We start from the raw sequence: 55604 nt of genomic DNA on the forward strand, positions 1-55604 counted from the left end.
CGCCACTTGGCCTCTCGAGGGCGACCCGGCCGGGCCGGTGATCGTGTGACGACCGACTTGAGCGGAGTCGAGCTCGGGCGCCAGGCGCTGATCCGGGCTGATGCCGGCCGGAAGATGAAGGCGGCGCACCGGCACATTGATGCGGCGGGACGATCACGAGCTGCTCAGGCTCGGCGTCGTGATCAGCATGATGACCGGGTGCGATCTGACCACCCCGGCCGTCGGCCGCAGCGTCCTCGCCCGCTGGGAGACCTGTCGGCGACGAGCCCCGGCACTGCCAGGTGGTGTCTGGCGGCCTGGCCTGTTTCGCTGGAAGGAACACTCCTCGGTGATGAGACGAGGCTGATCATGAACCAGAGAGGCGAATCGCGGCGCCACATCGGGCAGATGCGCGAAGCAGCCGTCGCGGCGAAAGCGGAGGCTGGGCGGACCAGCGACCCCGAGGAGCGCGGGCGGCTGGAGCGCAAGGCCCGGCAGCTGGTGTTCGACAGCGAGCAGGAGAGCATGATGGCGGCCGGGGATATCTATCCCGCGGAGTGACCGGGGCGAGCGGCACCATGCGGCCAGGACTGCGGTTCAGACCGGAACAGCGAACAGCTCAGGGGTGGGGCCCACATCGTCACCCACTGCCGCGCCGGGATTGGACGTGCGTCCCTTCTCGCCGCCGGAATCCTGAGATCCAACAGGCCCGAGGCCTCGCAGTCCCGGACACTGATGAACAGCGATCAGGTTCCGTCGACCCGATATCGGTGCTGTACGCCTTGCTGTACGTTCGGAGTATGTCGAAGCCAGTGACGATCCGAGTCCCCGAAGAGCTCCACGCGCAGCTGCAGGCGCGCGCCGAAGCCGAAGGCACCACGGTCACCTCGCTCATCACCGAGGCCGCGCGCAACGCCGTCCGCGACCCCCGCCTGGAGGGCGCCGCAGAAGTCTTCCGCGCCTTCGTCACGGACAACGCCGCGGTGTTCGACGCGGCCTTCCCCGACGACGCCCCCGCCCGGCTGGACTCCTCGATGCGGGCCGCCTGACCGTGGACCTCCACATCGACATCCGGTGGCTCCTGGAGCGCCAGGCGGAGGTCCTGCCTAAGCACCCCTCGGTCCACGACTTCTCCAACCTGGTCGCCGCCGTCGCCCGCCACCGGGTCAACACTCCCCAGGTCGGCGTCACCGTCGACAACGCCTGGCGCGCGGCCGCACTCATGCACGCCATCATCCGGCTGCGGCCCCTGCCGGCCCGCAACGCCTTGTTCGGCTCAGCCCTCGCCGTGGCCTACATGAACGCCGCCGGCGAAGGCATCAATCCCCCGTACGGCACCCTGATCGACCTCGCACGCGACATCGACGCCGGCCGAACCGACGCGTACGACGTGGCCGACCGCATCCGCTCCTGGCGGGTGTGACGGTTACAGGCCCAGCTCATCGAGCTGCTGTCCGGGCAGGGACCCCAACTCCTAAACCGCGTGGTGGGCGCGCCGGGCGGCGACCAGGGTCTGCCACCGGTCACGGGTGCCTGCGCCCAATCGCGTCAGGCCGTCCTAGGGCCTGTGTGATGTCGTGATCAGTCGAGGGGCTGGGCGGCGAGCTCAGGCAGCGGATCCGTCCACGGCGCGGCCGCAGTCTGCTCGGTGCGGGCCCACTGCCAGGGGCTGCGTCGCCCTCTGGTGCCGCTGCCCGGGAGCACGGATCATCATGGGCATCCGTCCTCGTGGGGGTGACGGCGCCGAGCAGATGCCGAGGTGCCCGGCACGACTGGGCCTGACGGAGGGCAATTCATGGTCAGTGACCAGAGGGACGACAACATCAACTGGGCGAGCGTGCTGCGGGCGGACTTCACGAGGAAGGTCGAAGGTCTGCAGCAGTACGCCTACGCCGCCGGCGCCCGCCGAGACGTGGTCCTGCAGCGTGAGTACCTGCATCAGGTCGCCCAGTTGGAGGCGTTGCCCAAGCCGTGGGAAGGCGGTGCCCGCCTCACCGTGGAGGAGTACGCCGCCGCAGTGCGGGTGCGGGCGTGGGTGCTGCATGAGCAGGAGATCGCCGCCGATCGGCAATGGGCGACGAAGCGAGGGATGAGCGAGCGGGAGTGTGAGCGGCGGGAGGCCGAGTTCCGTGCCAAAGAGCGATATCACCGCACACCGGATGGTCAGATGCTGTGTGCGGCGCTGTGTGACGACGGCAGGATCGCCCTCAACAGCGAGATACTGGAACCTGAGGTGGCCGACGGACTTCGGCAACAGATGCCGCAGTTCGCGGACCTCATCACCTTCTATTTCGACAACCAGGAGGCGGGCCGAGGGTTGCAAGGCGCACCCATCGACCGCACGCCCTTGCCGGGTCCTTCGAGCCCGTCCCTCGAGCCGCCCGTGCCGGACGGTACACCGGTTACGGCACAGTCCGGTGTTCGCGACGGCATGCCGCAGCGCCCGGCAGCCCCTGCCAAGCGCCGGCCATGGTGGCGTAGGTGCCGCCCCTAGGGCCTGCGTGACGTCGTGATCAATCAGGTGCTTTGAGCAGGTCGTTGATCCAGATCATGGAGGCGCGGAGGTGGAGGCCGGCGAGGTAACTCTCGGGCGTCTTGTCGTATCGAGTCGCGATGCCCCGCCAGGCCTTCAGCTTGTTGATCAGGCGCTCGACGGTGTTCCGCTCCTTGTAGAGACCTGCATCGTGACGTGTGGGCCGGCCGCCCCGGCTGCCTTTCCTCTTCCGGTTGGCAGTCTGGTCCTTCTTCTCCGGAATGACGGCCTTGATGTTGCGTTTGCGCAGGTAAGAGCGGTTGGCGCGGGATGAGTAGGCCTTGTCCGCGGCGACAGCCCCAGGCCGGGTCCGGGGGCGGCCGACCGGCAGACGGACCCGCACCTTCTGCAGCACGGGGACGAACTGCGGGCTGTCGGCGGCCTGTCCTGCGGTCAGGGCGAGCGACAGCGGACGGCACTTGCAGTCCGCGGCGAGATGAATCTTGCTCGTCAGCCCGCCACGGGACCTGCCGAGCAGGGCTTCCTTCAGACGGAGCTTGCGCCGTCGCCTGATGTGCCGCCGCTCTTCCCGGCCAGGGTCGTCGCTTCCGTCCTGTCCGTTCTGTTCCGGCGGGCCGCCCCCTTTTGCCGGGCCCGTTCTTGGTCAGCGGCGGCTTCCTCAAGCGCGTCCATGACCTCCTTGCCGATGCACATCCCAGCGGCGTCGTGGTGGGCCCGGGCGGTGGTGGAGTCCACGCTGACCAGTGACAGGTCCGTCTTCCCCTGACGGGCGGCCTCAGCGATCACGCCTTCCAGCAGTGCGGTGAAGACGCCGGCGTCCCTCCAGACCCGGAAGCGGCCGTAGACCGTCGGCCACGGGCCGAACTCGCCCGGCATCTCCCGCCACTGACTGCTGGTGCGAAACCGCCAGATCACTCCCTCGAACTGCTCACGCAGCCGCTCAGGGTATGGACCGTACTCGCCTATCGGCAGGAACGGCTCGATCAACTGCCACTGCTCGTCGGTGAGTTGCCTGCGCGTCACGACTGTCTTCCTACCGGATTCGCAGTCCAGACGGATCCGGATCGGCAAGATTGATCACGACGTCACACAGGCCCTAGTCGACAGCCTCTCCCCGATATCGCGTGACGCTTCGTGGGCGTACTTCAGCTGGAGCCGGAGTTCGTGCTCGGTCATCGGCTGAGGGTGTTCGGGGCTGGCAGGGTGGCGGGTTCGCTCAGGGTGGGCATCTCGGATCCGTACATGACAGGTGTGGCGTGGGCGGCTGGTGGTAGAGGCCAGCTTGTGTCGCGAGGTTCGCCGCGATCGGGCAACAGTCGACGGGCCGCGTCGAAGGACCTGACGAGTGCCGGGCCGAACGAGCCTCCCTTGTCGTGGTGAAACGGCATGAACGGAGATGACGGGAGAGCCCGTAGATCGAGGGTCTGTTCTGCACCGCCCCAGCCCTCGACCTCTTTGCACAAGCTACAGCTCTCACGATGGGCGTCACGAGAGATCATGTTCTCGGCAGCGGTCCTCTGTTCATCCTTCCTGATGCGCTGCGGCAAGGGATGGGGGGCCGGGGTGGAGAGGGCGATGCCGGGCGCGGGCGGCGTCTGCCGCGACGGAGCAGCCGTTGACGGCTTGCAGTTGTCGCATAGGCGGGGACTCCACCCGTGGGTTTTGTCGTAGCCGAACGAGGTCGTGCCGCATCCTCCGGGGCAGGAGAGTTCGCCGCGGCGTACTGCGTCGTCGACCATCAGTTCCCGGGCCGCCTGCTCGGATGCTCCGGCAGCGTCGTCCTTGCCGGTCGGGATGTGCACCATGAGTTTCAGCCCGGTCCGCTTCTTTGCGGTGGATTCCATAAGGCTCATGAGCTGTTGCAGGTCCCGAGGGTTGAAGTGGCCGCGTGGGGTCGGTACTACGCGGGAACGACACCGGTCGTTGTGAGCCCGGCTCCAGGCTTTCTCCCACTCCCCCCGGTCGTTGCTGTGGACACCGCAGACCTCAGCGAACGCCAGGAGGAGGGTGCGGTTGGGGACGGTTCGCATCTGCAGGACCCGGTTGACGGTGCTGCGGGGAAGGTAGCCGCGCCCGCGTTCTTCAAGGGTGCGCAAGGTCGGGCTGCCCTGCTTGCGGTAGATGTCGAGCATGGCGGAGTGCAGGTCTGTGAAGCTTTTGACGAGCGAGATGTTCACGGCGCTGCTGTAGCCGGCCAGGGCATCCCGTGCCCGACCTTCATCGCGCCGTGCGTGCTTCCACAGTTTCTCGACTTCTCTGAGGTCGGTGACCCCACAGGCCCTGGCGAACTCCTGCACGACGTCGAGGCGCTTCGGCACGCCCCGTCCCGATGCAGCGCGGGTAAGGGTGGCTGCGCTGTACTTGGAGCGCGCCGCGAGTTGCTCATAGGAGAGGCCTGCGCCCTCGCGCCTGGCACGGAGCCAGGACACGAGAGCGTTCAGGGTCTTCGAGCACTCGCCGATCGGATTCTCTCGGCGCCCCATGGTCAGGCCCGAGCGTGTCCGGTGTCGGACTGGCTCTGCTCGGCACGGAGGCGCCGGACCAGACGCAGGCCAAGAGCCACTGCCTCGCCGATCAGGACGATCACGCTGAGCGTGGGCATCCCAGTGGCCGCCAGTGTGACGGCCAGGACCAGGACGATCACCACGAGAACGGTCTCCGACACGGTCAACGAGCCGGCGTGCACGCACGTCGCCGTGCGGTTTGAACTTTCCATTGAATGGGCTCTCCAGACATCGCTACAGGAATGTTGCGGGCTTCAACGCAGGTCTGTACAGAGGCGGTTGCTGCCACCTCGTACGTTTGTAGTGATGTTGCAGCATCTGCACGCGGACTACGAATCCATCACGCAGCAATTCGCCTCTGTGTCCCGGTCGGTGCGGCGTCGCCGTGCCTGACCGAAGGCCGTTTTCCCCTGGTCACGGACCATGAAGCCACATTCCATTCCGCAACCACGTCCCATTGTTGACCCTGGCTGGCCGATGCCTGATCTTAGGCAGTGCACAACTCGTGGCTGGTCTAGACCGGCACGGGCCCTCCGGATACTGCGGGCTTATTCAGTTCCCCGGAAGAACAGAACCAGGTCGCTGTTGCTGCGGGGACCTGGCTCAAGCCCTGGCGCTGCACAACAGCAGCGCCAGGGTTCACCCGCTGATCACGCTCCGCCAGCCACGTACCAGGTCGTTGTCGTCCTGCGACCGCGTCAGCGGACCGCCCGCCGCCGTCGGGTACGTCGGCGACGACTTGGACCTGCCCCTGCCCGACCCCGGATTCACCGACCGGATCCGCGCCCTGACCGCCGCCCGGCGCCGGACGAACTCCGCCGCCAGAGCCGTCAGACGCCACGGAAAGAAGATGCTGCCCGAACGCCCTGCGGCCTCACCCGGACACTCCCCGTGGCGCCGGCAGACGAAAACCTGCACCTGACACGTCGTTCCGATCCGCGCCGGGGGAGGGCCGGTCCTGCTCCCACCCCAGGGCGGACCGGTGATGCTCGCGTCGCTCGCGTCCACACGTCATTCTGGCCGGTCGGGTCTGCCGGGCGCGGTGGCCGGGCGGTGGGCCGGGTGTTCAGCAGACAATGCGGAGATCTGCCCGGCCCCTGCCGTTCGTCCTTGCGAGTCGGCCGTAGCAACTGATGCCCTGCCGGGTCGGATTGACGCCATCGCGTCATGATCTGCGGTGCTGACGCGTCACCGTGTTCTGCGGATTTCACCCGTGAGGGGGGACTGTGGTTATGTCCGCCCTTGGGCTCGGACCTAATCATCACCACGACGGCCGGGTCGACACGGGTCCTTTCATCTAGATCTCAGTCCGGAGAGGGAGCGGACGGCGATTGCTGGCCCGGCCCGCAAGCAGGGGACGCCCTCGCAGACACGGCGGCCGGCGAGGAGCAGCAGCGTAAGGGGCCGAAGCGGGGCCGCTAACGAGGGGAGCAGGACATGGCGACACCAACGCCAGAGGAGCAGCCAGGAGAGGCGTTCACGGCAGCCGCCGCCGAGGCGGTGCAGACTTCCAAGATGGCGTTCCGTCTGGTCGTGGCCATTGCTGATGCGGTGCGGCGTCAGCAGCAAAAGAAGGCGGGGAAGGAAGAGGAACTGCCGCCCCTTGACGAGTCGCTTGTCGAGGGCTACGAAGCGGTACGTCCGCAGCTGCCCATGGACATCGGCACGGCGTTGCTGGACAGTGCCGACTGGCCGCAACTGGCGCAGCAACTCGTAGCCCTGCGCCGTGCGGGGGTGGACCTGGAGGCTATGCTCCCGCGCGTCGGAGAGATCGCGGTGACGATGCGGGATGCGGTCACCGCGAACGCCGCACGTGTGGCCCGCGAGGGCACGGACACGTGGGCGAAGATGCTGCGGGAGACGATGCCGGCGGGGCCGGTGCGCGAGGCGATTCTGTCCTCTCCGGCGTGGCCCGAGATGGCGGCGACGATGGCGAAGCTGGACGAGCGCGGCGTAGACGTGCGGTTGATCCTCGCGTCCGCGCACGAGGAAGGCGTCGGCGTAGACCAGGCAGTGGCGAAGGTGCTCGCGGTCGCCGAGGTGCCGACCACGAGCCGCGACGCGATGCTGTCGTACGGGCCACTGACCATCGGTCTGGACGTCCCCACAAACTTGAAGTTGGACGACCGGGAACACGCCCTCCACATGCAGCTGGGCATTGACCCGTCGGAGCATCAGCGCTACGTGCGGTTGGTGCGCGAGGCGATGCCTGGAATGGAGCGGGAGGCGGACCTGCTCGTCGCCTCGAAGGAGTGGCCCCTGATCGCCGCGCGGATGGCCGACATGGAACGCGACGGCAAGCCGGTTACGGCGCACCTGGCACGTCTGTCGAAGGACACGTCATGGCAGGAGGGACCGAAGACGCAGGTGGGGGGACGGCTGGTCCAGGCCGCTAACGACGCACTGTGCAGGGCAGTCGGCGGACCGGCGACGGAGTCCCGCGTGAAGGTGAACACCATCGCGGCCCGGTCGCAGTCGCCGAGCGTGAGACCTACTAAGGCGACCGCGGCGAAGGGCGCGGCGCCCACCTCACCGGCGGTGGCTCCGCACCGGGAGGCCGGGCCCGTCGCGAAGGACGGCAAGACCAAGTAGTCCACGCCCCAACGCACGGGTGCCGCAGGCCCTTTCGGGTCTGCGGCACACGTCGTTTCGGCGTCAGGGTCGGGTCGCGCCGAGGTAGTCATCCTGGGGCATTGCCGAGGTGAGGGGGGCGAGTTCCACGTGGCGCCCGGTGCGCGGCGCGTGGAGGACTTTGCCGTCGCCCGCGTAGATCGCGACGTGGTAGACGAAGCCGTCACTGTGTGCCCAGAACAGCAGGTCGCCCGGCTGGAAGTCGGCTCGGGCAACGGCCCGGTCGGAGGTGGCTCCGTACTGTGCGGCGGCGGTGCGCGGCAGTCTGACGGAGGACCAGTAGGCGTACTGGACCAGGCTGGAACAGTCGAATCCGGTGGTCGAGGACGCGGCGCACCGGCCGCCGCTGTAGCCGTTGTTGCCGTCGCAGAATCCGGTCGACGGACCCGACGGGCCGCCGCCGCCGTATGCGTACGGGGTGCCCATCCGGGTGCCTGCCTTGCGCAGGGCGTCCGGGCCAGTGCCGGATCCGGATACCTGGAGCCGGCCGAGGCCCTGGAACCTCTTCATGGTGGAGAGGATGAGCTGGACGTAGTTGTACGTCTCACCGTTGGCGAACGACTGCGGGGGCACTCCGCCGAACTCGACGACGCGTCCCCATCCTGCGTTGTAGCCGCCCAGCGCGAGCGCTCGTACGTCGCCGGGGTAGCCGGAGTTCTTCGCCTGCTTGAGCAGGGAGCACATCATGCGGCCCTGCGCCATGACGGCGTCACCGATGTCCCAGGGGGAGACCTCGCCGTTGCCGTCGGAGTCACGGCCCCAGGTCGTCCAGGTGCCGGGCATGAACTGCGCGGGCCCCTGCGCGCCCGCGCTGGAGGTGGCCTCCTCCTCACTGGTCTTGAACTTCGACTCCTGCCAGAGCTGTGCGGCGAGCAGCGCCGGCGTCATGGCGGGCTGGTCGCATTCGGCGTCGGCCTTGAGGATCCAGGATCTGAACTCGGCTGGTACGCCCTGGAGTCCGCCGCCACCGTCGGACAGGTCGATGGCCTCGGCGTCCTCGCCGACGATCACCATCACGATCAGGCTGATCGCCACCACGAACAGGCCGATGAACGCGGCGGCGGCGCTGATGAGCACCTTCAAAGTTGTCCCCCCGTGTACTCGACTTTCTACCGGTACTAGATCATGTGACCTTCCGGGCACGCTCCGTGGTTCGGCTGCGACCCCCGAGTTCAAGCGGTGACCTGAGCATCACGTAGGGTCAGGTGCCGTCTCATGGGGGCGGTTCCGTTTGCGCTGCTCGAACCTTCCGTACGACGGGCTTGGCTATCCGACGGGGGCATGACCGATGAACGCAGTATTCGGTATTGTGAACACTATTTCGCTGGCATTTCCGATGACGGCCGGTGATCATTGATTCATGCCTAAATGCTCTGCGCAATAAGGGTGTTGACGGGTGGAGCGGCGTGCCGGGTCCTATCGTCTGAGCCCCTGGCGATCACGAGAGAACGCGACCCGTGTTTGCAGTGATGCACGCTAACCTCAGCATTTCTTGCGGTCAGGCCAGCGACTGACGCGCAGTCAAAAAGGGGGAGTTGTGACGTAATTGGCCCATTCGATCGCCTCAATGCCGCCGAGACAGGCGGAGATGGGGCCCCGGTACGCGCTGCTTCCCGTCGGGTACGGCATCGCAGTGGCGACGGTCGCCGAGATTCTTGACGGCGGCGCCGGCGGGAAGCGGGCCCGGGTCATGGATCCGGGCGAGCCGATCCCGTACGGGGCAGAGCCGGTGATCCTGGCGGAGACGACCCTCTACGGCGTGACGTCCGTGGAGCAGACGCTGCTCCACTGGGGCGATTTGCCCCGGCCGTGGCTGGTGCTGGTCGCCGACGCGCCAGTCCGCCCGGTCGCGGAGGCGCGCTACCTCGTCCGTGCTCTGGAGGGGCGGCTGGCCGGTCTGGTGACCTTGCCGTACCTGCCGGTCCTGCGCGCCGTCACAGGCCCTGAAGAGGCCCTGCTCCACAAAGATGTCCAGGCCGCGGCCGAGAAGCTGCGGCGCACGATGGAGGGGAACTGAACATGACGCTGTCCACCCAGCTCTACACGCTCGCCGGACACCTGGCGGCGAAGGATGACCCCGAGGGGGGTCTCATCCCGGGGGCCAAACCGACGAAGATTCCGGGGCTGTCAGGCCCCGTCTCGGAGATCTTCGGCTACGGATTGTGGCTGCTGATCCTGGCCGGGGTCGGGGGCGCGGGCTACGGCGTCTACAAGCTTGCAGTCTCGGACAAGTCCCGCAACGGGGGCGGGTCCGAACCGTTCAAGTGGATGGGCGGCGGGATCGCCGCGATTCTGCTGTCGAGTTCCCTGATCGCCATCCTCAACGGCATCGCGGGCTGAGGGCCATGGGACGCACCAGGGGGACGTGGAACACCAAGGGAGCCTGGCTCGCGGGCACCGCGCTCGCGGCCGTTCTGGCCCTGACGGGCTACGTGGCGTTCAGCGGGGACGACGACGGCAAGGACACTCCGGGCAGTGCCGGTTCGAGCGCGGGTGCGAGCACGCCCCCGGCCGCCGACCCCGGCCCGACGTACGCGGCGCCGGAAGACTGGACCGAGCCCGAGCGGTGGGTTGCGCTTCCGCGGGGGAAGCGCACCGACGAGAGCGGGAGCGAGGTCGGCTTCCCCCGGACCACCGAAGGGGCCGTCGCGATGGCTGCCGCCTCCAACTCGACCGCCATTGAGGGCGGCAGTACCGCCGTCGACGAGCAACTGCGGATCTACTACTCATACCTCAGCGCGGCGGACCAGTCGTCGGAGGCCGCCGAGAAGGTCGAGCTGCGCGCGTTGCAGACGGACAAGACGCTCGCCCGGCAGATGGGCGTAAGCCCGGGTGGGCCGCTGCCGTCCGGCGCGTACGTACGCAGTGCCGTGGTGGGCTACCAGATCATCGAGGAGTCGGGCAGCGAGGTCACTGTGTGGCTGCTGTCGCGTGTGACGCAGAAGAACGGGGAGAGCGCGAAGGAGTCCGGCTCCTACACCCGCACGCTGGCCGGCGCGCAGTGGACCGGCGGCGACTGGAAGGTGACGGGCGCCGCCACCCAGCAGGCTCTGCGGGACACCGAGGGGAAGGCCCGGCCGGAGATGGGGGCCCCGGGTGACGCCGCGTTCAACGCGGCCGGGTGGACGGCCATCCGGGAAGCGTCGTGAAGCGCCGACTGGCAGCGCTGCTCCTCGCCTTGGTCGCGGTGCTCGGGCTGTCGGTGTCCCTACCGCAGCCCGCGTTCGCCGACGGGCCGATCGACGGCGGCGTGGAGGTCGCCTGCGACGTCACTACGGGAATCGCCTGGGCCGTGCTGCCGGACACGGGGGACATGTGCGACAAGGTCGGCGACGCGGTCGCGAAGAAGATCAAGGCGGAGTGGAAAGCTGTCTGGGACAGTGCCCTCGGCGACGTCATCAAGTCCGCTGCCGACGTGACGAAATGGATCATCAAGAAGGTTCTGACCGTCGCGCTCATGGGCCCGTCGCTCGACTTGGCGGCCACGGGCTTGTGGGACGGGGACGCCACACTCGCCGGGATGCTGACCTGGCTCGGTCTGGTCATCGCCGTGGCCGGGATGATGTGGCAGCTCGGCAAGATGGCACTCACCGGGGAGACCAAGCACGCGGGCAGAGCGATGCTCGGCTGGGTGGAGAACATCCTGCTGTCCGCCCTCGGCGTGAGCATGTTCGCGCTTCTGCTGGTGGCGGGGGACGCCCTGACCACCGGCCTGGTGAACGCGACCTTCGAGGACGACGGGCAGGCGTACGAGCGGATCGTCGCGGTCATGGTCCCCGTCTACATCGCAAACCCGATCACGCTGCTGTGCATCGTCACGGTGCTGCTGCTGGTCGGCTTCATGCAACTGGTCACCGTGTTCCTGCGGGAGAGCGCGATTCCGATCATCTGTCTGCTGCTGCCGGTGGCCGGCGGCGGTCGGTCGGGCGGGGACGCCACCCGTCAGTGGGCACCCAAGCTGATCACCGCCGGGCTGGTGGTCGTGACCTACAAACCGATTCTGGCGATCATCATCTGTACGGGATTCGCCGAGTTCGGCCACTCGAAGACGCTGGTGGAGTGGCTGCGCGGCTGCGCGACCCTGGTCCTCGGCGTCCTCGCGCCCGGCCCGCTCACCAAGATCTTCGCGCCGTTCGGCGCGGCGGTCGGCGGCGGCATGGCCGCCGGTGGGGCGAGCGGGGCGTTCGGCGCGGCTGCGGGCTACATCAGCGGCAGCGGCAAGGGTGGCGGAGGCAGTGACGACGGCGGCGATTCGCCGACCAGCGCCGTGCAGCACGCTCAGTACGTCCAGCAGAGCATGGACAGCCAGGGCGGGGGCGAGGGCGGCGGTGCGGGGGCCGATGCCCAGGCGCAGGCCGCCCGGAACGAGGCGGCCATTCCCGGCCAGGCAGCGGCCGGCAGCGGCGAGGCGGCGGCGGGTGCCGGTGCGGCGGGCGGCGAAGCCGCGGGCGCGTCGGGCGCGACCGGTGCCGCGGCTGCCGCAGGCCCGGTCGGTATCGCGGCCGCGGCCACCATTCAGGTCCTGGACGGCGTCAACGACGCGATCCAGGGCGCGGGCGGAGAGATGGGCGGCGGGAAGCAATGACCTCTCACGAGGTACCCACGACGCTGATGGTCGACGGCTTCCGGGCGCGTCAGAGTTTCGGGTTCGGCGGGCTGTCCAGAGGGGCGACGATATTCGCGGTCGCGGTGCTGGTGGCGGACGGGCTGCTGGCCACCCAGGCGCCGGTCACGCTTCTGGTCACGCTGCCGTTGACGGCCGTGATGCTCGTGCTGGCGGCCGCACGCCGGCAAGGCATGCCCGCGCTGGCCTACTACTGGGCGCGGATCTCCTGGTGGCGGGCCTCCAGGGTGGAGGCGACCTCCTACCGCCGCGTGCTGCTGCCGCACCCGTACGCCCTGGATCTGCCGGGGGTGGGAGCGCGGGCCACGCTGATCAAGGCCCACGATCCGACCACCGGCAAAACGGTCGGGGTGGTGCACGACCGGGTGACGGGGCGGATGACCGTCAGCACGCTGCTGGCCCCCGGCGGCAGCCTGATGGCCCCCACCGGGGCGGTGCAGAGCGGTCTGCGCACCTGGTCGTCCGTGCTGGACGCGATGAGTACGGACGACCAGATCAAGGGCGCGACGGTGACGATCCAGATCACCCCGGGCGCGGGGGAGGCCCTCGGCGACGACGTGCGGGCCCGCAAGGACCCGGGTGCGCCGCAGCTGGCCCGGGACATCATCGACGAGCTGGTGCGCACCACCCCGCACGCCACCGCCAGTGTGGCGCCGTGGATGTCGGTCACCGTCGACCCCAACGCGACCGCGACCCCGCCGGTGGATCTCGCCGAGCAGGTCGCGGAGACGCTGAAGGTGGTCGACTCGATCGACCTGTCCGGCACCGGAACCGACGTGGAGCGCCGGGCGACCGACGTTGACCTGCGCCGGATCGTGCGCGCCGCGTACGACCCGGAGGTCTTCAACGCCCGCGACTCGGCGATCGCGGAACTCAGCTGGAGCGAGTGCGGGCCGCAGGCCGCCGACGACGGCTGGGAGGAGTACAGCCACGACGGGGCGGTGTCTGTCAGCTGGGTGCTGCGCGAGATGCCACGCCGCCCCATCCCCTACTCCGTGCTGCTGCCGCTGCTGGCCCCGGGCCGCTTCCAGCGCCGCATCACCCTCGCCTACCGCGTGCTGGACCCGTACGAGGGCGAGGCCGTGCTGGAGCGGGAGATCAGCCACGCCCACCAGCGGGCGCAGGCGACCGCCGAGGTCAAGGGCCGGGCGAAGTACAGCCAGCGCGCCGACGCGCATCGGGCGGAGAAGGCCGCCGCCCAGGTCGCCGGTGGGTCCCAGGTGGTCGACTGGACGCTCATGGTGACGGTGACCGCCCGCAGTACGGCCGACCTGCCCGCCGCGCGCCAGGAGCTCCAGCGCGCGGTGAAGGCGACGCGCAGCATCCGCATGAGGCCCGCGTACGGAGCCCAGTCGGCGGTGTTCGCCGCCGGACTGCCCCTCGGCTACAACCCGCTGGTGAAGGACTGACGATGGCACGGCAACCGAAGCCGCCCGTGGTGACCACACCCAAGCGTGTGACGCGGGTGGTCGAGCAAACTCCCAGCCGCGAGGAGCGGCAGGCCGAGAAGAAGCTCAAGGGGCGGTTCGCGCCCCGGCTGGGATGGGGCGGCCGGTTCGGCGGCCAGGTACCGGTCGAGGACGCGGGCACCGTCTACACCGGCCCCACCAGCCAGGCCGGCGGCATCTACCCCTTCCTCCTCGGCTCCGGCCTGCCTCCGCGCGGCGTGCCGGTCGGACGGGACGTCCTCACCGGCGAGCTGGTCGCCATCGACCCGTCCGGCTGGACCGGCAAGCTCACGACGAACCCCGGCGTGTGGGTCATGTCCCAGCCCGGCGCGGGCAAAAGCGCGCTGGTCAAACGGGTGTGCCTCGTCTACAGCGCGTACGGGCATATGGTGTGCATCCCCGGTGACGTCAAGGGCGAGTACAGCACGCTGATCAGCGAACTCGGCGGCTCCGTCGTACGGATCGGCGACGGCATCGGCCGCCTCAACCCGCTCGACAGCGGCCCGCTGAAGGGGAGCGTGCAGTGGCTGCCGGTCAAGCGCCGGGAGGCCCTGCTCGACGTCCTGAACGGGCGCCGTTTGGAGACGCTGGTCGCGCTGCTGTCCACGAAGCACGGGCTCGGCAGAGCCCCCAACGAGGTCGAGCGCAGCGCGCTGGACACCGCCGTCCAACTCGCCTCCGCCGCCCAGGCGGAGGGCAGCGACCCCATCGTTCCCGACGTGGTCCGGGTGCTGCGGGAGGCACCGGAGGAGCTGCGGGCGAAGCTCGCCGCCGACGGCGAGCGCTACCGGGACCTGACGAGAAGCGTCATCGCCGGTCTCGACAACCTGATCGGCGGCCCTTTGAAGGGTCTCTTCGACGGGCCGACCACCACCCCGCTGGACATCAACTCGCCCGCGGTCTCCGTAGACATCTCCGCCCTGCGGGCTCGCGGAAACGACGTCGTCTCCGCCGGGATGATCGCCACGTGGGCGTACACCTACAGCGCGATCGACAGCGCCCGCAGCATCGGGCTGATGGACCGCAAACTCGTGCTGCCGATGGACGAGATGTGGCGGGCCCTGCGGTCCGGGCCCGGCCTGGTAGACGCGATGGACGCCATCAGCCGCCTCAACCGCACCACCGACGACGTCACGCTCTACGTCACGCACTCCCTGCTCGACGTCGAGGCGCTGCCCACCGAGACCGACCGCGCCAAAGCGCGGGGCCTGATGGACCGGTGCGACACCTGGGTGATCGGCGCGTCATCCGAGGAGGAGCTGCGCCGGGTGACCGGCAAAAGGTCCCTCACCGAGCAGGAGCGCATGATGATCGGCTCGTGGTCGTCCGCGACGAGCACCGGACTCGACATCGAACCCACCCAGGACGACGGGGCCCGCCTGGTGGACGAAGAGGGCACCCGCCACCCGGGACGCGGCAAGTACCTGATCAAGATCGGCACCAGGCCGGGGATCGCGGCGTCGCTGGAGCTGACCGCGACCGAACAGCGCCTGTACCGCACGGACACCAACCGCCGCAGGGCGACGACCACGGGGGACGGCAGCCGATGATGACGGAGAACGACCGTGCATGGGCCTTCGGCGGCATCGTGCTCGGGGGAGCGGTCACGCTGTCCGTCTCGACATGGGCCGGGGCGGCGGCCGGCGCCGCACTGACCGGCGAGGACGTCGCGCCCTTCCCCCTGTCCCTGGTCGGCGCCTACCAGATGGCCACCGACTGGTCGACGGCGTGGCCGCACTCCCAGACCGCGTCCACCATCGGCGCGGGGCTGCTCGATCTCGCTGTCGTCGCCCTCGTCGTGTGGGGGCTGCGGTGGGCGTTCCGCTGGTTCCGCAACCCGAGCAGTCTGGCCACCCTGCACCAGGTGCGGGAGCTGACACCGAAACACGCGACCCGTACCGCGACCCGGCTGCGCGCCTCGCTGAAGGACATCAGGCCGAAGGAGATCCCGGCCCGGGACCGTGGGGTGCTCCTCGGCGACCACCGGCCGTCCGGTGTGGAACTGCGCGGGTCGGACGAGGACACCTACATCGCCATCATGGCGCCCCGCGCGGGCAAGTCGACGTCGCTGGCCATCCCCGTGGCCGAAGAAGCCCCGGCGGCCCTGCTGTTGACCAGCAACAAGGCCGACGTCTATGCCGCCACCCTCGGGAGCCGGTCGAAGGTCGGCCAGGCCTGGATTCTCGACACCCAGGGCGTCGCGCAGGCCGAGCGGGACATGTGGTGGGACATGGTCGCCCAGGCGGACACTCTGGAGAACGCGGAACGCCTCGCCTCGCACTTCGTCACCCAGATCACCAACGAGCAGGCAGACCCGTTCTGGTCCCAGGCCGCTGGTAATTTGCTCGTCGGCCTCTTCCGGGCCGCCTGGTGGGAACGAGGCACCGTACGGGACGTCATGAAGTGGCTGGCCGACCCGAAGGAGAAGGCCCCTCTCCGCATCCTCTACCAGCGCGAACCCGTGCTCGCCGAACAGGTCGAATCCTCCATCAACATCGCCGAAGAGACCCAGTCGGGCATCTACCAGAACGCCCGGACCGCCATGTCCGCCCTGCGGGACGAGAAGGTGCTCGCGTGGGTGACGCCGGACAAGCACCGGCCCTGCTTCGACCCCGAGCACTTTGCCACCAGCAAGGACACCCTCTACCTCCTGTCGAAAAAGGGCGGGCCCGCGTCCGCCGTGGTGGCCGCACTCGCCGACGCGGTGTTCACCGCCGGCGCCGAGGCGGGCGAACGCGCGGGCGGCCGCCTGCCCGAGCCGATGCGCGCCGTCCTGGACGAGGCCGCCAACATCTGCAAAATCGCGGACCTCCCCGACCTGTACTCCCACCTCGGCAGCCGGGGCATCACCCCGTTCGTGATCCTCCAGTCGTACCGCCAAGGGGTGAAGGCGTGGGGCGAGGTCGGCATGGACGCGATGTGGAGCGCGGCCACCAAGAAGTTGATCGGCGTCGGGATCGACGACGCGAAGTTCGCTCAGGACATCAGCACGCTGACCGGCGCGCACCACGTCGAGCGCGGCTCGTTCTCCAAGAGCAAGGACGGCGAAAGCCGCAGCTGGTCCGAGCAGCGCGAGCAGGTACTCGACCCTGCAGAGATCCGCTCCATGAGGAAGGGAACGGCCCTGCTGCTGGCCACCGGTATGCCCGTCGCGCAGATCGGACTGCGCCCCTGGTACGCGGAGGAGGTGCTGGCGCACATCGGCCCGCAGATGGCCGCCGAGGAGGCCGCCCTCACCAAGCGCGCCGTCGCGGCGTACGCGGACCGGCAGGCGGCCCGCCGTGCCCGATGAACCAGGCGAGACACCGCGGTTGGACGTGCCGGCCGGCATGTTCGAGGACATCGAAGACCTCAAGGCCCAGCTCGCGGCCCTGACCGCCGAGGTTCAGGCCCTCACCGAGGGCGGTGAGCCGGGCGAGGCACCCGACGACGCGGCGGCGGCCGGCGGGGAGAGCGACGATGGAACGGACGAAGACGAGTGGCAGTACCCGCCGTTCATCCTGCTGCTCGATCCCCCGCAGTACGACGACGAGATGCGCGCTCTGATCGAGTGGGTGGAGTGCGTACTCGTTCCCGGCTACCTGGCTGAGCCGAGCGCCGATGCCCGCTGGTGCCCCGAGTGGTTCGAGCATCCTGTCGCCATCGCCCGCCTCCATGCTCTGTGGCTGGCATGGCAGGAGCTGACCGACCCGGCGTCCTGCGGGTACACCGGCCCCTCGGTCTGGCACCGGGACCACTTGGACCCGGCCCTGCGCGAACTGCGCAGCTCCCACGGGCCGTTCGCGGGCTGCACCAAGAACGAGCACCAGATCGACCACCGCCTGCCCGGCATCGTGCCCAGCGCCTGGCGCGGTGCCGGGCCGTGACCATCTACCTCCGACAACCCGTCAGCGAGCGCGGCCGGGGCTGCTCTCCTGACCCGGGCCGTGAGGCGGGGCCGTGCTCGTGCTGCGCGGCGCGACCGACAAGAACTCGCTCGACCTGCTGCGCGAGACCGCCGTCACCGCGGCGGACAGGTTCGTCGCGGCGGCCTCCCAGCACATGGCGACCTCGACGAACCGCCTCTGATCTCGGCGCGTCCTCCCCGATGATGAACCCCTACAAGAAGGAGCCATATGTCCACCCCAGGCAACGGAACTTCCATCACCCACGAGCTGGAGACGCATGGCTGGTCGAACGAGGAGACTGCCGCGTACGAGGCCGCAATCGAGGCGGTGAACGGGCTGGTCGGCGCCTACACCGCGGTGATCGCCGCCGAGGAGGCCAAGGCCCAGCCGAACCGCGAGGCGGTCGACGCCGCTCTGGCCGCGCAGCACCGGCTCGCCCGCGAAAGGGAGGCGCTGCGCTCCACTGACCACCAGCAGATCGCCGAAGCCCGCGCCCGCTACTCCGCTCTGGCCCGCGAGGTCCGGCCCGAGACCGATCCGGCCCACCCCGCAGACGGCAACCGGCCGAAGGCCTTCGACGACGTGCCGACCGCCACGGTGTACGACGTCTTCGCGGAAACCGCCTCCCGGCTCATCGGCCTGCTCATGGCCCGCGCTCAGGCCGGGGCTGAGGCAGAACAGTCGCAGCAGTGGCAAGAGCGGGCGCATGCCGTACGCGCAGCCACCCGGCGGGTCCCGGCGCGCGACCGCGACGAGCTGCTGGAGCAGATCGCGCAGTGGCAGAGCGACATCGCCCGCCTGGAGAGCCGGTGAGCACTGCACAGCCCAGTGACTACTTCCTCGATGACGGCCAGCTTCGGACGCTCTTCGAGGAAGTGGTCCGACCCTTCGTCTTCGACGGATACAGCCCGCAGTCCCAGCCCGTGCTGGCGCTGTTCGGCGCCCAGCAGGGCGCGGGCAAGAGCCAGGCCATCGCCGCCCGGCGGCAGGAGCCGGACGGAGGCGATCTGGTCGCGTTAAGCCCGGACGACCTGCGCCCCTTGCACCCTCGGTACGCGGAGGTGCTGGCCGCCCACCCCCTGCTGATGAAGGACGCCACGGCGCAGGCCACCACGGCTTGGGTCGCCATGAGCCACGAGCATGCGCGCCAGCACGGCTACGGACTGCTCCTGGAGGGGACCTTCAAGGACCCGCAGGCGCTGCTGACCATCGCCGACACGTATGCGGCTTACGGCTATCAGGTCGAGATGACTGCCCTCGCTGTCCGGCTGGAACGCAGCAGCCTGGACACCCTCAACCGTCACCTGCCGGCGCACGATGCCGCACCGGGCCGCTGGGTCTATCCCGACCGGTCCCAGAACGCCTACCGCATGGTCCCCCTTGCCGTGACGGCAGCCGAGGCCGCTCCCCAGATCCACCGGATCAAGGTCACCAACCGGACCGGTCAAGACCTCTACACCAACGTGCGCACCCCAGACGGATCCTGGCTGCGGGAGCCTGTCGGGGCAGCTGCCATCGAGGCCGAACGGGCCCGCCCGCTGCCGGCCGCGGAAGCGGCCGGGTGGCTGCGCCTGTGCCACCGCGTGGCGATCAACTTCACCGCCGCCGAGCACCTCAACGACACCACCCTCGACGCGCTCTACCGCATGCTGGGCGACGCACACCGCATCGGGCCGATGGCAGCCTGGACGGACGCCGACCGCTCCCGGCACTCAGCGGTGGAAGCACTCCTCACCGCCATGGCGACCACGACCCCGTGGGACCTCGCAACCAGCCGCAGTCTGCTCGGTGCCGTCCGAGAGCTGGAGAAGGGCCCCGACAGCACAACCGTCGAACCGCTCCACCGCATCAAGGAGCGTGCGGCCGCCCGCCTGCACCCAATGGTGCAGTCCCTGCCGGTGGCAGCGGCCCGCCAGCCCTCGCCAAGCACGATCGACCCCGCCGAAGTCGAGCGGTACCGTCTCCCGGAGGCGGAGAATCGGAGGATCTTCCGTGAGAGGATCATCCCCCAGCTGCTGGCCGGGCGGGACCCGCAGACGATCCCCACGGTGGTCTTCATCATCGGCCAGCCCGGTGCGGGCAAGAGCCGCGTCACCGAGGACGTCGCAGCGGCTCTCAACCGGCACGGCGGCTTCGTGGACGTCGACAGCGACCTCTACAAGCCCTACCACCCGGCCTACGGCGACCTGATGGCACGGGACGACACTCTCATGGCCGCCTACACCCGTGCCGATGGCCGGGCCTGGATGGCGCAGGCAGAGGAGTACGTCCGCTCGCACGGGCTCAACGCGATCATCCAGGAGACCTCCCAGAACGCGCTGGCCGTGGAGGACAAGATGCGGGCCTACCGCCAGTCGGCCGTCCGTCTGGAAGCCCTGTTCATGGGCGTCTCTCGCGCGGAGAGCAACCAGGGCATCGCCGCACGCTACTTCGAGCAGCTCGCCGACCGCGGTCAGGGACGGCTCACCGTCCAGGCCAACGCCGACCAGTCGTTCAGCGGCATCCTGGAGCTGGCCGACCGGGTCGACCACGGATATCTGGTGGACCTGGCCAGCGTCTACCGCCGAGGGGAGACCAAGCCCCGGTACAGCAACAGCCTGAACGACGACACCCAGTGGATCAGGCCACCTGCCCTCCGCGCGAGTATCGAAGCCGAGCGGGCCCGACCCCTGTCGCCGGCGGCGAGCCAGAACTTCGTCGACACCCAGCTCCGGCTGCGCGAAACAAGCCGCGGACTCGGACCGGAGTGGCACGAGAGGCTGTCCAGAATCGAGCGGGAGGCCGCTGCGATCCTGCCGCCCGCAGCCGTCCAGCGGCTCGCGCCGGCCCGGCCGTCATCCGCGGCAGCCCGGCTGCGCAGCACGACGACCACCAGACGGCCGGACGGCCCACCGGCGGCCGGGACAGACCCGCGGGGCTCCGGGCAGTCCGGTCGGCCCTACCGCCCAGACGGCCCCGATGCTGACCGCGGCCGGAGCCGGTAGCCGTCCTAGCGCGCCGCCGTAGAGGGCCGCGAAGCGGCTGACCAAGGCCAGGGCCCGCAGCTCATCACCGCCCTGGTCGGCCACGACTAGTCCGGCCCGCCTCCGTCGTCGTCCTCGTCCAGCTCCGGCGCCTCCGGGTCGCGCAGCGGGCGCAGGGCGCCAGCGGCCGGGGTGGAGGCGGTGAAGCTGTAGCGGCCGAGCAGGTTCAGGTTGCGGTGCTTGAGCGGGCGGACACCCCGCAGCTGAGCGACGGCTTCGACACGACGCTCGCCCCGTACGGGGCGCGGATCACCTACCGGCGCGAGACCGGCGCGAGCGAGCACACCTGGCACGCCAGCGTCTCCGGCTACCGCGTCCTTGCCAACGGCATCGTCGACATGGACGCCACCAGCATCGAGCTGTCGAGCACCACCGACACCACCGTCACCCCCGACTGGCTGATGCGCCTGATCGAGGGCCACGCACCCAGCCGGTAGCCCGCCCGAACCACGGCGACCCCCCGGCCGCGCGCCGGGGGGTCGCCGTATGACCCTCAACCACTGCCGACGCCGGGTACGAGGATCCACGAGTTTCGTGGCCGAAGCCGCGCAGGGCAATGCCACGGACTGCGGAGATCTGACTGATCGGCCCCGGAGCTACGGGTACGGACCCTGGCTCCGGCCCGGGCTGGTGCGGGGGAGTCGACCAGGCGAGGTGCCCCATGGCTGAGTAGGGGCCGGAGCCACTGGCATTGGCTCCGGCCTCCTGTGTCGTTCATTGGTGCCGTCAGTCGGTGGTCGCGTGCGGTTCGAGGAGGGCGAAGTACGTCTCACGCTGTTCGTCGGTCAGTTTCCCGCCGAGCGAGAGGTCCCTGCGCAGTACGTACAGGGTGTCGGTTGCCGGTACGCCCCACTTGGCGTTGGCCTGACGCTGGATCTCCCCGATGGTGGCGTACGCCTCGCCGGGGAAGTGGCGGATGAACCAGACGAGCATTTTGCCCACCGGCGGCGTGAGGTTGAGCAGGTACCAGGACTCCTCCTTCTTGGACTCCTCGGCGTAGTCGGCGAGGTCGGCCATCACCGCGCGCTGCACGACGGCGCCAAGGTCCTCGGTGGGGATGATGCGGTCGAGGCTGGAGGCGACGGACCAGGAGAGCTCTCCCGCGATCTCGGCGACGGACTCCTGGTTGCGCTGGCGCAGCACCCATCGCTTGCGCACGTCGGGCCGGTCGAACAGGGTGTGCTGGAAGTCGGCGGCGAACCGGTCGCGTACCTCGGCCGCGCCGGGCGAGAGGCTGTCGCGGTCGCCGGCGGACATCGCGGCCCCGACCCCCTCGTAGGAGCGCTGGCGGGCCTCCGCCCAGTCGTCGGCCACCGCGCGGGCCCACTGGTCTCGGCCGCCGACGACGGCCTGCGGCCTCGGGACCTCGCTGTTGCCGCGCGAGATGTAGGCCCGCAGCGTCGAGGCGCTGATCCCGCCCAGCTCGGCCATCTCCGGGGCGCCGATCAGCTGCGCCCCTGTCAGCTCGGGGCTGGAGACGTCGACCACGCACCGCTCCGGCTCGAGCGTGTTCTCCTGCTCCTGGCGGCGCTCGGCCCACAGCGCCAGGTGGTCGAGCCAGTTGTCCGGCGCGGTCTCGTCGGGGTTGAAGGTGAGCACCTTGCCGATGTATGCCCGGGCCGGGTCGGCGCGGCCGTCGAGCATGTCGGAGGCGGTGACGGTGACGGCCATGCGTGCCTTGCGCCGGTCGTAGTCCTGCGCGACGGGATCCCAGACCTGGCCGGGCCGGTACCAGGTCTCGCCGTTCCACCAGTAGCCGCCGGCCCGGAACAGCAGCTGGTCCTCGGCCCACTGGCTGTGCAGGAGGGATGTGTCGCCGTCGCGCATGAGCAGCACGGTCCGGCCGTGGCCGGGGCGGTAGCGCACCGACCAGCCGAGGGAGTGCTGCTTGGGGTCGGTGGTGAAGGCGCGCCAGCCGCCGTCGGCGCGGTTCTTGTCGAAGCGGCCCCACATGCCGGTGGCCTCGTGACGGCCGACGGCCTCGATGGCCTCCGGGCCCTCGTCGAGCGGAAGGTGGGAGTCGTCGACGAACGGCAGACCCGGCACCGGGTGGTCGGTGCGCAGGCCGTTCGCGAGCGGGAGAACGTGACTCAAGGCTGATTCCTCGTCTCACTTCGAGTGCTGCATCCTTATGCATCACTGAACCTGTATCTCTTATACATGAGTGGCAACCTCCTTCGTGCAGCTACTTTCAGCCAACCTTGCCGAGGGGCGTCCGTGAATCGCGGACAACGCCTATGCGGGGCGCGCCGGATGACCTCGCGGCGGAGCGCAGGCGGACCGGAGGGGCCCCGGGCCGATGCTTGTTTGAGCGGGGCGAAGCCAACGAGTGTCCGGCAACCTGGGTCTACCGCCAGCCCAACCGCAAGACGCCGGCTGTCTCGGGCTCATCACGCTCGATCAGATCACCGCCCCTGCTGGACAAGACGGAACAGCGGCGCCACGGTCGAGTCGCCGACTGTCCCCGTCGCCGGGATCGATGGCCCGGAGCCCCCGCGGCCGTCGAAGCCCTGGTGTGGATCTGAGATCCACCCACCAACAGGCCCGGCCGGGGGAGGCCTGGCCCGCCTATGTCCAACGGGCCAGGCGGCAGGGGGGCTTCACCGCGTCTCAACGGCGGGCACGGCAGACGCCCGCCGCCACAGCGGGCCGGGAAGAGCCGCAAGACCGCGACGAGAGCAGCGGCCGAAAGCGCGCAGGGCTTAGAGAACACCCAGTGCGGTGTCGGGCCGGCAGAAAGGGCATGGCTCCACACCGGCCGCGAGCAGCCGCACCGCCTCGTCCCGGCCGGCAGGCCGGCTGATGCCTGCCGGGTGGCAGTCGCCACGGTGGACACCCACGGCCTCCCCGGAGGCGCGGGACTGCTCGATGACCCACTCCGCAGCTGGCGGGCGGACACGATCCCGGGTCCCGGTGGCCCGCTGCCCGGTGGCGGCCTCCCCCTCGGCTTCGGCGAGCGCGCGCCGGACGTGCCCGAGCCAGATGGTGAGCTGCTTCTCGATGACTCGGAGGCGTGACACATCGGGAGGCAAGTCGAACATGAGTACGAGTCTAGAGCGTCTCGCATACGGGTCCTCTTTACGGCCGCCTCCAGGACGTACCGGCTGGCCGCGCAATGGGCCTCCGGGCACGATCAGCGGACACGAGCCCCGGAGCGGGTGTGCTCGAGGCTGGCGGACAGAGGCCGCCGGGAGTCGCTGCGGTACGACGTTTTCCCTCGTGGGGGTGACCGGTCGGCGGATCACGACCGACTCCCGTACGGGCGCCGGTACCAAGGGGGCATGATCACAAAGTTGCGCACAGCTCTGTGCGCCATGCTCGCGGCCGTCGCGCTGCTCGGCGGCGCGCCGGCCCACGCGGCCGAGGTGACGCTTCCCGACGCGATCCGGGCTCTGTCCGTGGCTGCGGAGACCAACGACGGGTACGAACGCACGGCGTTCCGTCACTGGATCGACGAGGACCGGGACGGGTGCTCGACGCGCGCCGAGGTCCTCATCGAGGAGTCCCGTACCGAGCCGGTCGTCGAGGCCAACTGCCGCATCATCTCGGGCACCTGGCATTCGTATTACGACGGCCGGGTCGTGACCGATCCGTCAGAGCTGGACATCGACCACATGGGCCCGCTCAAGGAGGCCTGGGGCTCGGGCGCCAAGTTCTGGACCAAGGAGCGCCGCCAGGCGTACGCGAACGATCTGACGGCCGAGCGCAGTCTGGTCGCGGTCACGGCCGCGACCAACAGGTCCAAGGCGGACAAGGACCCGGCGCAGTGGCTGCCACCGCTCGCCGATGCCCGCTGCACGTACATCGCGGACTGGGTGTCGACGAAGCTGCGCTGGTCCCTGTCCGTCGACCAGGCCGAACATGACGCCCTGCTGCGCGTTGCTGACGGCTGTGGGTATCAGCGGGTGACGTACGAGTCTGCCGCGTAGACGACCGCCGCGGACGCCCGCCACCGGAACTTCCGCTCCGGGGGCGGGCGTCCGCGCGTTCGCGCATCGTTCGGTTCACCCCCCGTGAGCGCACACCGAGGCGTAGGGCTCTCGTCGTCGCGGTCTCGGGGCCGGCAGGGGCGGAGCGGAAGGTGCGCGGTCCGCCGTGCGGTGTGTGACGTGAGCCACACTTTTTCGAGAACGACCGTTTGCTTTCTTCGCGCAAAATTCGCAATGAGGACTGGACCAATTCGCCGCGTGCGCTGGTCACCGGGGGGCTGAACGGGTGACCTGGGAGGGGCGTTGGTGCTGCGTAGCGGGCGCGAACAAGTGTCTGTGACCAGGGGATTGCACCGTGTAGTTCTTTTCGCGTTGCCTGTGCACACATCGTGATGCCTGGCAGTCATCTGGGTGGAGGGCGCACAACGGCGCACTCCCGGGCCTTCATTCTGGGGAGGGAATGCGCACCGGGCCCGCCTTACCCAGGAGGGGAATCCACCAGCCGATGGCCATCGGACTCGCCGGGGACGTGACCATGCTGGCTGTCGCGGTCCGGGTCTTCGGGCGTGACGCCGTCGTCCTGCTGCGCAGGATGGCCGCCGCGGGCGTACGCGCCGGCGTCACGGAGATGAACCGCCATCACCGCGACGGCGGCGGTGAGCGGTGACCGAGGAACCCGTCCCGCAGGGCCTCCGGCGCCCAGCCGATGTCCCGTCACCCCCAGCGCCTGCCGGTGGAGTTCGCCGCCTTCCACCAGATGCACCGGCCCAAGTACGTCCGCTACGCCAAGTCGTACCTCCACAACCTGGCCGACGCCGAAGAAGCCGCCGACGCGGCCTTCGAGCGGATCTACCGCAGCTGGCCCCGGGTCCTGGTCAGCGAGAACCACGAGGCGTACGCGTGGCAGATCCTCCGCAACCAGGTCCACGACCACGAGAAGGCACGCCGGCGGAGGCCCCTGCTCGACGCGGCCGCGTTCGACACCGCCGCCCTGCGCGAGACGACCGACCCCATCGGCCAGCTGACGGAGCCCCTGACCCTGCTGCGGGCCTTCAGGGAACTGACCGACCGCCAGCAGGACGTCATGGTCCTGCTCCACCTCCACGACCTCACCCCCGCCGAGATCGCCGACGAACTCGGCATCGCCGCCGCCACCGTCCGGTCGACCGCCCGCTACGCCAGGCTGCGCCTGGCGGCGATCCTCGACCCGGACCGCACCACGGAGGGACACACCGATGACCTCGCACGTTGAGGACCTGCTCTCTCGTGCCCGCCTTGTCCACGAGCCCTACACCCAGGCCGACATCGACGCCGCCGAACAGCGGCTCGCCGCCCGGATCGCCGCCCCGCCCCCGCCCCCCGCACCGGCCAGACCGGCGGCATGGGACGAACGCGCCGCCACACGCGATCTGCAGACGCTGTGCGAGACGGTGGTCACCTCCACCGCCCTGGACGTCCTCGAGGACGCGTTCGTCCTGGCGCAGCCGCTGCCCGACCCGCAGGGCGCCCGTGTCCTGGGCTGCATTCTCCAGCTCACCCGTTCCGACGAAGCCGCCCGCGACTGGTGGCAGTACGCCGCCGGCGACGGAGACGCCGCCGCCTACTGCCTCCACCTCCATCACCTCGCCCGCGGCGAGCGCGCCGAAGCACGCTGGTGGCACCAGCAGGCCGAACGCACCCTGGAGCCCCCGCCCACCGCCAGGGAACCGGCCACACCCGGGCCGGCCGGCACGTGTGCCGATCCCGCCGTGCCTTCCGGTATCACCACCGTGCTCGACCAGGCAGCCCTCACGGACTTCAGCGTCCTGCCCACGACCCTGCGGCTCATCAACGCGCTGAGGAAAGCCAGCCGCGAGGTCAGCACGGAGTGGCCCACCGACCTCCGGGCCCTCCTGGACTACGTGCCCGCCGCCGTCGGGTACGTCGACGAAGACCTGGACCTGCCCCTGCCCGACCCCGGATTCACCGACTGGATCCGCGCCCTGACCGCCGCCCGACGCCGGATGAACTCCGCCGTCAGAGCCGCCAGACGTCACGGTCAGAAGATGTTGCCTGAACGTCCTGCGGCCTCAGCGGGACACTCCCCGTGGCGCCGGCAGGCGAAATCCTGCACCTGACACGCCGTACTGCCCCGTTCCCCGGAGGCAGACCGACCCGGCTCGCACCCAGAACCCAGGGCGGGGTCGGCGACCCACCGGACTTAGCACTTACACGGCGAGCCGGCAGTGCGAGGTGACAGCTCGGGACTCAGGCGTTGTCAGTGGTCGCGGGTAGCGTTGGGCTATTCGAGTCGACCGGGGTGAAGTGCCTGCCGGGACTCATGGCGGGCGGGGAGACGCGCGTGAGCGAGGAACAGAGCAAGGGCAGCGGGCAGGACCAGTACGGCCCTGTTGAGGACCTCTACTTGTCCATCCTCTTGGACTTCCTGAACTCCGAAGGGGGCAAGGGGTCAGCGATGACTGTCAGCCTGATGATGGGCGGGACCTTGGTCTGCGGCGAGTTGGTCGGTCACGACCGGTGGTTGGACGAACTGAACGCCCTCCTGCGTGGTGCCGGCGGCAGTGCGGAGCTGCTGGGGAAGCTTTTCAGAGCGGTTGACGAGAAGAGTGAACCTCTCGGCGAGGGGGAGCCGTTCAACTTCATTCACTTGCGCGATGTTCTCGTGCTCACCAACTACCGCGGGACGTTGAACGGGGATGCGGCGCAAGGGTTGAGGCATCCGCTGTGGCGTGGTCGTCTGTCCGATGTCCAGGGTTGGACTGTGGGGCGCCCGGCATGACTCCTGACGAGCTGCATCAGAAGCTTGCCGCGTACGACCAGGCCGTGCGCGCGGCGGGCAACAGCGACCGGAGTCTGCCCGCGGGCGAGCGGTGGGCGCTGGGTGTCGCGGCCCCGCAGCTTGCCGAGCACGCTCCGAGCGACCGGATCAACCCGACGTGCACGGGGTGTCCTGGTGAGCCGTGGCCTTGCAGTAAGGCGAATGGTGCCATGGTCATGGCCGACCCCCGGTACAACTGAGAGCCGTCCCTTCTCAAGAGTCAGGACTGAGGGAGGATCACATGGGCCCAACCGGCCGGGTGTCGGCCGCCTTCGCGGCGGCCGCCACTGAAGCCCGTACGGGGATCGAGCAGGCGATTGCCCGTATGTGGCAGGAGTTCTTGCAGATCACAGACCCGGCCGACTTGGCGGCCGACCCGGTGACCGCCCGGATCACGGAGGCGTTCAGCGCTTTCGAGATTGCCCAGCAGGAGGCCGGAGAGTACGAGCGGTACGCCTTGTCCCGTCTGCGCCAGAGCGTGGAAGCCGAGGTGGAGGCCCAGCGGGCGTACGACACGGAGAAGGGCCGCCGCCAGCACCGCTGGTACCCCGACGGCCCCATCGCCATCGCCGCTGCTGAGGAAGCCGCCACCGCCGTGATTGTCCGATGACCGTGTGTGTCGGCGCCAGAGCGCCTTCCCCGCTAATCCCGCGCGCCGAACTCGCGGCCGAGTTCGCCCAGCAGGTACTCGTAGCGGTCACGCTGCTTCTCGATGAACACCAACTGCACCCGGTTCCGCGTCAGGCCCATCCGCGCGACAGAGCCGTGGTCCAGCAGCCGGTGCAGAGTGAACACCGGCGAGCCTTCCTCGTTGTCCTCGTAGCGGCCTGGACCCGCGAACGCGTCCAAGGTCACGCTCCTTGGACCAGGTGCGTCCGGTTCGTTTGTTCGACTGGAGCAGGATCGGCCACCACGCGTCGAAGTACCGCTTGTACAACCGGTGCTTCGCCTCCGTCGCCGGCTCCAGCGGCCACAGCACACTCATGCCTCTCCCCCTCCGCCTTGCCCACCCCGCACAACTCTTCGTCACCGCGATTGTCGTCTGTGTAACACCCAGGGCGCCAGGGGTCCTACACACAGCAACCCGTCTCCCGATCGTGTGCCGGACCCCGATGACGCCAGCCAGGTCGGCCAGTTGCGCCGGGCTGCCGCCGCTGGCCAGTGTGGCGGCCAGCAGGTGCACGGACGACGCCTCGAGCGGTCTGTCCTTCAGATGGGGCCATGCCGGGGTGGCCTCGACGATCGGCGCGGGCCGCGGCCGGCGGCACCGGTACGCGACTCGCCGTCAGGCCGTCGGCGGCCGACCTGTGGGCGTGGCCTGGTCGGCGGGCTGGTCCAGTTGCTGCTGGCGGCGCCGCTGCTCGTTGCGGTCTCCGGGGCGGCCCCCAGACGGATCGGCGGTGGTTGCGCGCTGAGCGGTCGGCGGGATTCGCCGCCGACCGCTCAGCGCCTGCCGGCAATTGACCGGACCGACGATCGCGGGGGCCCTCGCGGCAACGCGGCCGCCCGCGGCAATGTCCCGAAGTCGTGGGGGAGCCCCACAGTGTCCGACGGGCCTATCCGACCCCCCGATCGTGATCGGAGGTCGCACCCAGCATCGACGGCCTAGGCCACGCGCTCAACAGCAATCGGGAGGGGAATGGTGAAACGGTCCGAGGAATCTCGCTGCTGACCTGCAAAGCCCTGCGATGCGGAGCACTGGATGTGCAATGCGTAGTGCGGACCGAGGACGGGTCTATACCCCGCTTATCCCCGTGCGCATCCAGGGAGCGGTCAGACCAGGACCCGGCATGCGCCAACATTCAGAACAGCCACTCGTACGGGCGACGGCAACCGCCCGTACGTGAAGGCCATTTGGGGAGCCCGAAAACAGACCGACAGGAGAACAATCATGTCTCACACCGCTCTCGCCGGGTGCGTCCTGCCCGGCGACCAGCCGCTGACCGATCACGAGGTGACCGTCGTCGTGGTCGTCCTGGTCCTCGCCGTGCTGCTTGCCCTGGCGGGGATGCCGGCCTTGTCGGTGCTGGTGCTGCTCGCCGAGGCGACGGACACGGCCTTCCGCCTGGTCCGCCGTGCGCGCGCTGCGACGGCGAAGGGCTGAGCCATGGGCCGACGGGAGAACCCGATCGCGCCATGCGACCGGGAGCTGGAGAAGCTGGTCCGCTCATTGCGGGATCAGCGTGCCCGAGCGGGCCTGACCTACTCGCAGCTCGCCGCGCGATCCGAGTTCAGTGCCTCGACGCTGATCCGGGCCGCGTCCGGTGAGCAGGTGCCGAAGCTGCAGGTAGTTCTGGCCTACGCCGAGGGCTGCGGCGCCGACCCGGACGATGCCGAGCGGCTGTGGAAGCGAGCCCGCTACCGCGCCGCCCGCGGCGACGACGACGGGCATGTGCCGCACCCCTGCTACGTGCGGGACATCAGGGCATTACACGCGGCGCTGGTCGATCTCTACAGGAAGGACGGCGCCCGGACGTACGAGGAGCTGGAGAATGCCAGTGACGGCGTGCTGGCCCACGCCACCATCTGGCGGTTCCTCCACCAGAAATGCAGACGCCCATCCCGCGAGTTCGTCCTCGCGTTCGCCCAGGCGTGCGGAGAGAAGGGGAGGTCGCTTCGGGAATGGGGGCAGGCATGGGACCGGTCCGAGGAACAACGGCTGAACCCCGGTGGGGTCGGCGCACGGCGGCGTTCGAACCTCCTGGTTGAAACCGGCCGTTACTTCGAGCCCCGGGTGCAGGTGTTCTCGGACCCGGCACGCACCCCCGACGGGCAGGAGAGCCGACGACTCATTTTCGAGGTCGACGCTCATCCGGCACTGACCAAGGGAGTCATCACAACCACGGCGAGGATGCTCAGTCAGGTTCTTGAAGGCGCACGGCGCAGGAGCCTCACGCCACCTGCGCCGCTCGCACCAACGATCAGCGCTGGGGCGAACAGCCGGTCCGCGTTCGCTGTGGCCGCCGCGCTGAACGCGGCGAACCGCCAACGCCGCGCGCCGTCGTAGGCCCCCGGCACTCGTGAAGGTGCCGAACAACGGGGCCCTGGCGCCCACAGGCGCCAGGGCCTTCGTGTCGTACGGCTCGCGGCTCACACCGCAGCGGCCGCCTTCGAGGGGCGGCCCCAGCTCTGGCCCCGGTCGATCGCCGTGAGCAGCACCGGCTCCCGGCCAGCCGCCGCGAGCGAGGCGTCGTCGGGCAGGCCCGCCTCGGCGAGGACAGACAGCTGCACCGTGTGCTCGATGCCCTCCGCCCACGCGGCCCGCACGGCCTGACGGGCCGCGACGCGGGCCTGCAGCTCGGCGGTGGAGTCCTCCTCGCCCGCCCGGCGAAGTTCGGCGAGGGCGCGGCCGCGGGCGGCGACGTCGTCCAGGAGCACGGCGGCCTTCTCGGCGTCCGGCACTACCGGCGCCCCGACGGCGGTCGGCTTCACGCCCCGGCGCAGCTGCTCCACGGCTCTCCCCTTCGATCTTCAGCGGACGGGCAAACATACCATCGAAGCGCGATCCATGAGTGTTTCAAGTGCGATCCAAGCGCGATTCAAGTAGGATGGGTGCGGAGGTGACCCCTGTGGCAAACGATGAGCAGGCACTGTTCAGCGCGGTCGACGCACTGCTGGAAGAAGTCGCTCAGGACCCCCTGCCGCCACCCACGGAGCGCAAGCGTCTACGGGAAGCGGCCGGACTGAGCCAGGAACAGATCGCGAAGGCCTTGCGGGCCCGCAGGGAGGCGGTGGGGAACTGGGAGACCGGCAAGACCGAACCGCGGCCGCCGAAGCGCGCCGCCTACGCCCGGCTCCTCGAGGGCCTCGCCGCACGGTTCCCCGCCCCGGACACCGAAGCAGCCGGCCCGGCCGAAGTACTGGCAGTCTCGGAGGTGTTCACCGGCCCGACCAAGCCGGCCGTGCAGACGCCTGCTCCGGAACCGGCACGGACGCCTGCCGCGACCGCGGCGGCGCCGGTACGTCCGGCGGCGAGCAGCACCAGGCCGACGTCGTCGTCGCGGCGTCCGGGCGCGAAGAAGGCGGCGAAGACGTCCACCACGGCGGCGTCCGGCCAGGCGACCGCCGACCCGCGGTTCGAGAACGGCCCGTTGGCCGTGGTGGACGTCGATCAGGACGGGGTGGTGTCGGCGTACTGCGTCTGCGGCCTGGTCCTCGATGTTCCCGCTAAGTCGATTCCGGCGCTGGTGGAGTGGACGTTGAAGGAGGCGCGGCTGGGGCAGGCGAGGCTGCACCGCAACGGCCGCGACGCCGATCCGATCCTCGTGTTGATGCCGTCGTCGCTGGAGCGCTACGGCCTGCCCGCCGCCCTGTCGGAGGAAGAGCGGCGGGCCGGCCGTCTCCCGGCCGGGCACAAGGTTCTCAAGCAGCTGGAGCGCGCCGAATGGCAGCTCACCCAGCGCGGGTTCGGCCCGTGGGCGCGGATCTACCGCCCGGCCGACGGCGCGAAGCGCAACTGCGTGCAGCTGTGCATCCCGGCCTGGAACGCGCTGGACGTCCGTGAGTGGGACAACAAGGACCACCCGATCCTGCCGACGATGGGCGCGGCGGACCTGGCCCGATTCCTGGGCACGTACGCGTCGCGGGTGATGACGCCGCGCGGCACGACGGCCGTCACGGGTCTCGAGCTGATGACGGCGCTGCACCCGCCGACGATGGCGGTGAAGGACGAGGCGACGGGGGAGTGGCGTAGCGGGCCGGCGCCGGGCGCGCTGACCGCCGTGTATGAGCCGGTGGAGTGTGAGGTGCCGGACGGGCACCCGGTGTTGAAGGGCAGGTTCGCGCGTTATCACCAGCGGACTCCTGCCGAGATGCTGATGGAGGAGTCGTACGACTGGTGCCGGCCGCTGACGGACGCGGAGTGCACCAGGCAGTTCGTCGTCGGGATCGACGTCAACATGGCGTTCGCCGCGGCCGCGAACCGGCTCACCGTCGGCCTGGGCGGACCCACGCACGTCCAGCGCCCGGCGTTCGACGCGAAGCTGCCCGGCTCGTGGCTGGTCGACCTGTCCCACATCGAGCTCGATGAGCGGCTGCCCAGCCCGTTCACGGCGCGGGGGGAGCGTCCGGAGGGCCCGGCCTGGTACGCCACACCGACCGTCGCGTACGCGGTGGAGCTCGGCTTCGACGTCGCGCCCCTGGAGGCGTACGTACGGTACGAGCACGGCGGCTACCTGGACGCCTGGTACCAGCGGCTGCGCGACGCCTACATGGCCACGATGGCCGACCTCGGCGTCGTGTCCGGCATGGACGAGCAGGCGTTCCTCGAGGCGATGGCGCAGCACAAGCAGGTCGACCCGGAGATGGCGCTCGTACTGAAGGCGATCAAGGCGACCGCGAAGGGCGGCATCGGCAAGCTCCGTGAACGGCCGCGCAGCACGGCGCTGTTCGAGCCGTGGCCGGCACTGGAGCGCAAGGAGTGGCGCCCCGACATCCGGGCCGCCGTCCTGTCGGCCAGCCGGATCAACATGCACCGCAAGATGCGGAAGGTCGCCGCGGCCGCCGACCTGTACCCGGTCGCGGTCGGCACCGACTGCGTCGTCTACCCCTCCGACGGACCCTCGCCGCTGGACTTCCTGCCGCACACTGAGGACGGCAAGCCGCTGCCCGGCGGGTTCCGGCTCGGCGTGTCGCCCGGGATGGTCAAGCACGAAGGCACCCAGACCGTGCTCTGGGCTGAGGAGCAGTACGAGAAGCACGGCCTGGTGAACATCGCCCGCATCATCAAGACCGGCGGCACCGCCGCCGACGACGGGGAGTGACGATGGCCGACAACCTCGGGGAGAGCCTGGACCGCGCGGTCGAAGGGGCGTTCACCCGCCCGATCCCGAAGTCCGCGCAGGCGCAGATGAAGTACCTGGTGAAACAGCTCAAGGGCACCAGGGCCGCCGCGCAGGCGCTGGGGGTGTCCCAGCGCACCGTGGAGCGGTACGTCGCAGGGAAGCTCAAGCGGCCCCGCCGCGACCTCGCCGCGCGCATAGAGCGCGAGGTGAAGAAGCGGTGGCAGCCGCAGATCCGGGCGAAGGCGAAGAAGAAGGCCGCCTCCACCGACGGCATCGTCGTCAGCACGAGGGCACGGTTCGGGTTCACCGCAGCGCCGGGTACCACCGACGACGCCCGGGTCCGCCACATCACCCAGGCCCTGTCCCCCCGCTGGGCGGAGCGGCTGTTCGAGGCCCGCGACGCCGGCGCCACCGAGAACCAGCTCCTGAACATCGCCGCGCAGGGACTGGGCGAGCACTACTTCCGCGACAACGGCCGCCGCGCCCACGACCTGGACGTGGAGTTCACCGACGTCGAAGAGATCGAGATCGGCCTGTAGTCCGCACGTAAACGCCTCGTCCCAGGCATTGAAGCTGCCTGGGACGAGGCGTTTCGCATGGATGAAGGCTGGGCCGTGAAGCCTCAGAGGCTGTTTCTGATCCCCGGGGCTTTGGCCACCTCCGGACCGGCTCATATGATCACGACATGGCGATGACGGGCTTAGAGGACCATGTGACAACGGCAGAGAACTACCGGCGCTTCGCCGCGCACGAGGCGGCGGGACGATCCCCCGCCTACGAGACGCTGGCCCTCGCGGTGGCGTCCGACCCAGATGTACTGGGTTTCCTGGGCACCCTGCCCGCCAACAAGCGCCAGCCGAACCTGCTGTTCGCCGCGGCCCGCCACATGCTGCGCGCGGCGCCCGACCCGGACGCTCTACGGGAAGTGGCCACCACACAGGCCGGGGAACTGCGGGCACTGATGCTGTCCCGGCGCACCCAGACCAACGAACCGGGCCGCTGCGCAACACTCCTGCCCGCGCTGGCTGCGCTCGATGGGCCGCTCGCCCTGATCGAGGTCGGCGCGAGCGCCGGACTGTGCCTGAACATCGACCGGTACTCCTACGACTACGGCCACACACACCTGACCGGCCGTGACCCACAGGCGCCGACACTCCGGTGCCGGGCGGAAGGACCTCACCCGGAACTGCGGATGCCCGAGGTGGCATGGGCGACCGGCATCGACCTCAACCCGCTCGATCCGTCTGATCCCGAGGACCGGTCCTGGCTCGAGTGCCTGGTGTGGCCAGGGCAGACAGCCCGCCACGAACGCCTCGTCTCCGCACTCGCAACCGCACAGCGCCATCCGGTGCCCGTACACGAAGGCGACCTGCTCGAAGCGCTGCCGGCCCTCGTCGCACAAGCGCCCCCGGACACGCGCGTCGTGGTGTTCCACTCAGCGGTGCTGGTATACGTCAGCCCGCAACTCCGCGCCGACTTCGCCGCGCTGGCCCGCGAACTCGATGTCGTATGGATAGCGAACGAGGGGCCGGGCGTGGTCGCCGACGTCACGCCGCCCCAGTTCGAGACCTCGCCGTTCGTCCTCACCGTCGACGGCGCGCCTGTCGCCTTCACCCACCCGCACGGCGACTGGATCCGCTGGACGTAAGAGGGTGCTTTGACCCGTTGTTTCACCCTTTCTGCTTACGTCGGCGCCTTGCGGAGATCATGGCCCGTCGCCGGGCGGTGGGCGTCGAGCCGCCATCGGAACCGACGTTGTTCCTGAACGTGGGACTGGTCAGGCTTCGTCGGGCCTGGGCTTCCTCGTCCAGGCGGTAGGGGCGCCTTTGCGGGTCAGCCGCTTGGTCATCAGTGTGATCGCGGCCCACGTGATCAGCGCCTCGGAGTGCTGGATGAGCCGTTCGTAGTCTCGCGCGTGCCGGCGGGCGTTCATCATCCAGGCCAGCGACCGTTCGACCACCCAGCGGCGGGGCAGGACGATGAATCCAGAGGTGCCCTTCGGGCGGCTGACGGTCTTGATCGTCAGGTTGAGATGGCGTTTTGCCCAGATCACGAGCTTTCCCGCGTAGGCGCGGTCGGCCCAGACGAGGGTGATCTCCGGGTGCATCAGTCGCAGGCGGAAGAGGACTTCCTTCGCTGCGGCGGAGTCATGGAGATCGGCCGGGGTGACCATCACCATCAGCGGCAGGCCACGGGTGTCGACCACGAGATGCCGCTTGCGGCCATTGATCTTCTTTCCCGCGTCGTAACCACGGCTCTCCTTGCCGACGGTCGAGGCCGCCTTCACCGACTGCGAGTCGATGATGGTGGCAACAGCCCTCGGCCCTTTGCCCATCTCCCGGCGGATCCGGCCTGCGAGGATGTCGCGGATCTGCCCGATAACACCGCGTGCCGCCCAGCGGGCCATGAAGCCCCAGACGGTCCTTCATGGAGGGAAATCCGCAGGTAAGGCCCGCCATTTGCAACCGGTGTCCACGACATAGCGGATCGCATCCACGATCTCGCGGCGGGGATGCTTCTCCGGTGCCCCGCCGCGAGGCGTGTCGCAGGCCGGGGTTGGCAACAGCGGCTCGATCAGGGCCCACTCGGCGTTCGAGGTGTCCGAGGGGTAACGGGGGTGACGCATCTTCTTCTCCATGAACTGCGGCGGGGTCCGGCCGGCTTCGCCGGTCGGCCCCCGCGGAATCGGTCAGGCGCTGCTGATGAGGTCGAGGGTGGATTCGATGGAGTTGAGCTGGGCGACGATGTGCCGTACCCATTTGTCGTTCGGGTGGGCGGCGGCGTGCGGGGCGACGGTGCCGGTGATGAACCGGCGGAACTGGGTGAGTTTCTCGCCTACCACCTGCCGTTCGTAGGCTTCCAGCGCGGCCCGTTCCGCGCCGAGCTGGTAGCCGTCGGCGCGCGTCCAGATCAGCGGCGGCCAGCCCTTGGACGCGGCCTCGTCCTTGAGCGCGGCCAGACCGGAGCGGACCTGGCTCTGAGAGAGCGCGCTGGCGCGGACCAGCTGGTGCAGGACCAGCCCGGCCGGACGTGCTTCGAACAGCACGAAGCGGACGGTGTCGGCATGCCGTCTGGCGGCGTCGCCCTTGCGCCGTGAGGCGCGGGCCACGGCTACTCGCCCCGCAGGATGGCCGCGAGCTCGTCGTCCATGTCGACCTTGCCGGTGTCGACCGCCGTCTCGATCCAGTCCAGCGTCGCCCGGACTTTCGCGATGTTCTGGTGCACGATCGCGGACTCGTCCTCGCCCAGGGTCCGGTCGCGCAGCCCCGGGACCGTGCGGCCGGCCGCGGCCACGAACACGTGGCAGGCGGTGACCAGGTCCAGGAACTCCACCGTCCGGTCGATATTGCGGACCGCCGGGGCGACCGGGCTGGTGTCCTCGAAGTGCTGACGGGCTTGCCGACTCCGTTCGTTCTGGGCATGGTTGACCTGGAAACGGGCGTGGTCGTCGCTCATCGCCTTGAACGCGACGTCCGGCCGCCGGAGCAGGTTCGTCGCCGCCGTGGTGGCGACATGCTCGTCGCGGGTGAACTCCTCCACCACCCGGGTCTTGTCCACCGGGGTGACCGAGGCCGTCACCTCCGGCCGTTTCAGGAAATCGCTGGTCACCGCTGCGGCGACCTGGTCGTCCTGGGCCAGCGAGTGGATAGCGGTGATCTTCTCCTGAGGCGTGATGGGCGTCTCGACCTGGTTGCCCACGTAGCGGCGGGCGTCGTCCGGCACCCACCGGGTTTTGCCCTCGGGCGGAGTGAGGATGACGGCGAACCGCTCCTGTTCGTCCTCAATGAAAGCCAGCGTCCGGTGAACGGTGAAGGAGACACCGGGCTGACGACGATCGGCCGGCCAGCGCGAGGACGTCCACCTCGCCGACTTCACCGTGCTGAACTTCAGGCCGATATCCTCGGCCAGCCGCGTCAGCGTCGCGGTCACCGACCACTCCGGGTCGGTCGGCACCCCGCCGCCCGTCTCCCGCATCGGCTCGATCTCCAGGGCGCGGTCCCCGATCGTGAACTGCCCGCGCGTCTGCTCTTCCACCACGTCCCGCAGCTCGGCCACGATCTGCTCGTAGCGGGACAGGGTCACTTCTCCGACGTTGTCGATCTCCTCCGGCATGGTGCTGTCACCATCCATGCGGGCCGGGGCACGAAGCTGAAGTTCGTGACGTGGACACGACCCGCTCATCACCGAGAGTCAGACCGGAAATCCACTGATCACAATGAATGACCGCAAATGACCGACTGCTGAACGAAGTTGGGCTCAGGACGCGTTCGCGATGCGGTCACTGTGACCGTTCGCCGAACGTTTTCTTCCGTCGCCGCCAGGCCCTCACCTTGCACCGGCCCGAGCAGAAGAGCGCCGTCGACCTCCGGTCGACGCCGGCCACCCACCGGACCCCGCACTCGGGACACTCGACCTCGCCAACCCCGCCCCGCACGGCCGCCAAGCGCTTGCGCAACCGGCGTTCCCTACGCCACTGCCTGGCACGACACGCTGAGGAACAGAACAAAGCGTCAGGCCGGGCACCCGGCCCCAGCCGTTCGCCACAAGCCCGACAGTCCCTCTCCCCGGCCCGCCCGGTGCCCTCGGACACCACGCCAGCGTAGGACCCAAGGCTACTTAGAACCGGGGATCAGAAACAGCTACTTAACGACGATCCCGACCTTGCCCACCTCGTCGATCTCATCGACATCCTTCCGCGACCGGATGTCTCGGCCTTCTGGGGCGACGGTGAAAACACCGTCGGGTCCAAGATCGGCTACAGGCTCCGGGAAATCCTGGGCGGCACTGGCCATCGGGGCGACGTGGACTACCTCGCGGTCTACGTCCTGAAGTACCTCGGACGAGGCAACAAGCACATTTTCGAGGAGAAGATCACGCGCCATCTGACCGGGGTGAGCGGGTTGCCCGCCGCAGGCCATGCCTGGGTAGAGGACGCCACACGTACCGCATGGATCCTGGTCAACCGGTACAGCCTTCCGTTCTGGCGCAGCGGGCGTTCCCCAGGGCACCACTGGATCAATAACTGAATCGAGCCGCCGTTCGTAGGGGCCGACAGACCACCCGGTGCGCCGGGGTGATGACCGCAGAAATCCGTGAATCGCCGAGCCCTGCGCTGAGTGTCATCCGGATCACCTCGCTCCAGAGGGGCTCGATCGCCGAATCTCCGCCCGTACGAATACGGCCCGGGACCGAGATCCGCGACGTCGCCCGTTCGGGTGCCGGCCCCGCCGACCTGCCGGCCCGGGGCCAGGGGCGGCGTAGCGTGGCGGGGACGGCATTCCCACTGCGGAGAGGTGTTCGGCATGGGTGAGGGCGACGTGCGGTGGACGATGCACGACGGGGAGCGGGTCGAGGTGCCAGCCACGATCGGCGGGATCCGCGCCGCGCTGCCCGAGGAGCGGCGAGCGCAGTTCGACGCGGAGATCGACGCGGCGAACATTGAAGAGCTCTACAACGTGGTGCGCCGGTGGATCGTAGAGCTGGCCTCGTTCCCGGAAGACGAGGACATCTTCGCGCAGCTGCGGGAGCAGGGAGCCGCGTGAGCCGGTATCAGATCGCCTACGCCCCCGTCGCCGAGGAGATTCTGAAGAAGATCGGCAACGCGGGGGCGTTCCGGTCCCGGATGAAACAGACCCTGGGCCGAGACCCGTATGGACACGGCTCGGAGGCCATGAAGGGCGAGCGGGACCGTCGCACTGCGACAATCCAGGGCGTGTTCGTCGTCTACTACGTAGCCCAGGCCGCGCTCACCGTCACCGCGGTCCGCCTCGTCCCGCCGCCGTGATCTGACGACCAGGACGAGCGTGCCGCTCTCCCGGCTGTTCTCAAGAGGGGATTCGTCAGGGAAAGCCTGACGGAAGCGCGTGTCAGGATTATCCTGACTCCATGCGTCTCAACCGTCCCACAGCGGACGATGACGCCGGCCTACTCGCCGAGATCCATACGCAGTGCGTCCAGTTGAGCCGCCAGTGGTAGGAGCCTGAGCAGAGTCCTCCAGCGCGGCCACGAAGCCCCAGCGGCTGCGGGCGGCGGACCTGACCGACGAGGCTGGACGCCGCCTGCGGCGCACCGTGGAGGCGGTGGACACCGCGCTCGCGTACGCGGCCGGGCAGCAGGTTGGCCGCGCTGTGCCGGGAGTTCGCCGAGGAGCGCCGTCGGGCGGCTACAGCAGGCCGAGGGCGGTGTCGGGCCGACACATCTTGCACGGCTCCCGGGCGCCCTGTGTCAGGGCCTCGATCGCCTGTTCCCGGCTGACTGGCCGGTAGGTGGGGCGGCGGTCGAAGCAGAGACCCTCATGCACGGTGACAGGCTGCTCGCCTCGGAAGTCGAGGATCCACTCGGGGGCGGCGGCTTCGGCCGGGCGACGGGCGCTTCGGCGAGGCGCTCTTCCTCGATCCGCAGCCAGCGATCCGTCTGGGCGATCTGCTGCTCCTGGACACGGCGCAGGAAGCGGAGCAGCTCCAGACGGGGTACCGGCAACTTATCGTTCACGCGTTCGATTGTAGGTTTCGCGAGCCTGGTAACCCGAAGGCCCGCCCCCGGAAGGCGAAGAGGGCGGGCCAGGGCCGGAGTGCGCTGAACGGGTCTGGAGGGTGGCGCATCCGTGGATGCGCCACGCCTCGTGGGCGCCGCGCTGGAACGCGGTGATGCCCGGTCCCTGTTTCATGGTGCAGCCACGACGCCAGGGGGAGCCTCGGCAGCAAGTGCCGTAGGCGGGCGTTGGAAACAGATTGCACCGGGTGAACGGCTTCGGCAACGGCCGCTGGACGAAATTGAATCAACTTCTTGGTTTCGCACCTCTGGCCTGCACTTTTCTGATTCGCACGGTTATCCAAAGTCACCCATCTGCCCTGTTCTGGCGGTGGCCTGCTGGACACCTGCGTATCAATGCACCACCCACGGCGGCCACGCATTGTGATGACGATGTCACCGGTGAGAAGATCCCACCAGTCGGGGGAGTCGATCTGGAAGTCGGCCCCCCGGTGGTTCACGGTGCAGCCAACTACGCGCCCCCGCAAGGGGCGTGACACGACGACAGGCAGGTATCACGCATGCGTTTGTTCCCCCCTCCGCCAGCTCCCGGCAGCGATCCCTCGCAGGGTGCGCTCACTACCACGGAACTGATCGTCGTGGTCGTCGTCATCGTCGTCGCCACGGTGCTCGCCGCCCTCGGGATGCCGCTGTTCGGCGCCATCGAGTTCATCGGCGGCGCTCTGTACGTCGCCGTCCGCTCCGTCCGGGCGATGCGTACGGCACCCCCGCTCACCGGGACGGCCTGACAAGTCCCATGGGACGGCGTGAAAGCGCCGTCGTCGCGGGCACCAGACAGTCCAAGGAGCTCGCGCTGTGGCTCCGGTCGCAGCGCGAGCGCCGGGCTGTCACCTACGCGACGATGGCCGAACTGACGGGTCACCGGTTCAGCCCGGCGACGCTCTCCCGCGGGGCCAGCGGCCGCAAGGTATCGCGCGAGGTGGTGCTCGCCTACGCCGAGGCGTGCGGTGCGGACCCTGACGAAGCGCTTCAGCTGTGGAAGGCCGCGCAAAGAGCCGAAGCACGGCGGCGGTTCCGCGCGAGGGCCTCTACGGAGTTCGGGGACCTCGCCACGTCGGTGCGCACCGTGATGACCCATCCCAAGCTCATGGACCACTTCGGCAAACTGCGTGACGCCATGGTCGAGTTACGGGCCCGGGAAGGCCAGCCGTCCCTGCGGGAGATGCAGGGCGCGGCGGGAAAGACCCACGACGGCCGGCACCGGCTGCCCAGGAGCAGTCTCAGTGTCATCCTCCGGGGCGAGGAGCCACCTTCACGAGCTCACCTCACCGCGTTCCTCGAGGTCTTGAGCGTCCCGGCAGCCAGGATTCGGCTCTGGGAGAAGGCATGGGACCGCATCACCGAAAGCGAAGCCCGGAAACCGCCGGAAGCCGCCAAAGTCCCACGCGTGGCATCTCCGCCGGTCGCACCACCGGACGGACCTCCCGTCCCGGAGACCACCGGCACCGGGGAACGCGACCCCTCACAGGCGCGAGTCCTGTTCGACACCGCAGGTTTTGTCCGAATGCCCGGCCCCTGGCACAGCCCGCGGCCCAATCCTCCCGTCGCCCTCACATCCTCCGGTCTGCCCATAAGAAGGCCGCGCCGCGCTCCGGTCCTCCCTCGCGACTACACGTCCGTCTCTCACCGGTATCAGCTGCGGATCATCACCCGGGAAGGGGCGGCCCCTCCTCTGCCCCTTCAGGACTCACCGGCCCCTGAAACCACGTCGGCCCCTCCAGCCCTGCTGCCGCCACCCCAACGCCCGCCGACCGCCCGGCTTATGAGCCGGATGGTCAAACGGCTCGTCCCGAGAAAACCGCGCCGCGCTCGTACCCGCTGGCCGAACTACTGAGCCAGGGACTCGGAGTGCTGGGCACGTGCCGAACGCGCCCAGCACACCTCTGCGGCATACCGCGTGAACACGTCCACGTGTCAGGAAGGTTGGTCCTCACCACTCTCGGAGGAAGGCCCGCGCCCCGAGCCGTCTCCGTGATCGTCCAGGTCGGCCGGGCGTACGGCTGGAGTTGTCTGTTATGACTGGGAGAGCAGCCGGTCGTCGATCGTCACCACGACGGGATCCCCTTCTTCGTAGTGGGCCCTGCTGAGGACCCGGGCGGTCGCTTCGTAGACCTGGGAAGCCATGGCCCAGTCGGCGTAAGCGACGAGTCCCTCGGTCTCGTCGCCGTCCGGCATGTGCCTGGAGGCGTCCGCCACGCGGTAGAGGGCCAGGAGCATGGCGACCAGCGACCGGCCGGAGAGAACTGCGGCCACAAGACCGTTCTCGCGTTCCTCCAGGGCAGGAGTCCGGAAGTGCGAGTGGCTGCCGACCTGCGCTGCCACGAATTCCCAGGTGTCCCGGTGGCAGACCAGGGTGGCTGATGCGACCCTCCCGGCTCTCATGATCGCCCAGATCCTGCCCTTCCAGGTGAGCGGCGAGGGCTCTTTCACTGGTTCGCCTGGGCCCTGCTCGCTGGCCTCCAGCGCCGCGCGGGAAACGTCGTATTGCCCTTCTTCGTGTTCGCGGACATCAGCTGCCGGCTCTGCCTGCTCGGCTGCAGGTGCCGGCTTCTGGGCTTCGTCCTCGTCGGCAGTGCGGACATCAGGGTCCGCAAAGGGCCCCGGATAATCCGCTGCGGGCGAGCTGTCCGCCGAGGCGGGGGCAACGGGCTCCGCTTGGGGCGCCGACTCCTGATCCGGTGCCTGCCTCTGCCCAGGTAGCGCTACGGGTTCCGGCCCATATCCGGTGTCGGCGGAGGCCTTGCCCCGGTACGGGTCCTCTGCCGTTTCGGCGGCCGCCGGTACCCGTACCAGTGCCGCGGTCTGCAAAGCCTCCAGGACTCTGCCGACGTCCTCGCGCAGGCTGTTGAGCCCGTGGTGCAGCTGGTCGACGTCACGGCGCAGGTCGGTCACCGCAGCGACGGCTTCGCTCGCCCGCTTGCCCGCGTTGTAGGAGCTGGTCCTCGTCTCGTGCTGAGACGACTTCAGATCGGTGAGGGCGGTCTCGCGCAGCCCCGTGATCTCGGCGGTGAACGCGGCCCGCAGGTCACGCTCCACTTCGTTGACCCGGTTGCCCAGTCCGTCGATCGATCTCTTCATCTCATTCTTCGTGTCGATCACGATCGTCACGAAGTCATCCCTGCGCGGCAAGGAAGCCCTCCACCTGAGTGTGTAGTCGGATAACTGCACTGCGTAGTCTGACCGGGCGGGAGGCGCGCGTGTGCCGCTTCCCGAACTTGGCTTGATACGCCTCGACATAGACCGAACAGAAGCGATCGAACCGCCGCCACTGCGCAGAGGTGTGCGGCCAGGCCGACCACATCCCCCCCCCGTCGCTCTCTGGCGCGAACGGTCTGCAGCCGGGCCAGCCGCCTGTACGCCTGTGAGAGCTGCGTCCGGGCGAACGGTTTCACGCCGCCCGGGCGCGGTCGTATCTGAGGGACCACTCTGCGGCAGCCGGGCGGGGCTGGCGGCTCCGGGGGCGCGCTACCGTAGGAGGTCGACACCCGGTCTTCCCTTCTTTCCGGCAGGAGCTCACGTGCCCGAGGATCCCGTCGCCCACAGTGAACTCGCTGCCCTGACCCGGCGTTTCGAAGAGGTCGCGGAGAAGCACGACCGCGAGTTCGGGATCATCAAGTCCGACCTCACCGCGGTACGCCTCCAGATAGGCAACCTGGACCAGAAGGTCGAGGCCCTCGGCGAGAAGATGGACCAGAATCAGGCCCGGATCATCGAGCTGCTGACCCAGCTTGCCGGTCGGCGCCCCGACGCCGGCTGATTCCCCCTTGGGCCTGGCGGCCTCTGGGCGGCGGCGGAGACCGCCACCGCCCCGCACGATCAGCCCCGCGTCCTTCTCGGGATGCCGGCTGTCCGCCGCGCCGGGCCGCCCGGAGACCACACCTGAACGTTCAGGTGTGGTCTGGCCGCCCCTTGGGCCGCTGGCTCAGCTCAATCCGGTGCTGAGGTGGTTGCGCCGGTTGGTGACCAGGGTGCGCCAGCGGGTGCGGGTTTCCTCCTCGCCGTCGAGCCATTGGGCGGGGGAGGGTGCGGGGAGGGGGAGTGCGGCCATGTAGTGGGTGATGTCGGCGTAGTAGGCGTAGTCGCCGGTGTGGGCGCGTTCGCGGAGGCGGGCGATGGTGGCGGCGAGGGCGGGTCGGTTGTCCCGGACGGCGTGGTGGAAGCACAGGGCGAGGTCGAGGGCTGTGTCCGCGGAGGTGAGTCCGGCGACGTCGATGTCGGTACGCAGGAGCCGCGCGCGGTCTTCGACGTCCAGATCGGTTCCGGCGTCGCGTACGAGGGCGGCGATGCCGGTGGTGAGGGTGGTGGCGCGCAGGTCGAGGCCGGTCAGCAGCTGCTGCGCGAGGTCGAGTTCGTCGTCGGCCCGGCCGGGGTCGGTGAAGGCGAGGACGAACGCGCGCTGGGCCTGGGCGGTGGCGCGCTCGCCCGCGATTCCGTGCTGTTCGGCTTCCGTGCGGGCGGCTTCGTACGCGTCGGCCGCGCGGGCCATGTCGCCCTGGACCCACCACACATCACCCAGGACACGGTTCCGGCGGCCCGGCCAGCCGAGCGTTTCGGCGGCGGCCAGGGCGGTGGGGAAGTCTCCGGCGAGGCGGGCCAGGTGGGCGAGTCCGCGCCGCGCGGCGGGAGCGAGCCGGCCGCCGCCGTCGGCCACGAGCCGCATGCCCCGGCGGGAGGGTTCCGTACGGCCCAGATCCCGCTGCGCCTTGGCGAGGTAGTAGACGGCCATCTCGTGCAGTTCGGGGGGCAGCAGCCCGGTGCCGGCGACCGCGGTGAGGCGGTCGGCGGTGCGCTCGCGGTGCTCGTGCTGGCGGCGGGCGAGCGCGCTGAGCATCTCCACCAGGGCGTCGGCCGCGGTCTCCATCCCGTTGCCTGGGTTGTTGCGGGCGGGCGGGGTGATGGGTTCCCACACCGAGTCGCTGACGTACGCCCAGGCGGCGTCGGTCAGCCAGCCCAGGTCGAGCCGGAAATCGCGGGCGAGGGCGAGGCCCTGGCGCAGGCAGCCGGCCAGCAGCATCCGGTCCCGGCCGGCGCGCGCGGCGAACTGCTCACCGAGGGCGGCCAGCGCGCGCCGGGCGGCCTGCTCCCAGTCGTGCGTCGACCAGCGGTCATCGGCCTGGTCGTCGGCGTCGCGGACGGTGGAGCGGATCAGGCCGTGCAGGTGGTAGGGCCACAGTCCGAAGGCGTTCTCGCGTACGAAGGGCCGCTCGATCAGCCGCAGGGCCGGCGCCTCGTGCGGCAGTCCCGCTGCGGCCGTGGCCAGGCTCAGGTCGAAGGCGTCCAGCAGGGCCACGGAGCGCAGGACGTGCCGCTCGTCGGCGGTGAGGTCGGACAGGGTGCGGGCGATCAGCGCCGGGAAGTCGTGGTCGAAGTCGGCCGGCTGCGGCGTGCGGGTGCGGCGGATCTCCAGGAACCGCATCACCGACAGATCGAGGTAGAGCGGCAGGCCGTGGGAGCGACCGGTGACGACCCGTCGGATGTCCTCGCCGATGAGCGGTGCGCCGTCGCGGGTGAGTCGGCGGGCGAGGTGGTCGTCGCAGTCCTCGGGGGAGAAGTCGCCGACGAGGGCCTGCCGGCCAGGGATGCGGGGCGTCCCGGCGGTGCGGGGTTCCGGGACGGCTGCCGGTGGGGTCAGGCCCGGCCAGGCGGCCGGGCCGGTGTAGTCGAGCTGCCCCTGGAGGGCGCCGTCGGCCCACTGGAGGCGGGAGCGGCCGGTGACGACGAAGAAGCAGTTCGGCATCAGCCACACCAGCCGCTGGAGGAGGCGCTCCAGGTCGCGGTGCGTACGGTCGCCGGTGTCCTCGAAGGTGTCCAGCAGGATCACCGGACAGACGCGCTTGTCCGCCGGGAGCCGGGCGAGTTCCCAGGCCAGCAGGTGCGGGTAGAACGACAGCGCCTCCAGGTCCGGTTCGGCCTCCAGCAGGTCCGCCAGGTGCGCGCACCCGGCGAGCGCCCGTACGGTCTGCCGCCGCTCCCGCAACGCCCTGGTGAGGGAACCGGCCACCGTGCCGACCGCCGTCCCGACGCTGCCGGGCAGGAGCAGGGCCTGGGCGACGTCCGCGAGCGCGGACTGCATCTGCTGCGGCATGGCCTTGCCGAACCGGCCCGCGAGACCCCCGCGCCGCAGGTGCTCCTCCAGGCTCTCGCCGGGGTGCCGGGCCTCCCAGTAGCGGCGCAGGGCGATGTCGAAGGCGGGCAGCGGGCGGCCCAGTTCGGCGAGAGCCGCGCGGATCGTCAGGACGACGGTTTCGAAGGACGTGCCGGCGGAACGGGCAAGGTCGATGCGCACGGGTCGGATCCGCTTCCCCGACCAGGCGGGCTCGCCCCACTGGGCGGGCCGCTCGTCGGCTCCGGTGAGCGCGGCCTCCAGCTTGCGGGACAGGGTCGTCTTGCCGATGCCGCCGACACCGTGGAACACCAGCACGTTGTTCCGCGGCGCCTCCAGGTCTTCGGCGTCGAAGCCTGGTCCGGCGGTGTGCCGCAGGTGTTCGCCCAGCGCGGCGGCGACGAGCTCCCACTGCGTCTGCCGGTTGGTGAACGCCTCCGCAGCGGCCAGGCTCCGGTCGTTCGTACTGAACAGCGCCCGTAGATCCCGGCCTGCCATCTCAACCCCCGAATCGATGATCACCTGCGCTCAACCTACTGCCCGCGCGGGGGCCGTTGGGAAAGCATCTCTCTTGATGGTGCGGCGTGGGCAGGGAGTTCACGGCCGGTTGCGGCGCTGGCTCGCCGAAATGGGCGAAGGACAATGGCCGTTTCCGTCGAGATCGACACGAAGGATGTAGTGCCATGCCCGACACCCCGAGCCCCGACTTCTCCGACCTGGACGGCGGGGATGAGCAGCAGGCGATGGACGCCGTTCGGAAGGTGATCGCCTGGTACAACTCGCAGATCGCCGCCGTGTACCGGGCTCCGGTCCCCGATGAGGACCGCATCGCGGAGCTGAAGGCCGCCCGGCAGACCGCCACCGATGACCAGGCGCGGCTGGAGACCGCGGGCCCGGAGGAGACAGCGCGGATCGCGGCGGCCTACGCGGCCCGGCTGAAGGAGGCCGACCCGGAGTCGTAGAAGCGCCGGGGCAGCGGCAGCCATGTTGCCCCGGTCGGCCGTTCGAGGCGGGGCGGCTGCATCGCGGCGGGCATCAGCGGGCGTGCGAGGGCCGCGATTGCGTCCAGCTCCCGGCGGTGGCGGGGCAACGCCCGGCGCAACGCCCGGTGCAGGGACACGAAGGCGGCGGCCTCCTGCTCGGTGTACGGGCGGCGCCGTTCCGCCTCCAGCACGCGGGAGGCTGCTCCCGCTGCGCCGGCCTCGTGGCGCAGCAGCGCCCGGCCGTCCCGGCGGATCACGCTGATCGCGGTGACGGCCGGGTGCCGCTCCGCGAGGGCGACGACGTCGGTGAGGGCGTGGAAGCACTGGTTGTGTCCGGCCTCGGGGGTGAACCGGCCGCTGACGCCGATCTGCAGGGCGCGGGCGTAGCGCAGGGCGGTCGCGAGCCGGCTGTCGGCCGCGCGCACGGCCAGGACCACGAGCTCGACCGGGTAGCCGGCGCCCGCGAACGGCAGCGCGCTGTTCAGGAACTCCTGTGCGCTGCCGGGTGCGGCCTCGATGAGGACGTCGCCGCGCCGGTCGCGTACGTACGCCTCCGCCTGCGCGAACCAGGCCCGGTAATCCGAGCGGATCGCCGCCCCGGCGTTGCGCGGATCGTCATTGAGCAGCTGGAAGTAGTCCGGATGCGACGCCTTGAAGTCGTCACCTTCCAGACGGGTGGCACCCGCGCGCATTGCCCGCTTGACCATCCGCGCGGCCGTCAGCTTGCCCGCACCCGGCTGCCCCAGCACGTACACCGCCCTCGGATCCTGGCGGGTGACGATGCCGCTCAGGTACGACGGCGCGATCAGCTCCTCGAAGATCCACCGGTGCTCCTCAGCAGACAGCCGGTGGTAGTTCACGCCCGGCGCCTGCCGGCAGGGCTGGGCGATGCGGCGGACCGGCTCCGCCAGGGCAGCGGCCCGTTCGGTGTCCCGCTGGACCGCCAGGCGCCGGTCCTCACACACGAGTTCGCGGTGCACCCGCCGGTCGGTGGACGCCAGCTCACGGCGGAAGACGGCCGTCTCCCGCGCCGTCCACGGCCGCGACCGCTCCCAGGTCACCGCACGGTCGGCCGCCGCCCGCCTGCGCCACGCCCCGTCGACGACCTCGTTGACGTAGAGCACCGTGCCGTCACGCCGGACAACCGTGATCCGGTCGGCCAGATACTCGGCCTCGATGACGGCCAGCGTCGCGAGCATTCCGCGAGCACAGGTGTCATGGTTCTCCCACGACACGTACCGCCCGCCACCGTCGACCGCCCCGGAAAGGAACCGGTCCAGGATGCCGAGCTGGCTCAGGGCCTCCGGCGTCGCCACCGCCACCACCTCGATGCGGTGGCCGGCCTGCCGGTAGGCGGCCGCCGAGATACGGAAGTCACCGGCGTCGGCGAGCGCCGACTCGACCACGGCGTCGAACCGGTGCGTGCGGACGTGGTCTTCGACTGCGGCCTGCCAACGGCGGGTATCAGGGCGGACCTTGACCCCGGCGGTGCGGACATCGGCAGCCAGCAGCGCCCTGTAGTGCTGGTGTGCCGCTTTGTACCGGTCGCTGCAGACCCGCACCGCGCCCCCACGACGGTCCAGTGCTGCCTGCACGAGGTCCGCGACGTCGGTCTTGCCCGCACCCGGCTGGCCGCCGACCACCACGACCACGGGCCGGGCCTGGCGGACCACGCCCTTTGTGGCGGTCGGCAGGATCACCCGGTCCACAGCCTCGCGCACTGCCCCCTCGGACAACACCACCGAGACGGCGTCCTTCTCTCCCACCAGTCCTCCCGGACGACCATTTCCACGTGTGACCCAGCCGTCTGGCTGATGCCCTGCCGACAGACCATGGTCAACATACCATCCGTACGCTATTCGTACGGCAAACGTACGCGACTGGTACGCTTCATGGGGTAGAATGTGGGTCAGGAGGTGTTCCATGTCCGAGTTGTTCGACGCGGTCGACGCGCTGCTCGCGTCCCGCGCCACGCTTCCGCCCCCGGCGGAGCGCAAGCGGCTGCGTGCCGCGCACGGCCTGACGATCGACGAGGTGTCCACCGCGCTGAAGGTGCGCCGGGCCACGGTGTCCGGCTGGGAGTCCGGCAAGACCGAGCCCCGCCCGCCGGAACGCGACGCGTACGCCCGGCTGCTCGAGAAGCTCGCGGAGCTCTACCCCGCCGACGCGGCCGTGCCCGCGCCCGCCCAGGACGTCGCGGTGCCGGGCGCGTTCACCGGTACGCCCGCCCCTGCCGCGGAACCGTCAGCTCTGTCCACAGCCCCGGTGCCCGAGGCCGTGGCCATGACCTCATCCGAGAACACCCAGACCAGCCCCGCCCCCGCCGTCACCACTGCTCCGGCGGCCGTCCCGCGTTCGGCGGGCACCGCCAGGCCGTCGTCGACGTCGCGGCGGCCGGGCGCGAAGAAGGCGGCCCCGGCCAACACCCCGGCGGCCGGTACGGACCCGCGGTTCGAGAACGGTCCGCTGGCGGTCGTCGACGTCGACGGCGGGAAGGTGCTGGCGTACTGCGTCGGCGGCCTGGTCCTGGACGTGCCCGCCAAGAGCCTGCCGTCCCTGGTGGACTGGACCCTCACCGAGGCCAAGCTCGGGGCACCGAAGCTGTCCGGTCCGGGCAAGCCGGCCGACCCGCTGCTCGTGCTGACCGAGGCCGCCCTGGAGCGCTACGGCCTCCCGGCCACCCTCACGGAGGAGGAGCGGCTCGCCGGTCGCCTTCCGGAGGGCCACAAGGTCATCAAGCAGCTGGTCCGCGCGGAGTGGAAGCTGACGAAGCGCGGGTTCGGGCCGTGGGCGAGGATCTACCGCCCCGCGCAGGGTTCGGAGCGGGCCTGTGTGCAGCTGTGCATCCCCTCCTGGCAGGCGCTCGACACCCGCCACTGGGGCGGAGCCGGTCAGCTCCCGCCGGCGGAACTTGCCCGGCTGCTGGGTACGTACGCGTCCCGGGTGATGACCCCGCGCGGCTCCACCGCCGTCACCGGCCTGGAGCTGATGACCGCGCTGCACCCGCCGACCCGCGCCACCGCGCCCGACGAGAACGGCAAGCGCACCTCCGAGCACAACCCCGGCTCGCTGGGGAAGGACCCAGTGGACTGCGCGCCGTGCGAGGCCCCCGACGGGCACCCGCTTCTGGGGGACCTGCCGCGCTTCCATCTCCGCGGCCCCGGCGAGAAGCTGTTCGAGGAGGCGTACGACTGGGCGCGCCCGCTCACCGACGCCGAATGCCTGCGCCGCAACCTGGTGGGCCTGGACGTGAATATGGCGTTCGCCGCTGGCGTCAACGGCCTGCCCCTCGGGCTCGGTGCGCCGACGCATGTCAAGGCGCCGGTGTTCGACCCGAAGCTGCCCGGCTCGTGGCTGGTGGACCTGTCGCACGTCGACCTGTCGAGGGTGAAGGCCGGCAAGGACAAGTGGGTGGAGTTGGACGGCAGTCTGCTGCCGAGCCCGTTCACACCGAAGGGCGACCGGCCGCAGGGCCCGGCCTGGTACGCGACGCCGACCGTCGCCTACGCGGTCGAGCTCGGCTACGCCGTGCGCCCGGTGGAGGCGTGGGTGCGGTACGACAACGGCCGTTACCTGGACGGCTGGTACAACCGGCTGCGTGACGCCTACCTCGCCACGATGGCCGACCTCGGTGTCGGCGCGGATCTGTCGCCGGAGGACTTCCTCGCGGCGATGGACGGCTACCGCCGCCGTGACCCGGAGCTGGCCATCGTCGTGTCGGCGGTCAAGGCGACCGTGAAGGGCGGGCTGGGGAAGCTGCGCGAGCGCCCGCGTGGTGAGGGGTGGAAGCCGGGTCAGCCGTGGCGGGCGCTGTCCCGTCCGACGTGGCGGCCGGACATCCGCGCGGCGGTCATCTCCCGTACCCGGATCAACCTGCACCGCAAAATCGTCAAGCACGCGGCGTTCACCGGGCAGTACCCGGTCGCGGTCCTCTCCGACTGCGTCGTGTACGCGGTCGACGGCGAAAGCCCGCTGGACTTCCTGCCCTACCGGGAGGGCAAGCCCCTGCCCGGCGGGTTCAAGCTCGGAGTCAACCCCGGCCTGGTGAAGCACGAGGGCACGCAGAGTGTGCTGTGGGGCGAAGGCGTGCGGGAGCAGTTCAACGCCCCCGAACTCAACCTCGCCCGGTACATCAAGGACGGCACCGTCACCGACGTCGACAGCGGGGAGTAGACAGGCATGAGCATCATCGGGGACGGCCTGGACCAGGCGGTGCAGAAGGCGTTCACCCGCCCGACGCCGAAGTCGGCCGGGGCGCAGATGCGGTACCTGGTCAAGCAGCTCAAGGGCACCAGGGCGGTCGCCCAGATGCTGCGGGTCTCCCAGCGCACCGTCGAGCGGTACGTGAAGGACCAGATCAAAAAGCCCCGCCCGGACCTCGCCGCACGCATAGAGCGCGAGGTGAAGAAGCGGTGGCAGCCGCAGATCCGCGCCAAAGCCAGGGAGAGGGCGGCCACTTCCGGCGGGATCGTCATCGACACCCGCGCCCGCATGGGCTACACCGCGCCGATCGGGTCCACCGACCAGGACCGCATCCGCCACCTGACCGTCGCCCTGCCCCCGCAGTACGCCGCCCGCCTCTTCGACGCCCAGGAGGCCGGCGCCAGCGACTCCCGACTCCAGGAGATCGCCGCCGAAGCCCTCAAGGAGACCTACTTCCAGGACGGCGGCCGCCGCGCCGGCTCCCTCGAGGAAGTCCGCTTCACCGACATCGAACACCTGGAATTCGACCTGTAGTAGCCACTCCCCGAACAGCAGCGAGCCCGGGCCCACTGGGTCCGGGCTCGTGCAGGGTCGCGTTCCGTGTCACCTGCCAACGCCGTGAGCTGGTCGCACTTCGCGTTCCGCGAGCGATGCCACCATGATCGTTCCGAAAGGGCGTGTCCTTTCGGCCCCGGTGTCCAAGCTCAGACGCCAGGGCGCGCCCTGCCCTTCCAAACGGCCAGGCCGGTGCCGGTGTACAAGCTCTGAGGTTGCTCAACTCTGGACGCGCCGCCCGTCTACCCCTCCAGAATCGGCGGCATGACGAATTCACCCCTTGTGCCGCTGGCGACCTTCGTCGCAGCCCTGGTGGCGGCCGGAGCTGCGCTGCTGGCCAACTGGCTGTCGGCGCGCACCAGCCTTCACACCGCACACAGTCAGCCGCGTATCGAGGCCGTCTCGATGTTCCTGGACGCCGTTGACGTGATGCTCGCCGAACGGCCTTCCCGGGGCGACATGGAGGCTGTCTCGTCCGCGCTGCTGCGTATCCAGCTGTTCTTCACCGAAAAGCCGGTAGCCATCGCGGACCGGATGCACGCCACCGCGCGGCAGGTGCTGGAGAACGTGCCGAGGCCGGGGCCAGGGCCGGACGAGGTGATCCTGACCATGGTGCGGGAGCTGGCTGAGAAGGAGGAGCGGGTGCTGGAGGCGGACAGGGATGACGAGGAAGACCCGGCAGAGGCGCGTGATCTGCTGGAGCTGCTTCTCCGGTGGCGGCGCGAGGCGGACGAATGGCACGCCCAGAGACGCCCCGAGCCGGATCTGAAGGAAAGGGCCCATGATCTGCGCGGGCGTGTCCTTGTGGATTTCGACGAACACGCCGAGCTGCTGGAGTACGACGATGTGCGGACGGTGCTGGGCAGCGGCCGGGAGCGGGCGGAACGCAGGCAGCGGGCGGAACTCTTCGGCGTGCTCCAGGGCGAGCTGAGGGGGGACCGGAAGGAGCTGGTGAACGCGGTCGCGGTGTGGCTGGAGAGTCCACCGCGCCGCCACTAGCGAAGAGCACCACCCGGGAGCCGGGCTAGGTGCGCCCTGGGGACGGTCCCACACGGAAAGGGACACGGAAACGCGGACCCTACAGCTCGCTCGCGTATCCACGGCAGGTGGCCCGTTCGCTGGCTGGCTATCTAGTGGGCGGAGCCTCTTTGCACAGCTCAGGCCACTGATCGCGAGTGTAGGAACGTGAGCCTCCACCCAAGACCGCTGCTCTGCCGCGTCAACCTCTCGCACAGCGGGCGCCACTCGCACGCCGCGCTCTGTCCACAGGTGACCAGTGGCCTCCTGGAAGCATGAGCGATCACGAGCAGCAGCAGCCGGCCCCGCGCCGCGGCAAGGTCCTGGAGGCCCTCGCACGGGCGGAGCGGAAGGTGTTCACCCGGCCCGCGCCGAAATCCGCGAAGTCACAGGTGAAATTCCTCCTCACGCGGACGAAGGAGTCGGCGAAGGATCTAGCGAAGCGTCTGGGCACCTCCCGCCGCACGGTGGAGCGCTACCGCGCCGGGAAGCTGACGACCCCGCAGAAGCGCCTCCGGGCCGCCCTGATGGAGGAGACCGAATCCGAGTGGCAACCACAGGTCAGAGCACAAGCACGCGAACAAGCAGCGACCTCCAGCGGCATGATGGTCCGCGTCGTCGCCCACTTCGGATTCACCGCCTCCGGGTCCTCTGACGACGGCCGCGTACGGCACGTCCTCACCGAGATCTCACCCACCTACGCGAAGCAGATCCTCGAACTCCAGGAGGCCGGCGCGACGGAGGAGGACCTGCATCCGATCGTCGCGAAGGCCATCACCGAGTCGTATTTCACGGACTGGGGTTCCCGCTGCGATGGCCTGGTCGCACATTTCACGGACGTCCAGTCGATAGAATTCGAGTTCTGACACAGCCGAATTAAGGACCTGCTATAAACCATATTCGGCGGGCCGCCGTACAGCGCTCTGGCGGCGGCCCGCTCTGATTCCTCACCACGAATGTGAGACCGACGATGACCACTCCCCGGCACCTGGCTGCCGACCGCCGACCGGCAGGCTCGCGGGTCACCCCGCTCTACGACCCGGCCCGCGTCGCCCGTATCGGCCGCCGCGTCGTACGGCGCCGGGCGAAGGGCATGGACGCCGCCGCTGTCGCGGCGGCCCTCGAGGACGCCCGGGTCGACGCGCGGCAGGCGTCCCGGCGTGAGGACCTGGTGGGCGATGTCCGCGGACGCGCGGAGCTCGCGGAGTGGGAGCGCCTGGACCAGCTGCTCGCGGCCGCGGCGCCGAGCACCGTCTACGACCCGGACGCCGACGCCGCGGCAGGCGCCGCCCGGGAAGCCGAGCTGCGCGAAGCCGCCCGGATCGCGGCTCGCGCCGATGAGCTCCAGGCGCTGCGCGAGCTGGGCACGCTGGAGCAGACCGAGCCTCGCGGCGGGGACGAAGCCGTCCGCGACGAACTCACCCGGCGAGCCGGCGGCTACGTCCAGGCCGACGTCGACGCCTGGCCTGCGCACGCCCTGGCCGCGCACCTCGGGCACTACCGCGACCCCGCCGCCCGTGCAGAAGCCGCCGGCCTTCTCACGCCACCGGTCGTCGCCCACGCCGCGCTGCTCGCCGAACTCGCCCGCCTGGTCCCCGGCGCCGGCGCCGACGTCGACATCGACGAGCTGGCGTTTGCGGCCCGGCTCGCCACCACCGAGCCCGAAGCCGCCGGCGCGCTCGCCGCGTTCTTCACCCGCGTCGAAGGGACCCAGGTGTGAGCGACGGCCAGGAGCTGGGGGTCGTGGGCCGGGAAGAGCGCAGCGACCGCCCGGCACCCTCGTCCGGCGCTGGCGTTGTGCCGGGCATGGACTGGACGCAGCTGCTCAAGGAACTCGCCGTCGCGGTGGAGGTGCGCAACCGCAGGGTGGCGAGCCTGCGGACCGCCGGTTCCACCGTGGCGGAACTGGCGGCGCAGGCCCTCGCGGCCGGCGCCCCGGGGTCACCCCTGCGCCGGATCCTGGCCGGGATGGAACCGCTGCTCGAACAGGAGCGGCCGCACGTGTGCGGGCAGAGTCCCGTCGTCCCATCCGTGCCGCAGCAGGCCGCGGACGCGGCGCCCGTGATCCGCCAGCCACCGTCGGCGAACGATGCCTTCGGCGATCCCGTGCCGGTCCGGTACTCGCTGGAGGAGGCGTGGGAGAAGGGGATCCTGCCGTGGAAGTCGCCGACGGCGCGCACCTATCTGCGCAGGCGCTCCCCGGAGCGCGGCATCCCGGTGCCCGAGGGCGAGCGGGACGGGCAAACCGTCCGGTACACCGAGGACGAACTGACGACCTGGCGCGCCGCCTGGGAGAAGCAGGCCGGCCCCACCACCGGCCGACCACCCGCGGGCCCCGAGCCGTTGTCACGCTGACTCAGCGTGAGCGTGACACCACTGTCACGCTCCCTCGAAAAAGTGTCACGCCATCCTCAATGCGTCACCATATGTCCGTTTCTCGGAGTCTGTAGGGCTCTCCAGGGCCGGTTTCAAGGGAGGAGCGTGACACCTAAAAGGCCGCCCGCACCAGCCTCCGCCGCATGATCCGCAACGAGAACCTGGCCTAAGGTGTCGGCTTCACTGCGTGCTGGCCATCGACGAATTCGCCAAAAGCTGGGGCCGCTGGGGACCGCGGAACTGCCCCAAAGGCGGCCTTCCCAGATGACGATGACCTGCGACTTCCCCCTACCGATGCCTGAATGCTCCCGAAATCCATGACTCCGTTGTGGGACGTTCCGCTGCCACGAATACCCGATGACAGACGGAAGAAGGAAGGAGGCGGAGGGAATGCCCAGCTCGAACTCTGACGATCGGCACCAGGCCGACCAAGAGCCCCGCCGCGTGCTTGGTCCTGTCGGACAGTTCATTGCGCTGGTGACAGCGTTGGTGATCGATCTGACAATCAAGCACCTGATCGGCGCCTGACGAGGAGGTTGGCCCTGCCGGGCGCAACGGCGTCGGCAGGGTCGCTCCCGGTCGTGAACTCGGCTGGCGGCACAACTTGCCGCTGGCCAGCCGACAGAACCGTGCCTAACGTCCCTCACACAGCCACATGAGCTTGACCTGCAACAACACCGCGCGAACCCCAGATA

57 protein-coding genes and 3 pseudogenes are annotated in these 55604 nt (G+C 69.8%); 43 read left to right on the forward strand and 17 right to left on the reverse strand.

Annotated features, from left to right (window positions below):
• Positions 1 to 348 precede the first annotated feature (348 nt).
• The 4 genes from ACFWV8_RS17795 to ACFWV8_RS17810 all read left to right on the forward strand — a co-directional run bounded on the left by ACFWV8_RS17795 (position 349) and on the right by ACFWV8_RS17810 (position 2473).
• On the forward strand, positions 349 to 540 hold the full coding sequence (locus ACFWV8_RS17795; RefSeq protein WP_384202550.1) for a DUF6381 family protein: 192 nt from the start codon (positions 349 to 351) through the stop codon (positions 538 to 540).
• Between the two features lie 239 nt (positions 541 to 779).
• Positions 780 to 1028, forward strand: coding sequence for a YlcI/YnfO family protein (locus tag ACFWV8_RS17800; protein WP_384202553.1), 249 nt, complete (start codon positions 780 to 782; stop codon positions 1026 to 1028).
• Positions 1029 to 1030: 2 nt separating this feature from the next.
• Positions 1031 to 1402: a toxin Doc gene (locus ACFWV8_RS17805; RefSeq protein WP_384202556.1), complete on the forward strand. Its 372-nt coding sequence runs from the start codon at positions 1031 to 1033 to the stop codon at positions 1400 to 1402.
• Positions 1403 to 1774: 372 nt separating this feature from the next.
• Entirely contained in the window at positions 1775 to 2473 is a 699-nt protein-coding gene (locus ACFWV8_RS17810; protein ID WP_384202559.1) for a hypothetical protein, read from the forward strand.
• Positions 2474 to 2492: 19 nt separating this feature from the next.
• Here the strand turns inward: ACFWV8_RS17810 and ACFWV8_RS17815 are convergent.
• The 3 genes and pseudogenes from ACFWV8_RS17815 to ACFWV8_RS17825 all read right to left on the reverse strand — a co-directional run bounded on the left by ACFWV8_RS17815 (position 2493) and on the right by ACFWV8_RS17825 (position 5189).
• A pseudogene (locus ACFWV8_RS17815) lies at positions 2493 to 3496 on the reverse strand (IS5 family transposase).
• Between the two features lie 149 nt (positions 3497 to 3645).
• A complete protein-coding gene (locus ACFWV8_RS17820) occupies positions 3646 to 4956 on the reverse strand; it encodes a helix-turn-helix domain-containing protein (protein ID WP_384202562.1) in 1311 nt (436 codons plus the stop codon).
• Between the two features lie 2 nt (positions 4957 to 4958).
• Positions 4959 to 5189, reverse strand: coding sequence for a hypothetical protein (locus ACFWV8_RS17825; RefSeq protein ID WP_384202565.1), 231 nt, complete (start codon positions 5187 to 5189; stop codon positions 4959 to 4961).
• A 1225-nt stretch (positions 5190 to 6414) separates the two neighbouring features.
• On the opposite strand from ACFWV8_RS17825, the gene ACFWV8_RS17830 reads away from it, so the two are divergent.
• On the forward strand, positions 6415 to 7569 hold the full coding sequence (locus ACFWV8_RS17830; protein WP_384202568.1) for a hypothetical protein: 1155 nt from the start codon (positions 6415 to 6417) through the stop codon (positions 7567 to 7569).
• Positions 7570 to 7632: 63 nt separating this feature from the next.
• On the opposite strand, the gene ACFWV8_RS17835 is transcribed toward ACFWV8_RS17830, so the two are convergent.
• Positions 7633 to 8685 carry an NlpC/P60 family protein gene (locus ACFWV8_RS17835; RefSeq protein WP_384202571.1) on the reverse strand — a complete coding sequence of 351 codons (1053 nt, stop codon included), beginning with the start codon at positions 8683 to 8685 and terminating at the stop codon, positions 7633 to 7635.
• Between the two features lie 490 nt (positions 8686 to 9175).
• On the opposite strand from ACFWV8_RS17835, the gene ACFWV8_RS17840 reads away from it, so the two are divergent.
• The 11 genes from ACFWV8_RS17840 to ACFWV8_RS17890 all read left to right on the forward strand — a co-directional run bounded on the left by ACFWV8_RS17840 (position 9176) and on the right by ACFWV8_RS17890 (position 20551).
• Positions 9176 to 9625, forward strand: coding sequence for a hypothetical protein (locus ACFWV8_RS17840; protein WP_384202574.1), 450 nt, complete (start codon positions 9176 to 9178; stop codon positions 9623 to 9625).
• Positions 9626 to 9627: 2 nt separating this feature from the next.
• Positions 9628 to 9948: a hypothetical protein gene (locus ACFWV8_RS17845; RefSeq protein WP_384202577.1), complete on the forward strand. Its 321-nt coding sequence runs from the start codon at positions 9628 to 9630 to the stop codon at positions 9946 to 9948.
• Positions 9949 to 9953: 5 nt separating this feature from the next.
• On the forward strand, positions 9954 to 10757 hold the full coding sequence (locus tag ACFWV8_RS17850) for a hypothetical protein (protein ID WP_384202580.1): 804 nt from the start codon (positions 9954 to 9956) through the stop codon (positions 10755 to 10757).
• Positions 10754 to 12193, forward strand: a complete 1440-nt coding sequence (locus tag ACFWV8_RS17855) for a hypothetical protein (RefSeq protein ID WP_384202583.1) — start codon at positions 10754 to 10756, stop codon at positions 12191 to 12193. Before ACFWV8_RS17850 ends, ACFWV8_RS17855 begins: the two co-directional genes overlap by 4 nt.
• On the forward strand, positions 12190 to 13641 hold the full coding sequence (locus ACFWV8_RS17860) for an SCO6880 family protein (RefSeq protein ID WP_384202586.1): 1452 nt from the start codon (positions 12190 to 12192) through the stop codon (positions 13639 to 13641). Before ACFWV8_RS17855 ends, ACFWV8_RS17860 begins: the two co-directional genes overlap by 4 nt.
• Before the next feature lie 2 nt (positions 13642 to 13643).
• A complete protein-coding gene (locus ACFWV8_RS17865; RefSeq protein WP_384202589.1) occupies positions 13644 to 15230 on the forward strand; it encodes an ATP-binding protein in 1587 nt (528 codons plus the stop codon).
• Positions 15230 to 16972: a type IV secretory system conjugative DNA transfer family protein gene (locus ACFWV8_RS17870; RefSeq protein ID WP_384202592.1), complete on the forward strand. Its 1743-nt coding sequence runs from the start codon at positions 15230 to 15232 to the stop codon at positions 16970 to 16972. Before ACFWV8_RS17865 ends, ACFWV8_RS17870 begins: the two co-directional genes overlap by 1 nt.
• A complete protein-coding gene (locus tag ACFWV8_RS17875; RefSeq protein WP_384202595.1) occupies positions 16962 to 17546 on the forward strand; it encodes a DUF4913 domain-containing protein in 585 nt (194 codons plus the stop codon). Before ACFWV8_RS17870 ends, ACFWV8_RS17875 begins: the two co-directional genes overlap by 11 nt.
• A 73-nt stretch (positions 17547 to 17619) precedes the next feature.
• On the forward strand, positions 17620 to 17748 hold the full coding sequence (locus ACFWV8_RS17880) for a hypothetical protein (protein ID WP_384202598.1): 129 nt from the start codon (positions 17620 to 17622) through the stop codon (positions 17746 to 17748).
• 47 nt (positions 17749 to 17795) lie between these two features.
• Positions 17796 to 18380 (forward strand): hypothetical protein, encoded by a 585-nt coding sequence (locus tag ACFWV8_RS17885; protein WP_384202601.1) that lies wholly within the window; start codon positions 17796 to 17798, stop codon positions 18378 to 18380.
• Positions 18377 to 20551 carry a zeta toxin family protein gene (locus ACFWV8_RS17890; RefSeq protein WP_384202604.1) on the forward strand — a complete coding sequence of 725 codons (2175 nt, stop codon included), beginning with the start codon at positions 18377 to 18379 and terminating at the stop codon, positions 20549 to 20551. The genes ACFWV8_RS17885 and ACFWV8_RS17890 overlap by 4 nt, the downstream gene beginning before the upstream one ends.
• 86 nt (positions 20552 to 20637) lie before the next feature.
• Here the strand turns inward: ACFWV8_RS17890 and ACFWV8_RS17895 are convergent.
• Positions 20638 to 20853, reverse strand: a pseudogene (locus ACFWV8_RS17895) (hypothetical protein); the annotation flags it as partial.
• Between ACFWV8_RS17895 and ACFWV8_RS17900 the strand changes: the two are divergent.
• Positions 20767 to 21027: a hypothetical protein gene (locus ACFWV8_RS17900; protein ID WP_384202726.1), complete on the forward strand. Its 261-nt coding sequence runs from the start codon at positions 20767 to 20769 to the stop codon at positions 21025 to 21027. The pseudogene ACFWV8_RS17895 and the gene ACFWV8_RS17900 sit on opposite strands and share 87 nt — an antisense overlap.
• Positions 21028 to 21316: 289 nt before the next feature.
• Here ACFWV8_RS17900 and ACFWV8_RS17905 read toward each other — a convergent pair whose 3' ends face one another.
• Complete coding sequence (locus ACFWV8_RS17905) at positions 21317 to 22684, reverse strand: helix-turn-helix transcriptional regulator (protein WP_384202607.1); 1368 nt, start codon at positions 22682 to 22684, stop codon at positions 21317 to 21319.
• Between the two features lie 608 nt (positions 22685 to 23292).
• Entirely contained in the window at positions 23293 to 23631 is a 339-nt protein-coding gene (locus ACFWV8_RS17910) for a DUF6233 domain-containing protein (protein WP_384202609.1), read from the reverse strand.
• A gap of 240 nt (positions 23632 to 23871) precedes the next feature.
• Here ACFWV8_RS17910 and ACFWV8_RS17915 point away from each other — a divergent pair, with 240 nt between their 5' ends.
• The 7 genes from ACFWV8_RS17915 to ACFWV8_RS17945 all read left to right on the forward strand — a co-directional run bounded on the left by ACFWV8_RS17915 (position 23872) and on the right by ACFWV8_RS17945 (position 27947).
• Positions 23872 to 24519 carry an HNH endonuclease family protein gene (locus tag ACFWV8_RS17915; protein ID WP_384202612.1) on the forward strand — a complete coding sequence of 216 codons (648 nt, stop codon included), beginning with the start codon at positions 23872 to 23874 and terminating at the stop codon, positions 24517 to 24519.
• 505 nt (positions 24520 to 25024) lie between these two features.
• On the forward strand, positions 25025 to 25186 hold the full coding sequence (locus tag ACFWV8_RS17920) for a hypothetical protein (RefSeq protein WP_384202615.1): 162 nt from the start codon (positions 25025 to 25027) through the stop codon (positions 25184 to 25186).
• 39 nt (positions 25187 to 25225) lie between these two features.
• Positions 25226 to 25771, forward strand: a complete 546-nt coding sequence (locus ACFWV8_RS17925) for an RNA polymerase sigma factor (protein WP_384202617.1) — start codon at positions 25226 to 25228, stop codon at positions 25769 to 25771.
• Positions 25755 to 26636, forward strand: a complete 882-nt coding sequence (locus tag ACFWV8_RS17930; RefSeq protein ID WP_384202620.1) for a hypothetical protein — start codon at positions 25755 to 25757, stop codon at positions 26634 to 26636. The genes ACFWV8_RS17925 and ACFWV8_RS17930 overlap by 17 nt, the downstream gene beginning before the upstream one ends.
• Before the next feature lie 224 nt (positions 26637 to 26860).
• Positions 26861 to 27298: a hypothetical protein gene (locus ACFWV8_RS17935; RefSeq protein WP_384202623.1), complete on the forward strand. Its 438-nt coding sequence runs from the start codon at positions 26861 to 26863 to the stop codon at positions 27296 to 27298.
• Complete coding sequence (locus tag ACFWV8_RS17940; protein WP_384202625.1) at positions 27295 to 27537, forward strand: hypothetical protein; 243 nt, start codon at positions 27295 to 27297, stop codon at positions 27535 to 27537. The genes ACFWV8_RS17935 and ACFWV8_RS17940 overlap by 4 nt, the downstream gene beginning before the upstream one ends.
• 41 nt (positions 27538 to 27578) lie before the next feature.
• Entirely contained in the window at positions 27579 to 27947 is a 369-nt protein-coding gene (locus tag ACFWV8_RS17945; RefSeq protein WP_384202628.1) for a hypothetical protein, read from the forward strand.
• A gap of 32 nt (positions 27948 to 27979) precedes the next feature.
• Here the strand turns inward: ACFWV8_RS17945 and ACFWV8_RS17950 are convergent, their stop codons facing one another.
• On the reverse strand, positions 27980 to 28186 hold the full coding sequence (locus tag ACFWV8_RS17950) for a hypothetical protein (protein WP_384202630.1): 207 nt from the start codon (positions 28184 to 28186) through the stop codon (positions 27980 to 27982).
• A gap of 1042 nt (positions 28187 to 29228) precedes the next feature.
• Between ACFWV8_RS17950 and ACFWV8_RS17955 the strand changes: the two genes are divergently transcribed.
• Positions 29229 to 29441: a hypothetical protein gene (locus ACFWV8_RS17955; RefSeq protein WP_384202633.1), complete on the forward strand. Its 213-nt coding sequence runs from the start codon at positions 29229 to 29231 to the stop codon at positions 29439 to 29441.
• 3 nt (positions 29442 to 29444) lie between these two features.
• Positions 29445 to 30344: a helix-turn-helix domain-containing protein gene (locus tag ACFWV8_RS17960; protein WP_384202636.1), complete on the forward strand. Its 900-nt coding sequence runs from the start codon at positions 29445 to 29447 to the stop codon at positions 30342 to 30344.
• Positions 30345 to 30427: 83 nt separating this feature from the next.
• Here the strand turns inward: ACFWV8_RS17960 and ACFWV8_RS17965 are convergent, their stop codons facing one another.
• Positions 30428 to 30790 carry a hypothetical protein gene (locus tag ACFWV8_RS17965; RefSeq protein WP_384202639.1) on the reverse strand — a complete coding sequence of 121 codons (363 nt, stop codon included), beginning with the start codon at positions 30788 to 30790 and terminating at the stop codon, positions 30428 to 30430.
• A 95-nt stretch (positions 30791 to 30885) separates the two neighbouring features.
• On the opposite strand from ACFWV8_RS17965, the gene tap (ACFWV8_RS17970) reads away from it, so the two are divergent.
• The 3 genes from tap (ACFWV8_RS17970) (at position 30886) to ACFWV8_RS17980 (ending at position 34768) form a co-directional block, all read left to right on the forward strand.
• Complete coding sequence (gene tap, locus ACFWV8_RS17970; protein ID WP_384202642.1) at positions 30886 to 33099, forward strand: telomere-associated protein Tap; 2214 nt, start codon at positions 30886 to 30888, stop codon at positions 33097 to 33099.
• A gap of 2 nt (positions 33100 to 33101) precedes the next feature.
• Positions 33102 to 33659, forward strand: coding sequence for a telomere-protecting terminal protein Tpg (tpg, locus tag ACFWV8_RS17975; protein ID WP_384202644.1), 558 nt, complete (start codon positions 33102 to 33104; stop codon positions 33657 to 33659).
• A gap of 146 nt (positions 33660 to 33805) precedes the next feature.
• Positions 33806 to 34768 carry a DUF2332 domain-containing protein gene (locus ACFWV8_RS17980; RefSeq protein ID WP_384202647.1) on the forward strand — a complete coding sequence of 321 codons (963 nt, stop codon included), beginning with the start codon at positions 33806 to 33808 and terminating at the stop codon, positions 34766 to 34768.
• A 129-nt stretch (positions 34769 to 34897) separates the two neighbouring features.
• Here the strand turns inward: ACFWV8_RS17980 and ACFWV8_RS17985 are convergent.
• From ACFWV8_RS17985 to ACFWV8_RS18000, 4 genes and pseudogenes are all read right to left on the reverse strand, one after another.
• Positions 34898 to 35746: pseudogene (locus tag ACFWV8_RS17985) on the reverse strand (IS5 family transposase).
• Between the two features lie 63 nt (positions 35747 to 35809).
• Positions 35810 to 36229, reverse strand: coding sequence for a RacP protein (locus ACFWV8_RS17990; protein WP_267067444.1), 420 nt, complete (start codon positions 36227 to 36229; stop codon positions 35810 to 35812).
• A 2-nt stretch (positions 36230 to 36231) separates the two neighbouring features.
• Positions 36232 to 37233 carry a DUF6192 family protein gene (locus tag ACFWV8_RS17995; RefSeq protein ID WP_384202724.1) on the reverse strand — a complete coding sequence of 334 codons (1002 nt, stop codon included), beginning with the start codon at positions 37231 to 37233 and terminating at the stop codon, positions 36232 to 36234.
• Between the two features lie 527 nt (positions 37234 to 37760).
• Positions 37761 to 38003: a hypothetical protein gene (locus ACFWV8_RS18000; protein ID WP_384202651.1), complete on the reverse strand. Its 243-nt coding sequence runs from the start codon at positions 38001 to 38003 to the stop codon at positions 37761 to 37763.
• Between the two features lie 420 nt (positions 38004 to 38423).
• Between ACFWV8_RS18000 and ACFWV8_RS18005 the strand changes: the two genes are divergently transcribed.
• Positions 38424 to 38663 carry a hypothetical protein gene (locus ACFWV8_RS18005; protein WP_384202655.1) on the forward strand — a complete coding sequence of 80 codons (240 nt, stop codon included), beginning with the start codon at positions 38424 to 38426 and terminating at the stop codon, positions 38661 to 38663.
• Positions 38660 to 38905, forward strand: a complete 246-nt coding sequence (locus ACFWV8_RS18010) for a hypothetical protein (RefSeq protein WP_384202658.1) — start codon at positions 38660 to 38662, stop codon at positions 38903 to 38905. Before ACFWV8_RS18005 ends, ACFWV8_RS18010 begins: the two co-directional genes overlap by 4 nt.
• A 378-nt stretch (positions 38906 to 39283) precedes the next feature.
• Here the strand turns inward: ACFWV8_RS18010 and ACFWV8_RS18015 are convergent, their stop codons facing one another.
• Complete coding sequence (locus ACFWV8_RS18015) at positions 39284 to 39421, reverse strand: DUF6233 domain-containing protein (RefSeq protein ID WP_384202661.1); 138 nt, start codon at positions 39419 to 39421, stop codon at positions 39284 to 39286.
• Positions 39422 to 39860: 439 nt separating this feature from the next.
• Here ACFWV8_RS18015 and ACFWV8_RS18020 point away from each other — a divergent pair, with 439 nt between their 5' ends.
• From ACFWV8_RS18020 to ACFWV8_RS18030, 3 genes are read left to right on the forward strand one after another with little or no spacing between them, the layout of a single operon-like run.
• The gene (locus ACFWV8_RS18020; protein ID WP_384202665.1) at positions 39861 to 40148 is read left to right on the forward strand and encodes a hypothetical protein; all 288 of its coding nucleotides are present in this window, start codon (positions 39861 to 39863) and stop codon (positions 40146 to 40148) included.
• A gap of 24 nt (positions 40149 to 40172) precedes the next feature.
• Positions 40173 to 40400, forward strand: coding sequence for a hypothetical protein (locus tag ACFWV8_RS18025; RefSeq protein ID WP_384202668.1), 228 nt, complete (start codon positions 40173 to 40175; stop codon positions 40398 to 40400).
• Between the two features lie 8 nt (positions 40401 to 40408).
• A complete protein-coding gene (locus tag ACFWV8_RS18030) occupies positions 40409 to 41506 on the forward strand; it encodes a helix-turn-helix domain-containing protein (protein WP_384202671.1) in 1098 nt (365 codons plus the stop codon).
• 179 nt (positions 41507 to 41685) lie between these two features.
• Here ACFWV8_RS18030 and ACFWV8_RS18035 read toward each other — a convergent pair whose 3' ends face one another.
• Positions 41686 to 42780 carry a hypothetical protein gene (locus ACFWV8_RS18035; protein WP_384202674.1) on the reverse strand — a complete coding sequence of 365 codons (1095 nt, stop codon included), beginning with the start codon at positions 42778 to 42780 and terminating at the stop codon, positions 41686 to 41688.
• Positions 42781 to 43189: 409 nt separating this feature from the next.
• Here ACFWV8_RS18035 and ACFWV8_RS18040 point away from each other — a divergent pair, with 409 nt between their 5' ends.
• Positions 43190 to 43429, forward strand: a complete 240-nt coding sequence (locus tag ACFWV8_RS18040) for a hypothetical protein (RefSeq protein WP_384202676.1) — start codon at positions 43190 to 43192, stop codon at positions 43427 to 43429.
• Between the two features lie 165 nt (positions 43430 to 43594).
• Here ACFWV8_RS18040 and ACFWV8_RS18045 read toward each other — a convergent pair whose 3' ends face one another.
• A complete protein-coding gene (locus tag ACFWV8_RS18045; protein WP_384202679.1) occupies positions 43595 to 46273 on the reverse strand; it encodes an ATP/GTP-binding protein in 2679 nt (892 codons plus the stop codon).
• Between the two features lie 185 nt (positions 46274 to 46458).
• Between ACFWV8_RS18045 and ACFWV8_RS18050 the strand changes: the two genes are divergently transcribed.
• Complete coding sequence (locus ACFWV8_RS18050) at positions 46459 to 46737, forward strand: hypothetical protein (RefSeq protein WP_384202682.1); 279 nt, start codon at positions 46459 to 46461, stop codon at positions 46735 to 46737.
• Here ACFWV8_RS18050 and ACFWV8_RS18055 read toward each other — a convergent pair.
• A complete protein-coding gene (locus ACFWV8_RS18055; RefSeq protein ID WP_384202685.1) occupies positions 46698 to 48524 on the reverse strand; it encodes a zeta toxin family protein in 1827 nt (608 codons plus the stop codon). The two genes, ACFWV8_RS18050 and ACFWV8_RS18055, sit on opposite strands and share 40 nt — an antisense overlap.
• A gap of 157 nt (positions 48525 to 48681) precedes the next feature.
• Here ACFWV8_RS18055 and tap (ACFWV8_RS18060) point away from each other — a divergent pair, with 157 nt between their 5' ends.
• From tap (ACFWV8_RS18060) to ACFWV8_RS18090, 7 genes are all read left to right on the forward strand, one after another.
• The gene (tap, locus tag ACFWV8_RS18060) at positions 48682 to 50931 is read left to right on the forward strand and encodes a telomere-associated protein Tap (RefSeq protein WP_384202688.1); all 2250 of its coding nucleotides are present in this window, start codon (positions 48682 to 48684) and stop codon (positions 50929 to 50931) included.
• Positions 50932 to 50937: 6 nt separating this feature from the next.
• Positions 50938 to 51495 carry a telomere-protecting terminal protein Tpg gene (tpg, locus tag ACFWV8_RS18065; RefSeq protein ID WP_384202691.1) on the forward strand — a complete coding sequence of 186 codons (558 nt, stop codon included), beginning with the start codon at positions 50938 to 50940 and terminating at the stop codon, positions 51493 to 51495.
• A gap of 285 nt (positions 51496 to 51780) precedes the next feature.
• Entirely contained in the window at positions 51781 to 52515 is a 735-nt protein-coding gene (locus tag ACFWV8_RS18070; RefSeq protein ID WP_384202694.1) for a hypothetical protein, read from the forward strand.
• Between the two features lie 293 nt (positions 52516 to 52808).
• Positions 52809 to 53399: a telomere-protecting terminal protein Tpg gene (gene tpg / locus ACFWV8_RS18075; protein ID WP_384202697.1), complete on the forward strand. Its 591-nt coding sequence runs from the start codon at positions 52809 to 52811 to the stop codon at positions 53397 to 53399.
• Between the two features lie 104 nt (positions 53400 to 53503).
• Entirely contained in the window at positions 53504 to 54253 is a 750-nt protein-coding gene (locus tag ACFWV8_RS18080) for a hypothetical protein (RefSeq protein ID WP_384202699.1), read from the forward strand.
• Positions 54250 to 54888 (forward strand): hypothetical protein, encoded by a 639-nt coding sequence (locus tag ACFWV8_RS18085; protein ID WP_384202702.1) that lies wholly within the window; start codon positions 54250 to 54252, stop codon positions 54886 to 54888. Before ACFWV8_RS18080 ends, ACFWV8_RS18085 begins: the two co-directional genes overlap by 4 nt.
• Positions 54889 to 55299: 411 nt before the next feature.
• Complete coding sequence (locus ACFWV8_RS18090; protein ID WP_358747710.1) at positions 55300 to 55437, forward strand: hypothetical protein; 138 nt, start codon at positions 55300 to 55302, stop codon at positions 55435 to 55437.
• Positions 55438 to 55604 lie beyond the last annotated feature (167 nt).

The organism is Streptomyces sp. NPDC058665 (genome assembly GCF_042714995.1).
Taxonomy (GTDB): Bacteria; Actinomycetota; Actinomycetes; order Streptomycetales; family Streptomycetaceae; genus Streptomyces.

Coding starts and splice junctions, on each gene's coding strand:
- ACFWV8_RS17870 (WP_384202592.1), top strand. CDS start 15,230: ATGACGGAGAACGACCGTGCATGGGCCTTCGGCGGCATCGTGCTCGGG.
- ACFWV8_RS17980 (WP_384202647.1), top strand. CDS start 33,806: ATGGCGATGACGGGCTTAGAGGACCATGTGACAACGGCAGAGAACTAC.
- tpg (WP_384202644.1), top strand. CDS start 33,102: ATGGCCGACAACCTCGGGGAGAGCCTGGACCGCGCGGTCGAAGGGGCG.
- ACFWV8_RS18000 (WP_384202651.1), bottom strand. CDS start 38,003: ATGGCGCGTGATCTTCTCCTCGAAAATGTGCTTGTTGCCTCGTCCGAG.
- ACFWV8_RS17960 (WP_384202636.1), top strand. CDS start 29,445: ATGGGCCGACGGGAGAACCCGATCGCGCCATGCGACCGGGAGCTGGAG.
- ACFWV8_RS17920 (WP_384202615.1), top strand. CDS start 25,025: ATGGCCATCGGACTCGCCGGGGACGTGACCATGCTGGCTGTCGCGGTC.
- ACFWV8_RS17955 (WP_384202633.1), top strand. CDS start 29,229: ATGTCTCACACCGCTCTCGCCGGGTGCGTCCTGCCCGGCGACCAGCCG.
- ACFWV8_RS17810 (WP_384202559.1), top strand. CDS start 1,775: ATGGTCAGTGACCAGAGGGACGACAACATCAACTGGGCGAGCGTGCTG.
- ACFWV8_RS17820 (WP_384202562.1), bottom strand. CDS start 4,956: ATGGGGCGCCGAGAGAATCCGATCGGCGAGTGCTCGAAGACCCTGAAC.
- ACFWV8_RS17945 (WP_384202628.1), top strand. CDS start 27,579: ATGGGCCCAACCGGCCGGGTGTCGGCCGCCTTCGCGGCGGCCGCCACT.
- ACFWV8_RS17865 (WP_384202589.1), top strand. CDS start 13,644: ATGGCACGGCAACCGAAGCCGCCCGTGGTGACCACACCCAAGCGTGTG.
- ACFWV8_RS17825 (WP_384202565.1), bottom strand. CDS start 5,189: ATGGAAAGTTCAAACCGCACGGCGACGTGCGTGCACGCCGGCTCGTTG.
- tap (WP_384202688.1), top strand. CDS start 48,682: ATGTCCGAGTTGTTCGACGCGGTCGACGCGCTGCTCGCGTCCCGCGCC.
- ACFWV8_RS17995 (WP_384202724.1), bottom strand. CDS start 37,233: ATGCCGGAGGAGATCGACAACGTCGGAGAAGTGACCCTGTCCCGCTAC.
- ACFWV8_RS17795 (WP_384202550.1), top strand. CDS start 349: ATGAACCAGAGAGGCGAATCGCGGCGCCACATCGGGCAGATGCGCGAA.
- tpg (WP_384202697.1), top strand. CDS start 52,809: ATGAGCGATCACGAGCAGCAGCAGCCGGCCCCGCGCCGCGGCAAGGTC.
- ACFWV8_RS17885 (WP_384202601.1), top strand. CDS start 17,796: ATGTCCACCCCAGGCAACGGAACTTCCATCACCCACGAGCTGGAGACG.
- tap (WP_384202642.1), top strand. CDS start 30,886: ATGGGTGCGGAGGTGACCCCTGTGGCAAACGATGAGCAGGCACTGTTC.
- ACFWV8_RS17925 (WP_384202617.1), top strand. CDS start 25,226: ATGTCCCGTCACCCCCAGCGCCTGCCGGTGGAGTTCGCCGCCTTCCAC.
- ACFWV8_RS17910 (WP_384202609.1), bottom strand. CDS start 23,631: ATGTTCGACTTGCCTCCCGATGTGTCACGCCTCCGAGTCATCGAGAAG.
- ACFWV8_RS17830 (WP_384202568.1), top strand. CDS start 6,415: ATGGCGACACCAACGCCAGAGGAGCAGCCAGGAGAGGCGTTCACGGCA.
- ACFWV8_RS18090 (WP_358747710.1), top strand. CDS start 55,300: ATGCCCAGCTCGAACTCTGACGATCGGCACCAGGCCGACCAAGAGCCC.
- tpg (WP_384202691.1), top strand. CDS start 50,938: ATGAGCATCATCGGGGACGGCCTGGACCAGGCGGTGCAGAAGGCGTTC.
- ACFWV8_RS18050 (WP_384202682.1), top strand. CDS start 46,459: ATGCCCGACACCCCGAGCCCCGACTTCTCCGACCTGGACGGCGGGGAT.
- ACFWV8_RS17915 (WP_384202612.1), top strand. CDS start 23,872: ATGATCACAAAGTTGCGCACAGCTCTGTGCGCCATGCTCGCGGCCGTC.
- ACFWV8_RS17930 (WP_384202620.1), top strand. CDS start 25,755: ATGACCTCGCACGTTGAGGACCTGCTCTCTCGTGCCCGCCTTGTCCAC.
- ACFWV8_RS17850 (WP_384202580.1), top strand. CDS start 9,954: ATGGGACGCACCAGGGGGACGTGGAACACCAAGGGAGCCTGGCTCGCG.
- ACFWV8_RS18030 (WP_384202671.1), top strand. CDS start 40,409: ATGGGACGGCGTGAAAGCGCCGTCGTCGCGGGCACCAGACAGTCCAAG.
- ACFWV8_RS18080 (WP_384202699.1), top strand. CDS start 53,504: ATGACCACTCCCCGGCACCTGGCTGCCGACCGCCGACCGGCAGGCTCG.
- ACFWV8_RS18070 (WP_384202694.1), top strand. CDS start 51,781: ATGACGAATTCACCCCTTGTGCCGCTGGCGACCTTCGTCGCAGCCCTG.
- ACFWV8_RS17840 (WP_384202574.1), top strand. CDS start 9,176: ATGCCGCCGAGACAGGCGGAGATGGGGCCCCGGTACGCGCTGCTTCCC.
- ACFWV8_RS17800 (WP_384202553.1), top strand. CDS start 780: ATGTCGAAGCCAGTGACGATCCGAGTCCCCGAAGAGCTCCACGCGCAG.
- ACFWV8_RS17845 (WP_384202577.1), top strand. CDS start 9,628: ATGACGCTGTCCACCCAGCTCTACACGCTCGCCGGACACCTGGCGGCG.
- ACFWV8_RS17860 (WP_384202586.1), top strand. CDS start 12,190: ATGACCTCTCACGAGGTACCCACGACGCTGATGGTCGACGGCTTCCGG.
- ACFWV8_RS18045 (WP_384202679.1), bottom strand. CDS start 46,273: ATGGCAGGCCGGGATCTACGGGCGCTGTTCAGTACGAACGACCGGAGC.
- ACFWV8_RS18025 (WP_384202668.1), top strand. CDS start 40,173: ATGCGTTTGTTCCCCCCTCCGCCAGCTCCCGGCAGCGATCCCTCGCAG.
- ACFWV8_RS17940 (WP_384202625.1), top strand. CDS start 27,295: ATGACTCCTGACGAGCTGCATCAGAAGCTTGCCGCGTACGACCAGGCC.
- ACFWV8_RS18005 (WP_384202655.1), top strand. CDS start 38,424: ATGGGTGAGGGCGACGTGCGGTGGACGATGCACGACGGGGAGCGGGTC.